A 57,232-nucleotide genomic window follows, 5' to 3' on the forward strand; every position below is an offset into this window, starting at 1 on the left:
GGCGACAAGTACGACGTCAGCGGCAACGACATGCTCCAGTGGTGGGAGTCGGACCCCGGCACCCGGCTCGCCGTGCTCCACCTGGAATCCTTCGGCAACCCGCGGGCCTTTTCCCGCACCGCCCGCCGCGTCGCCCGGACCATGCCCGTCCTCACCGTGGACGCGGGCCGCTCGGAAGCCGGACGGCGCGCCGCCGCCTCGCACACCGCCGCCGCGGCCACTCCCACCATGACCCGCCGCGCGCTGTTCGCCCAGGCGGGCATCATCGCCACCCAGAGCGTCGCCGAACTGGTGGACACCACAGCCCTGTTGCACGCTCAGCCACTGCCCGCCGACGGCCGTGTCGCGGTCGTGAGCAACGCCGGGGGAGCCGGTGTGCTCGCCGCCGACGCCTGCGTCGACGCGGGGCTGACCGTCCCCGCCCTGAATCCCGGCCTGGCCGGTGAACTGCGGGCGGTCCTGCCGCCCGGTGCCGCCACCACCAACCCCGTGGACACCACGGCCGCGGTCACCGCCGACCGGATGCGCTCCTGCCTGGACCGGCTGGCGGCGTGCGGGGCGGTGGACGCCGTGCTGGTGGTGCTCGTGCCGACCGCGCTCGCCACCGGGACCCGGGACGACCCGCTGCTCGCCCTCACCGGCATGCCGGGGCGGCGGCCCCGCCCGGTGGCCGCGGTGCTCCTCGACCAGGAAGCTCCCGTACGGCTCCTCCCGACAGCCGACGACAGCCCGGTGCCGGCCTACACCGAACCCCAGTCGGCGGCGCGCGCCCTCGCCCACGCCGTCCGCTACGCCCAATGGCGGGCCGAACCGCCGGGCAGTATCCCCCCGCTGTCGGGGATCGACCGTGCCGGCGCGGCGGCCCTCGTGGAGACGTTCCTCGCCGCCCACCCCGGTGGTGGCTGGCTCGACCCGCGTGACTGCGCGGCCCTGCTCGACCGCTACCGCATTCCCCAGTTGCCCTGGGCCTGGGCCGAGGACGAGGACACCGCCGTGGCTGCCGCACGGCACCTGGCCGAGGACGATCGCGACCGGGTGGCCGTCAAGGCATATTGGCCCGGTCTGGTGCACAAGAGCGACCAGGGAGCGCTGCGCCTCGACCTCGAAGGGCCGGACCAGGTGCGCCACGCCTATCGGGAGCTGCGGGCCCGCTTCGGGGACCGGATGACCGGCGTTCTCCTCCAGCCCATGGCGCGCCGGGGCATCGAGCTGTTCGCGGGCGTCGTCCAGGACGAGGTGTTCGGCCCCCTGGTGCTCTTCGGCCTCGGCGGCACCGCCACCGAACTCCTCGCCGACCACGCCGCCAAACTCACCCCGCTCACCGACCGCGATGTGCACAGCCTCCTCACCGCACCGCGATGTGCCCCACTGCTGTTCGGCTACCGCGGTGGCGGGGCCGTCGACCTGGAAGGGCTGGAGCAGCTCCTGCAGCGGCTGTCCCGGATGGCCTGTGACCTCCCTCAACTCGCCGAGGCCGACCTCAACCCGGTGGTGGCCCGGCCCGACGGCGTCGTGGCCCTGGACGTCCGGCTGCGCATCCTGCCCCGCCACGCGTACGACCCCTACCTGCGACAGCTGCGTGCCGCACGACGGTGGCGGGCCTGAGCGCACCCGTGCCGATCACGGCCGCTGCGGCACGACGGCCACCGGGCACGCCGCGCGGTGCAGCACGGCGTGGCTGACCCGGCCGAGCTGCAGCCCGGAGCGGTCGCGACGGTGCAGGGAGCCGACGACCAGCAGATCGGCCTGCTCCGACACATCCTGCAGGACCCGGTGTGCAGGACCCTCGATCACATCGCGGTGGCACACGGTCTTGTCGCCCTCTTCGCGCTCGACCTCGTCCAGCACCTCATTGAGGATGGTCGCCGCCTGCTCCTCGTAGACCAGGGTGCTCGCCTCGTGAATGAGCAGCGACTGGCTCCCGTGGGGGTGCGCCGGGCGCCGCCATGTGCGTACGGCGTGCAGTTCGGCGTCCCGCGCCCGCGCCTCCCGGAAGGCGAATCGGATGGCGGCCGAGCCCTCCGCGACGTCGCCGACCGCGAGGACCACGCGTCCGAAGGCCCCTTGACGGTTGCGCTCCGCGCCGCGGACCACGATGACGGGGGAGACGGAACGTGCCGCCACCGCCAGACTGACCGAGCCCAGAAGCGTGTCCGCCAGCTCACTTCTGCCGTGGGATCCCGTGACCACGGCGAATGCCTCGCGGCCCTCGTGCAGTAGCGCCGACACGGTGTCCTCGGCCAGGGCCTCGGCGGACACCTTCACCTCCGGGTTGCGCAAGGTCGCGCGTTGCAGGCAGGAGGCGGCGATGTTCTCGGCCACGATCTCCCCGGAGGAGCGGCTGGTGCTGAGCGAGGGGAGGCGCTCCTCGTACCGCTCCCATCGGGAGGCGTGGACCAGGCGCAAGGGCAGCTCGTGGCGGGCCGCCTCATCCACGGCCCAGTCCACCGCCTGGAGACTGGAATCCGATCCGTCAACACCCACGACCAGCGGGAGTGCCATCATCCCCACCGCCTTCCTACGGTCGACTCGTCCGCCCTTGGGTACCCACGTGGCCACGCCCGCACCGCCGCGGTTCCATCGGAGGCGAAGCACACCCTGATGGCGGGAACGGCCGGCCACGACAGCGGCCACCGGATGCGGCCCGGGGAGACGGGTCGCACGATGAAGCCATGCCGGCCCGCCACTCCGCAGAGCGCTTCGACGCCTTCCGTGCCCTGGCCGCCCGGAGAGGGCGGCCGGGCGACCGGTTGCTGGAATCCCTGGCGCGTACCCGCGTCCGGACGGCGGACGGCCCCGAGGACTGGGCGCCCGAGGAGGGCGCTCGGTTCGGCCTGCCGGCCGCAGCCGCGCTCGGCCCGGCCTCGTACTATGCGGACCTCGCCGCCCCGCACGGCCGTCGCCACGTGCGGGTGTGCGCCGCGACGGCGTGCTTCGCGGCATCGGCCGGGTGTCATGCCGGTGAGGTGGAGGCCGGGCTGGGCGTCACCACGGGGAGCGTCACACCGGACGGGGAGACATCGCTGCAGGCCGTTCGCTGCCTCGGCTACTGCTACGCGGGGCCCGCCGCCGTCGACGGTGACACGCCACGTGTCGGCCCCGATCTGGCTGACCAGCTCACCGGCCGGGTGCCACCACGAGCGGCGCCCGAGATCCCCGCTGCCGACGCGACCGGTGACCCTGTTCTGCTGGGTGGCGTGGTGGCGGAGGAGCGTCCGTGGCAGGTGTGGCCGCATGCGGTGGCCGCGCGTCGGCCCGAGGACGTCCATCGGGAGGTGGCGGAATCCGGGCTGCGAGGGCGTGGTGGCGCGGGATTTCGCGTGGCCGCCAAATGGGCCGCCGCGGGCGGTGCTCGGGACACCGTGGTGGTGGCCAACGGGGACGAGGGCGACCCCGGTTCCTACGCCGACCGGCTGTTGATGGAGGCCGACCCGGACCGGGTACTGGAGGGACTGGCTCTGGCATGTTTCGCCTGCGGGGCCGCCCGTGGCGTGGTGCTGGTGCGCTCGGAGTACCCGCGGGCGCTGGCCCGGATGAGGGAGGCGGTCACCAGCGCTTATGCCGCCGGTCATCTCGGTCCGCTGGTGCACGGGACCGGCACCACGGTGGACATCGAGGTGGTCCGGGGCGCGGGGTCGTATGTGGCCGGTGAGGAGACCGCCCTGATCGCCGGGCTGGAAGGTGACCGGGGCTGCGCCCGGCCCCGGCCGCCGTATCCCACGCAGCGCGGGTTGTGGGACGCGCCGACCGTGGTGAACAACGTCGAGACGCTGGCGGCCGTCCCCTGGATCGTCTCCCGGGGCGGCGCGGCGTACGCCCGGCGCGGGACACCCGAGGAGTCCGGCACCAAGCTGGTGTGCCTGTCCGAGCGGTTCGCCCGGCCGGGCGTCTACGAGGTCGAGCTGGGCACCCCGGTGCGGCGGATCGTCACCGAGCTGGGCGGTGGGCTGAAGGACGGTGCCGAGCTCGCCGCCCTCCAGGTGGGCGGCCCCCTGGGCGGCTTCCTCGCGCCCGACGCGCTGGACGTGCCCTTGAGCGAGGCGGGTCTGGCGGCCCGGGGCGCGGCCCTCGGCCACGCCGGTCTCGTCGCCTTCGACCGGCGTGTGGCGCCGCAGGATGTCTTGCGGCACGTCTGGGAGTTCGCCGCCGCCGAGAGCTGCGGGGCTTGCTCGCCGTGCCGGGTCGGCTCCCGCCGCGGCCTGGAGCTGGCGGCCGAGGGTTTACCACCCGGTGCGGAGTACGGCAGGCTGTCGCGCGTCCTGGCCGAGGCGAGCCTGTGCGCCTTCGGGCGGCGGATCCCGCCCGCCGTCCGCAGTCTCACGCGGGCGTACGGACAACCCCTGGCGGGGTGGGACCAATGACCGGGATCCGGCTCGACGGCACCGCCGTCGACGTATCCGAGGGCGTCTCGCTGCTCGCCGCCGTGCGCGGGGCCGGGGTCGAGCTGCCCGCGCTCTGCCACGACGACCGCTTCGCCCCGGCCGGTTCCTGCCGGACCTGCCTGGTACGGGCCGACGGGCGGATCGTGGCGTCCTGCGTCACTCCGGCGGCCCCCGGCGCCACGGTCGAAGTCACCGCCGACGATCTGCGGGCGCTGCGCCGTGAGGCGGTCGAAGTCATCGTCTCCGCCCTGCCGCCCCGGGCCCTGGCCCCCGGCAACCGCACCGAACTCGCCCGGGTGTGCCGCTCTCTGGGCATCGGACCCGAAACGGCCACCGGCCCCGGAGACCGCGGTGGCGACGACTCCCATCCGTACGTCCACCTCGACCGGGACCTGTGCATCGCGTGCGGCCGGTGCGTGCGCATGTGCGCGGACGTGCAGGGCACCTTCGCCCTGACCCTGGTCGGCCGGGGTGCCGACACCGTCGTCGCTCCCGGCACCGGCGGGCCGTGGGCCCAGTCCGACTGCGTCGCCTGCGGCGGCTGCGTCGACAGCTGCCCCACCGGCGCCATCTTCGAGCCGGGACCCGTGCCCGGACTGACCAGCGCAAGCCCGGACGACCCCGCGACCTCGACCAGGACCCGTACGACCTGTGGCTACTGCGGCGTGGGCTGCACCTTGGACGTGGTCACGGAAGACGGCGCGATCGCGGCCGTCCTGCCGGCCCGCGACGGACCGGTCAACCGGGGACACGCATGCGTCAAGGGCCGCTTCGCGCGCGGCTACCGCACCTCGCCCGAACGACTCACCCGGCCCCTGCTGCGCCGCGGCGGCCGTCTTGAGCCGGTCGGATGGGACGAAGCGCTGCACCACATCGCCCACGGGCTGCGCGCTGCCGTCCAGGAAGGCGGCCCCGACGCCGTGGCGGCCATCTCCTCCGCCCGCGCCACCAACGAGGAGAACTACCTCCTCCAGAAGTTCATGCGGGTCGTGATCGGCACCAACAGCGTCGACAACTGCTCACGGCTGTGCCACTCCCCGTCCGCCGCCGGGCTCATGGCCACTTTTGGGCTCCCGGGTGGCACGGACACCTTCGACGACGTCGAGCGCTCCGACTGTCTGCTGGTGGTGGGCGCCAACCCGGCCGAGGCGCATCCGGTGGTCGGCGCACGACTGTTGCAGCGCGTGCTCCAAGGGGCGCGTCTCGTCGTCGCCGACCCACGGGCCGTGGGGCTGGCGACGCATGCCGATGTGCATCTGCGGCCCCGGCCCGGCACCAACGTCGCGCTCTTCCACGGCCTCGCCCATGTGCTGCTCGCCGAGGATCTCGTCGACCACGCCTTCCTGCGGGACCGGGCCGCCGGTCTGCCGGAGCTGGCCGAGCTGCTGGCCGACTACCCGCCGGACCGGGTGGCCGCCCTCACCGGCGTGCCCGCCGCGGACCTGGTGGCGGCCGCCCGGCTCTACGGGCGGGCCGAGCGGCCCGCCATCGTCTACGGCCTCGGCGTCACCGAACACCTCCACGGCACCGACGGCGTACGGGCGCTGGCCAACCTCGCCGTCCTGCGCGGCGCCGTGGGCACCGGCCGCGGTTTCGGGGTCAACCCGCTGCGTGGCCAGAACAACGTGCAAGGTGCCTCCGACATGGGCGCCCTGCCCGATGTCCTGCCCGGCTACGGGAAGGTGACCGACCGGGCTGTCCGCGCGCGGGCCGAGGAGGTGTGGGGTGTCCCCGTGCCCGACCGGCCCGGACTGCGGATTCCCGAGATGTTCGCGGCGGCACGGGCCGGGCGGCTGCGGGCGCTGTGGGTCGTCGGGGAGGACGTCTGCGCCACCGACCCCGACGCCAACCGGGTGGCCCAGGCCCTGGCTGCCTGTCCGCTGGTCGTGTGCAACGAGCTGTTCCTGTCCGAGACCGCCCGCCACGCGGACGTCGTCCTGCCGGCCGCCTCCTGGCTGGAGAAGGACGGCACCTTCGTCAACTTCGACCGCAGGTTCCAGCGGGTCCGCCCGGCCGTGGCCCCACCGGGCGAGGCCCGTTCCGACTTCGAGATCGTCCACGCCGTAGCCTCCGCCATGGACGCCGACCTGGGGTGTCCGGACCCGGCGGCCGCCCTGGCCGAATGCGCCCGGCTCACCCCACTCTTCGCCGGGCTCTCCCATCAGCGGCTGGACCGGGAGGGCGCCGTGCCCTGGCCCTGCCCCGACCCCGTACGGCCGGGCGAGGCCACGCTCTACCAGGAGCGATTCGCCACCTCCGACGGGCGGGCGCACCTGGCGGCCACCCCGTATCTGCCGCCGGGGGAGCAGCCCGACGACCAGTACCCGCTGATCCTGGTCACCGGGCGGCGCTGGGCGCACTACAACTCCGGCTCCATGACCCGGCGCGGCGGTAACCTCGCCCTCGACCCCGCCGACCACCTCGACGTCCACCCCGACGACGCCGCCCGGTACGGCCTGTTCGACGGCGAGCCCGCCACGGTGACCAGCAGACACGGACACGCCCGCCTGCTCACCCGCATCGGCGTCGAAACCGCCCCCGGCCAGGTCTTCTGCGCCTTCCACTTCCCCGCCAGCGGCGTGAACCGCCTCACCTCCGACCACGCCGACACGGTCACCTCCTGCCCCGAGTACAAGGTCACGGCGGTACGGCTGACCGCGGGGGACGGCCCCGCGTGACGGCTGGGCTGTCGCGGCAGGAGGCGGAGCGGCGGCTGGAGGAGTACGGCGCCAACGCCGTCGCCCAGGAAAGACCCACGCCCGTATGGCGCCGCGTGGCGCAGCAACTGCGCGACCCGCTGATCGTGGTGCTTCTCGTGGCCGCCGCCCTGACCCTCGCCACCAACGACCTCCCGGATACCGCGGTCATCCTGCTTGTCATCACGGTGAACACCGTGGTCGGTGTCGCCCAGGAGGTACGGGCGGAGCGGGCCGTGGCCGCACTGACCGCCCTGAGCGCCCCCACTGCCCGGGTGGTACGCGACGGCGCGGAGAGTTCCGTGCCGGCCGCCGACGTGGTGCCGGGAGACCTGGTCCTGCTCGGCGAGGGGGACATCGTGCCTGCGGACGGTGAGGTCCTCGACGCGGCGCTGCTCCTGGTCGACGAGTCGGCGCTGACGGGCGAGTCCGTCCCGGTGGAGAAGGCCGTTGCCGCGGACCGGTCGTTCGGCATGGTGTCGGCCGGCACGGTGGTCGTCCGCGGGCGGGGACGGGTGCAGGTCACCGGAACCGGGCCGGACAGCGCGCTCGGCCGGATCGCCGCGCTGATGGGAACCGCGCCCGGCCTGACCCCGCTGCAGCGACGGCTGGCCCGGTTCGGCCGGGTGCTGGCGGCCGTCACCGTCGCGCTGTGCGCGGTGGTACTCGCCTTGGGGCTGGTCCGCGGACAGCCGGTCGAGCTGATGATCGTGGCCGCGATCAGCCTCGCCGTCGCGGCCGTGCCCGAGTCCCTGCCCGCCGTGGTCACCCTCGCCCTGGCCCTGGGGGCACGGCGGATGGCCGACCGGCACGCCATCGTCCGCCGGCTTCCCGCGGTGGAGACGTTGGGCTCGGTCACGGTGCTCGCCACCGACAAGACCGGCACCCTGACCGAGGGCCGGATGGCCGCCGAAAAGCTGTGGACGCCCTGGGGCGCGGCCACTGTCAGCGGTATCGGCTACGGCCCCGAGGGCCGTGTGGCGCGCGACGGCCACACCGTCACCGCGAGCGATGCCCCCGACCTGGCCGCGCTGCTGAGCGCCGCGATGCTGTGCAACGACGCCGCGCTGGAACCTCCGCCGGACGGTGAGACATGGTGGCGCCCGATGGGCGACCCCACCGAGGCCGCCCTGCTCACGGCCGGGGCCAGGCTGGGACTGGACCGGTCGGCCCTGGAACGTCAGTTGCCACGAATTGACGAGATTCCCTTCGACAGCGCACGCAAGCGCATGACGACCGTGCACCGCGGGGACGGCGGCGGGTTGCGGGTCGTCTGCAAGGGCGCGCCCGAGGCCATGCTCCGACCCCCGGTCCTCGTCGACCCACCGGACACGCTCTCCCGGGCCGCCGTCCAGGCTGAGGAACTGGCCCGCGGCGGCTACCGGGTCCTCGCCATCGCCTCGGCCGACCGCGACGGGGTCCCGCCCGCGAGCCACGACACCTGGGAGTCGGGCCTGTCGCTGCTCGGCCTCGTCGGCATCCTCGACCCGCCCCGCGACACCTCCCGAACCACCATCGCCGCCTGCGAAGACGCCGGCATCGCCCCCGTCCTCATCACCGGCGATCACCCCCTCACCGCACGGGCGGTGGCGACGCGTTCGGGCATCGTGGCCCGGGCGGACGAGGTCACCACCGGCGACCGGATCCGCACGGGCACCGCAGGCGAGCTGACCGCCTTGCACGTCTACGCCCGGACCACGCCGGACCAGAAGCTGGACATCGTCCAGGCGTGGCGTGCGGCGGGCCATGTGGTGGCCATGACCGGCGACGGAGTCAACGACGGCCCCGCCCTGCGCCGGGCGGACATCGGCGTGGCCATGGGACGGCGTGGCACCGAAGTGGCCCGCCAGGCGGCCGACCTCGTGCTCGCCGACGACAACCTGGCCACCGTCGTCGCCGCCGTCGAGGAAGGCCGCCGTGTCTACGCCAACGTGCGCCGCTTCCTGCTCTACGCCCTCGCCGGAGGCACTGCGGAGATCCTGGTCATGCTCCTCGGCCCGTTTCTGGGAATGCCCCTGCCCCTGCTCCCCGCCCAGATCCTGTGGATCAACCTGCTCACCCACGGCCTCCCCGGTGTGGCGCTCGGAGCCGAACCCGTGGAACCGGGGGTCATGCGCCACCCACCGCGCCCGCCCGAGGAGAGCGTCCTGGGCGCCGGGCTGTGGCCCCGCATCCTGGCCATGGGAGCCTTCGTCGCCTGCGTCACTCTGGTCGCCGGGGTGTGGGCGCGGGATACCGGCCGTCCCTGGCAGTCCATGATGTTCCTGGTCCTCGGCGCCACCCAGCTCGGCATCGCACTGGGTTCCCGTGCCCGCCCGGGCAGTCTCACCAACCCTTTCCTGCTGGTCGCCGTGGGTACGGCCCTGGCCCTCCAGGCGGCAGGCGTCTATCTGCCACCCCTGCGCGCCCTGTTGGGCACCGAACCGCTGCCACCCGTCGACCTCGCGATCGCCTTCGCGCTCTCCGGCCTCGGGCACGTCATCATGCGCGTACAGAGGCGGCTCTTCCCGGAGCGCCCGCCTCACGCCCGCTCGGCGTCTACCCCGGCCCATGGCTGACGGAGGCCCCGGGAAAACCAGGGGTGTGCCAGGTCTCGCCCGTCGTGGTGATGCCCAGTGCCTCGAACCCGTCCAGCGCCTCGGTCCAGGCGCGGGCCCCGGTGCCCATGGCGAAGGCAGCCGTGGCGTAGGCGTCGGTACAGGTGAGGCTGTGGCCGGTCAGACTGAGGGAGGCCAGGGCGGTGGCGGGCTCGCCGGTGTGCGGGTCCAGCACGTGGGTGCCGCGTTCGGCCGTTCCCGAGGTGGCGACGGCCAGATCGCGGCCGGTGACCACGGCGGCCAGCTCCCCGGGCCGGGTGGGGTGGGCGATGCCGATCCGCCAGGCCGTGCCGGGGGCGGCCTCGCCGCGCGCCTGGATGTCGCCGCCGCCGTTGACGCACGTGTTGTGCGCGCCCGCTTCGTACAGCATCCGCGAAGCCCGTTCGACCGCCCAGCCCTTGACCATTCCGGACGGGTCGAGTTGGCCGTCAGGGGTGTGGCTGAACCAGTTGTCGGTGGCGCCCGCCGCCTCCTCGCACAGCGCGAACACCTCGGCCACGTCGGGCCGGTACCGCTCCGGCACCAGCTCGCCGCGGCCGAGGCGGCTGATCGCGCTGTCGGGCCGGTAGGTCGAGAACACCTCGTCCACATGGTGCAGCCAGGCGACGGCCTCCTTCAGGGCCTGGTGGACGGATGGGGTGACCGGGTCGCGGAGGTCGAAGGAGAACACGGTGCCCGTGGCGTGCTCGACGTGGCGCAGTCCGCGCGCGGGGGCGGACGCCTCAGACACCGGCTTTGTCCAGTGCGCTCTGCAGGGACCCGGTGTACCCCTCGCTGGTGTAGGTGGCGCCGGATACCGCGTCGATGTGCTGGGACCGCGGCCGACAGCGTGACGGACACCTGGACCGGTCCGTACGAGGTGTTGATCACGCTGCCGGTGAAGCGGCCGGGGTGGGATTCTGGTGCGGTTTGAGGGACAGCAGAAGGACCACTCCGGCCGCGGTCGCGCGGTGGTCACGACGGCCTTGCGCATAGCCTGGCTTCTGGTCATCGCGTTGCTGGGCCGTGAGGCCGTCGTACGGCGCACCGGGGGAGGCACCGGTCAGGTGCTGCTCGAAGGGGCCTGGTGGACCGTCCGTGGCCGCGATGCCGCGGTCACCGAAGGACAGCACGTCCGCGTGGTGGACCACGACGGCCTGGAACTCATCGTCGAACCCGCCGGGCCCCCACAGGGCTCGGGTACCGGACAGGAGGACGGACCATGAGCGCAAGCCTGCTCGGCATCATCCTCGGCGCATTCGTGCTGCTCCTGCTGCTGATGGCCGCCGTGGAGATCGTGCCCGAATATGAGCGCGGGGTGATCTTCCGCCTCGGGCGGATCATCGGAGCCAAGGGGCCGGGGCTGTTCTTCATCATTCCCGTGGTGGACCGCATGTTCCGCGTCTCCCTGCGTACCGTCACGATGGACATTCCGCCTCAGGACGTCATCACCAAGGACAACGTCACCGTACGGGTCAACGCGGTCACCTACTTCAACGTCGTCGACCCCAACCGCTCCGTGGTCGCCATCGAGGACCACATCAAGGGAACCTCGCAGATCGCCCAGACGACGCTGCGCAGCATCCTCGTCCAGGTCGACCTGGACGAGTTGCTGATCAATCGGGACGAGATCAACCAGCGGCTCCAGCGGATCATCGACGACGTGACCAACCCGTGGGGCGTCAAGGTCACCCTCGTCGAGGTCAAGGACGTCGAGCTGCCCGAGGCCATGCGGCGCGCCATGGCCCGCCAGGCCGAGGCCGAGCGCGACCGGCGGGCCGAGGTCATTCACGCCAAGGGCGAGTTCGAGGCCGCCGAGACCCTGGCAGACGCCGCGGAACGGCTCGAAGGCCATCCCGCGGCCATGCACCTGCGGATCCTGTCGACCATGGCCGAGATCTCCAGTGTGCGGAACTCCACCCTCATCTGCACGCCTGGACCACGTGGAACGCACCCCTGCCCGCACCGCAGGATGCAGCGGAGCCGTACGCGAACCCGCCGGGAGCGCTTGCTGAGGAGGAGGAGCGGTTGTTGTCCGAGGCGCTCGCGGGCCGCCGGGAGCGGTACCCGGGCGTGGCAGTGGAGCACCAAGTGGTGCACGGCCGGACGCGTGAGGCGTTGATCACGGCGAGCCGTTCCGCGCAGCTATTGGTGGTCGGTGCCCGGGGGCGCGGCGGCTTCGCCGGGCTGCTGTTGGGGTCGGTCAGTCAGGCTGTCCTGCATCACGCGCACTGCCCGGTCGCTGTCGTGCGGGGGTCCGGTGGGCTTCGCTGACTCCGGTGCGATGCCCGATCGCCGGAGTGGTCTTGTGCGCCATGCGCATCCCGGACTGGCCAAACACGAGGTGGCGCGATGTGCCGACCCCCGGTTTCCGCCCGGCGGATCCACCAATGTGTCAGCGAAGAACCGCCGGCTGACGGTGCTCTCCGTCCTGCCCCTCGCCATGGCGGGTACGGTCGCAGTGGTCGACATCGCCGTCGGCCCTTCGGTGGGGCTCCTGCCGTTGGTGTCGGTGGGACCGGCCTTCGCCCCTCGTCGGCGGTTGGCGACGCACCGTGCGCGTCAGTGTGATCGCGCTGCCGCTCTGTGTCGGTCTGGGCCTGTACAACGACCTGTTCGAGGCCCGTCGCGGCTACACGAACCTGGCCTCGGTCGTTGGCGTCATGGCGGCGGGACTCGTGGCCGTGTTCATGCGCCAGGAGAGAGGAGCGGAGCTCGACAGTGTCCGGTCGATCGCCGAGGCGGCCCAGCGGGTGCTGCTCACCCCGGTGCCGCGCCTGGCCGGAGAACGCGCGCAGCAGTCTCCTGCGTGTCCGCCGTCGCCGAGAGGTTCGTCACCGCCATTCTCGCCGAGATGAAGGCGGGCAGGTTACGTTCCTCGACTACGGTCATCCCGCGCCGCTGCTGGCCCGCGCCGACGGTTTTGCAACCCTTGGCCCAAACCGCCCGCCTACGCGCTCCCTCTCGCCCCGGGCGTGCACGGCCCGTCGGAACCGGAGCCGTACCACACGGACTTCCGGCCAGGAGACCAACTGCTGCTCTCCACCGACGGGGTCACCGAGGCACGCGACGGGTCCTTGCAGGACGACGCCGTCATGCTGCTGCTCCGCTACCGCTGACACTGGCTGTCCTGTCGCGCGACGTGATTGGACCGGCCCGGCTTCGAGCAGCCACCACTCTGCCGTGAGTACGGACGGGGTTGCCTGGAGGTAGTTTGGTGTGCGGCGCCGTAAGGGCTCTCGTTGCCGTTGCCTGCTGAAATCACTGGAACCATGCATGGGTGGAGAGTTCCGGTCGCACCCCGCGCTGGGCGCGGGCCAGGACGACGGCGCTGGAGAGGAGCCCGACGTGACTGAGTGCCTGGGGGAAGTTGCCGAGGCAGGAGTGGTCGCTGGGGTCGATCTGTTCGGAGTACAGGCCGAGTGGGCTGGCGTAGGAGCATAGCTTCTCGAACAGTTGGGAGGCTTCGTCGACGCGGCCTTGGCCCGCGAGGTTGTCCACGAGCCAGAAACTGCACAGCAGGAATGCGCCTTCCGGCTGGTCGAGTCCGTCGGGTGAGTCCTGGGGCAGATAGCGGAACAGCAGGCCGTCACCCGCGCCGAGACGTTCGGTGATCGCCCGTGTGGTGGCGATCATGCGCGGGTGATCGGCGGGCAGGACGCGTCTGAGGGGCAGGGCGAGAAGTGAGCCATCCAGTCCTCCTTGTGCCGCTCGAAAAGTCATCGCCGCAGGTGAGCGGGATGCGGTCAGTCCGCTGGGATCATGCCCTCCGTGATCGTGTCCTTGTTGTGCAAGGTGACCCTGAAGCTGCTCACTGTTCCATCGGTGCTTCTGCGTCGCGGGACGGCGAAGGAGGCGGAACTGCTGGTGCTGCGGCACGAGAACGCGGTCCTGCGTCGCCAGTTGCCCGGATCGGTCCGCTATGAGCCTGCCGACCGGTTCTGGTTCGCCGCCCTGTCCGGGCTGATACCCCGGCGCCACTGGCTCAAGATCTTCCCAATCCCCCCGGCACCCTGCTTCCTTGGCACCGCAAGGTCATCGCCGTGAACCGAGATTACACCGCGTGCCGGAGTGGCTGCACATCACTGGGGTCACCGCCCACCCGATCCCGGGACTGGGCAGTACAGCAGGCGCGTAATGCACCGCCGACCTGAGCATACGCATCGAGACCCTGCGCTTCTTGCCGTCGCGAGCCACCGGCTCCCGTCGAACGTCTTCCCCTCGTCGCAGCGGCCCGAAGAGCACACCCCGTTCGCGGACACCACCGATGTCACCTCCGCTAAGCGTACGCAGAGCCCGCCCAGGCCACGCCCCACCAGGGGCTTTACGCAAGCGGGGGTCCACGACGGGGCGGGCCTTGCGGATAATTACGAAGTCGCAGGTCAGAGGCTTGTCTCAGTGAGACCCCGGAACGCCTTTCCTACGATTCAGAAACGGATGCGGAATCTTTGCAGGTCAGCCGGGTAGCACCGTGTGACTGACGGCGCAGCGTCTCCCGGCCTCCGCTGAGGCTTTTCTTCGTCGAGCGGGGCTGGTTCGCTGCTGAGGACTGTGCTGTCAGAAGCGCTGTCAGGATCCGGCCATCTGCACCTGATAGGAGAGCAGGCCGGTCGATGGCCAGCTTTGAGCCAGGACGGAAATCTCTATGCGTGAGGGCGGTGCGGCCACGTTCCACGCGGCCGCACCGCCCAGAGTCCGTTTACCCGCACGGCGTTCAGGCGACCGGGACCGCCTGTGGTTGCACGGACGTGGCGCCTTCGTTGCTGAGGGCAGCCAGGTAGCGCTCGGCGTCCAGGGCGGCTGCGCAGCCGGTGCCGGCTGCGGTGATGGCTTGGCGGTAGGTGTGGTCGACGACGTCGCCTGCGGCGAAGACGCCGGGGCGGTTGGTGCGGGTGGTGGGTGCGTCGACCTTGATGTAGCCCTCGTCGTCCAGGTCCAGTACGCCCTTGAACAGTTCGGTGCGTGGGTCGTGTCCGATGGCGACGAATAGTCCGGTCGCCGGGAGTTCGGAGGTGGCGCTGGTCTGGGTGTTGCGCAGGGTGAGGCCGGAGAGCTTGCCGTTGTCGCTGTGGATGGCGGCGGCTTCGCTGTCCCATAGGAGTGAGATCTTCGGGTCGGCGAAGACCCGCTCCTGCATGGCCTTGGAGGCGCGCAAGGTGTCGCGACGGTGCACGATGGTGACGGTCTTGGCGAAGCGGGAGAGGAAGGTGGCTTCTTCCATGGCGGTGTCTCCGCCGCCGATGACGGCGATGTCGTGGTCGCGGAAGAAGAAGCCGTCGCAGGTGGCGCAGTAGGACACGCCCCGCCCCGAGAGCTCGTCTTCGCCCGGCAGGCCGAGCTTGCGGTGCTGGGAGCCGGTCGCGACGATCACGGCTTTCGCTCGGTGTTCGGTTCCGGCGGAGTCGGTGACGGTCTTGATGTCGCCGGTGAAGTAGACGGCGGCTACGTCGTCGGCGACCAGCTCGGCACCGAAGCGCTCCGCCTGGGCCCGCATGCTGTCCATCAGGTCCGGGCCCATGACGCCGTCGCGGAAGCCGGGGAAGTTTTCCACCTCGGTCGTCTGCATCAGGGCGCCGCCTGCGGTGACCGAGCCTTCGAAGACCAGGGGCTTGAGGCTGGCGCGGGCGGTGTAGAGGGCGGCGGTGTATCCGGCGGGGCCGGAGCCTATGACGATGACCTCGCGTACAGGGGTGTCGGTCACGGCGGTTACTTCTCCTGCTGGGCGTCGATCTCGGCGACCAGCGCCTCGATACGGGCCTTGATCTCGTCGCGGATGGGGCGGACGGACTCCACGCCCTTGCCTGCCGGGTCTTCCAGGGCCCAGTCGAGGTACTTCTTGCCGGGGAAGATCGGGCAGGCGTCGCCGCAGCCCATGGTGATGACGTAGTCGGACGCCTGGACGGCCTCGGTGGTGAGCACCTTCGGCGTCTGCTCGGAGATGTCGATGCCGACTTCCGTCATCGCCTCGACCGCGGCCGGGTTGACCTGGTCGGCCGGGACCGAGCCGGCGGAGCGGACCTCGACGCGGTCGCCCGCGAGGTGGGAGAGGAATCCGGCGGCCATCTGCGAACGTCCGGCGTTGTGGACGCAGACGAACAACACGGACGCGGCAGGGGTGGAGGACATCAGTTCATCCTTCTTCGCGGATCGGTTCAACAGGTGATGCGGACAGGAAAGCTCAGTGGCCCGGGAGGGAGGCGAGCAGCTCGGTGATGTGAGCGTCGATCTCGTCCCGGATGGTCCGGACGACCGTGATCGGAGCACCCTCAGGGTCAGCGACAGGCCAGTCCAGGTAAAGGCGGCCGGGCACCACCGGGCAAGCGTCGCCGCACCCCATGGTGACCACGATGTCGGCGGCCTGAACCACCTCATCGGTCAGCGGCTTGGGATAGGCGTCCTGGAGCGCGACACCCGCCTCGATCAGCACCTGGGCGACTTCCGGCTCGACCACGGCAGCCGGATCAGTGCCCGCCGAGGACACGGCGACGCGCCCGCCCGCGCGGAGCCCCAGCAGGGCCGCGGCCATCTGGGAACGGCCCGCGTTGTGGCTGCACACGAACAGCACCCGGGGCACCCCCGTGCCTGGCGCGGCATGGGCGCGCGCGAGTGCGTCCAGCCGCTCGGCGGCCAGGCGCTCGGCGAGCACCACCAGATGGGTGCGGACGTGCGCGGTCTCGGCCAGGCGCAGGTAGGAGTCGGTGAGCAGGTGCTGCACGGTCTCCGGTGAGAAGTGCCCGGCGTGCCGGGCGGCCAGGCGGGCCGCGCTCGTCGCGAGGCGCTGGTCGGGCAGGGCGGGGGATGGGGATGTGCTCATGTGAACCCTCCACGGGCTTTCGGAGCTGCGGGTGGACGCCGACCGTCCCGGGTGGCGGCCAGGGGCCGGGCTGGCATCAGCTTCGAATGATGTGACATTATCAGCCCATGCTGACGTCAGTCGACACTGATCTGATCCGGGTGCTGGCCGACCCGATCAGGATGAAGATCGTGAATCTGCTCGCCCACGAGACCTTGTGCACCACGCACCTGGTCGAGGAGACCGGCGCGCGCCAGACCAACCTGTCCAACCATCTGCGGGTGCTGCGCGAGGCCGGGGTGGTGGAGACCGAGCCGTGCGGACGGTTCACCTACTACCGCCTGCGAGCCGACGTCATCGCCACCCTGGCCGGGCAGTTCACCGATCTCGCCGAGACCGCCCGGACCACCGCCGCCGCCGACATCAAGAGGGCTTGCCCGTGAGCACCACCGAAGAGACCACCAGCCGATCCGCGGAGGGCGCCGCCGCCGGTGTCGTCGGCAAACTCTCCACCCTCGACCGCTTCCTGGCCGTATGGATCCTGGTCGCCATGGGCCTCGGCCTGGGCCTTGGCCGGGCGATTCCCGGCCTGAACGACGCACTGTCCAAGGTCGAGATCGGTGGTATCTCCCTGCCGATCGCCGTCGGCCTGCTGATCATGATGTATCCGGTGCTGGCCAAGGTCCGCTACGACAAGCTCGACGCCGTCACCGGCGACAAGAGGCTGATGATCTCCTCGCTGGTCATCAACTGGATCCTCGGTCCGGCCGTGATGTTCGCCCTCGCGTGGATCTTCCTGCCGGACCTGCCCGAATACCGCACCGGGTTGATCATCGTGGGGCTCGCCCGCTGCATCGCCATGGTCATCATCTGGAACGACCTGGCCTGCGGCGACCGCGAAGCAGCCGCCGTGCTCGTGGCCCTGAACTCGGTCTTCCAGGTCCTCGCCTTCGGCCTGCTGGGCTGGTTCTACCTCGAGATCCTCCCCGGCTGGCTGAACCTGGGTGATGGCCAGCACCTGGACATCTCCGCCTGGAAGATCGCTCTCAACGTCGTCATCTTCCTCGGCATCCCGCTCCTCGCAGGGTTCCTCACCCGCCGCATCGGCGAGAACAAGCTCGGCCGCGAGCGGTACGAGAACGGCTTCCTGCCGAAGATCGGCCCGTGGGCCCTGTACGGGCTGCTGTTCACGATCGTCATCCTCTTCGCCCTGCAAGGGAAGACGATCACCTCCCAGCCCGGCGACGTCGCCCGGATCGCGCTGCCGCTGCTGGTGTACTTCGCGCTGATGTGGTTTGGCACCTTCGCCATGGGCAAGGCCATCGGCCTGGCCTACGACCGCACCGCCACCCTCGCCTTCACCGCCGCGGGCAACAACTTCGAGCTCGCCATCGCCGTCGCCATCGCCACCTTCGGCGTCACCTCCGGCCAGGCCCTGTCCGGCGTCGTCGGCCCGCTCATCGAGGTGCCGGTACTGGTGGCGCTGGTCTACGTCTCCCTGGCCTGGCGCAAGAAGTTCGCCACGCGATGACGCAGCATGCCGATGTGGTGGTAGTCGGCGGCGGCCAGGCAGGACTCGCCGCCGGCTACCACCTGCGCCGCCAGGGCGTGGGCTTCGTCATCCTCGATGCCCAGGCCACCCCGGGCGGCGCATGGCAGGAGACCTGGGACTCCCTGCGCCTGTTCTCCCCGGCCGCCTACTCCTCACTCCCCGGCCGCCTCATGTCGGCACAACCTGGGGAGACCTACCCGGACGCCCAGCATGCCGTGGACTACCTCACCGACTACGAAAAGCGCTACGAACTGCCCGTCCAGCGGCCCGTACGTGTTGAAGGCATCCACCGCGACGGGCGGCGCCTGCGAGTGGAGACCGACTCCGGCCGCTGGAGCGCCCAAGCGGTGATCAGCGCGACAGGCACCTGGTGGCGCCCCTTCCTGCCCTCGATCCCCGACCGGGGCGTCTTCGGCGGCCGTCAGCTGCACACCGTGCAGTACCGAAACCCTGGCGAGTTCGCGGGACAGAGGGTGGTCGTGGTGGGTGGCGGGAATTCCGGTGCCCAGATCGCTGCCGACCTGGCGCCCACCACGGATCTGACGTGGGTGACCCGGCGCCCGCCCCGCTTCTTGGCCGACGACATCGACGGCCGGGCCCTGTTCGACGCCGCCACCGCCCGCCGCCGCGCACTCGACACCGGAGACGCCGACACCGGCGGGGTCGCCTCACTGGGCGACATCGTCGCCGTCCCCCCGGTCCGTGAAGCCCGTGACGCCGGGCTCCTCACAGCCCAGCCGATGTTCACCCACCTCACCGAAGACGGTGTGGAGTGGCCCGACGGCACCCGGACGCGGGCCGATGCCATCATCTGGTGCACCGGCTTCCGCCCCGCCCTCTCCACGCTCGCACCGCTCGGCCTGCGGGGCCCACACGGCCACATCCCGACCGCCGGCACCCGTGCGGTGGGCGAGCCCCGTCTGCACCTGCTCGGCTACGGCGACTGGACCGGCCCCGCCTCGGCCACCCTGATCGGGGTGGGCCGCCCGGCACGGGAGGCGGCCCGTGAGATCGCGGGCGTGCTGCGGGCTTGACCTTCCAGTCGACTTGAAGGTTTACGTTCGAGGCATGGGCACTTTGCGGATATCCCAGCTGGCCGAACGCTGTGGCGTTCGGCCGTCCACGCTGCGGTTCTACGAGACGGCCGGGCTGCTGCCGGCCGGGCGCACCGCGTCCGGCTACCGGCTCTATGACGAGGAGGCGGTGGAGCGCCTGGCCTTCATCTCCTCCGCCAAGATGCTGGGGCTCGCCCTGGAGGACATCCGGGAACTGCTCGATGTGCGCGACGAGGGGGTGTGCGCTGCGGTGTGGGCCCGGATGCTGCCGATGGTCGCCGGCCGGATCGCGGACGCGGACCGGCGCGCGGCGGAGCTGGCGGCGTTCTCCGCCCACCTGGCCGGGGTGAACGAGCAGCTGGCCGGGTCCGGCCCCGGCGGGTTCCTGCGGTCCCCACTGCGGCTGCACCAGCCAGAGCCAGGCACCGGGCCCCGTCATGGTGGAGCTGTCGCCTGCCCGTCCGTCCGCCCCGGCTCCGGCACCTGCCCAGGGCGGGGAATCGTGGCGGGAGGCACCGGTCTGCACCCTGGGCGGCGATGAGCTGGGTGAGCGGACCGCGCAATGGCGGACCCTGGTCAGCCGGGCCGCCGGTCGCCAGGAGGTCCCGGACGGGGTCCGGTTGACCTTCCCCAATACACCTGAGCTGGCCGCCGAGCTCGCTTCGCTGGCGGCGGCCGAGCAGGACTGCTGTGCCTTCTTCGACTTCACCCTGCACCTGACCCCCGCCTCGTTGGCGCTGACCGTGCGTGCCCCCGAGGTCGCCGGGCCCCTGCTGGCCGACCTTTTCGGAGCCGCCTCGTGACCACGCGGTCCTCCTCCGCCAAGACCGTCCTCGGCGCCGGGCTGCTCCCGGTGGCCGCCTGCGCGGTGTGCTGCGCGGGACCGCTGCTCGCTGCACTGGGCAGCATCGGCGCCGCGTCCGTGATCGGTGCCATCTGGATACCCGCCCTGGCCCTCGTCGCGGTCGCTGCCGCCTCGGCAGCCGTGTGGGTGCACCGGCGCAGGCGGCGGGCGTGCGCCGGCCAGGCCGGTCCCGGCCGCGTCGAGGTGGGCATGCCCACCCGAATCCCGCCCGGCCCCGGCTCTGGCCGCTTGCCACAATGAACCCCGCCCACCAGGGCACGGCCACGCAGAACAGCACCATCAGCAATGAGGAGTCGAAGACGGTGTCGCAGGAACCGCACGGTCTGGTCGAGCGGATGGAAGACCACCAGGTCGCGATCTACCTCGGCGCCATGGCCGTGGGCGGCCTCCTCGGCTGGGCAGCACCCGCCGCAGGACCCGGCCTGGAGCAGGCCATCAACCCCGTCCTCGGCGCGCTGCTGTTCGCCACCTTCCTCCAGGTCCCGGCCGCAGATCTGCTCCGATCCCTGCGCGACGGCCGGTTCCTGTCTGCCGCGATGGTCGTGAACTTCATCGCGTCCCACTCGTCGTCGCGGCCCTGTTCGCCTTCCTGCCCACCGACCAGGCGGTTCGGATCGGCGTCCTGCTGGTGCTGCTGTGCCCCTGCGTGGACTACGTGATCGTCTTCAGCGGCCTGGCCGGCGGCGACAGCCTGCGCCTGCTGGCCGTTACCCCGCTCCTGCTCCTGGCACAGATGCTGTTCCTGCCCGGCTTCCTCTACCTGTTCATGGGCCCGGACCTCGGCGACATCGTCGAGGCGGGTCCGTTCCTGGAAGCCTTCCTCTTCCTGATCGTCATCCCGCTCGCCCTGGCCTGGGCCCTCCAGGTGTGGGCCGCACGCCGTCCGGCCGGCCAGAAGATCTCCGGCGCCGCGACCGCCACGATGGTGCCGCTGATGGCCGCCACGCTGCTCACGGTCGTTGCCTCCCAGGTCCCCAAGCTGGACGGCAGGCTCAGCGACGTGGTGGCCGTCATCCCCGTCTACGCCGTCTTCCTGATCGTGATGGCCTTCGCCGGCCGCCTGGTGGCACGCTGCTTCCGGCTCGCCGCCCCCGCGTCCCGGGCTGTCGTCTTCACCGGAGCGACCCGCAACTCCCTGGTCGTCCTCCCGCTCGCCCTCGCCCTGCCCGGCGAACTGGCCGTTGCCGCAGTGGTCGTGGTCACCCAGACCCTCGTCGAGGTCATCGGCATGGTCGTCTACGTACGCCTCATCCCCGGCATCCTCCCGGGCCCGGACCGGGCGCCGGTCACGGCCGACTGAGAATGGTGCAGATCTCACCCTCGGAACAGGTGCCGCGATCCGTCGCCGCCGCCCGCCGCGCCAGCCCTTCCGTCCCACACCCAGCCCGGCAGATCACCGGACTGCTGCGCTGGCCGCTGCTGCCGGTCAGGCTGTGCTGAGCGTCGCACCGGCCACCCAGCGGGCCAGGACACTGAAGGCGGCCAGCTGTTCCAGCGCCTCGTGCTCAGGAAGCTCAGGCAAGCCGTCCTCATGGCTGTTGGGATTGCGGATACCGGCGTAACAGCCCTCGGCGAAAGCCATGGCGCCGCGGTGCACGCTTTTGAAGGTGTCGCTGTTGTCCTCGGCCATGAGCCGTAGCCGAGGCTGGCCGGGCTTGGGCGGCTCCTTGGAGAACACGCTCTGGAAGAGAGCGGTCTCGCTCACCTCGCGCCGCCCGACTCTGTTCTGCGTCTCGGCGTTGACCTTCCTGGCCGCCGCGGTGACCGCCTCACGGAAGTGGCCGCTCTGCCACAACGACCGCGCCCCGTCCCACACCCACGGATGCATCGTGGCGGCACTGATGTGAGGTGCGTCATCGCCGAGGTGTTCCCTGATCTCCGCATCTCGCTGCAGGACGACATCGGCCCGCTGGACCGCCTCACGGTGCTGGCACCAGCGGTTGACGCGCTTGTTCCGGTCATCGGGGACTTCCGTTCGCCAGTGCGGCAGCACGCGGCCGAGGATCTGCTCCACGACCTGTGCGCTGGCGACGATCTCGTCCTGCGTCCCGCGATTCGCACGGCTGCTGCGCAAGGTGCTGGTCCCGGGAGGATCGGATGGCCGGTACAGCTCCGTCAGTTCCAGGAAGCGCGCGAACTGGTCGCGAGCCCAGTCGATGTCGATGCTCATTCGAGCATCATCCACGTCGTCACCGACACCACGCTGCCCCTTTACCGGCGCCGCCCCTCGCAGACAATGGTTGCCGGTCATGGTCAACAGCACCCCGGCGCGCTCACCCTGCCCGCATACGCCGTTCCCGTCGGCATGGGATGCGGCGATGGGGTCAGACGATAGCCGGGCTGCGCCGTTCGATGAGGAGCACGTCGCGCCAGGTGCCGTGGTGGCGGCCGATGCGCTCCCGGGTGCCGATGACCCGGAATCCGGTCCGACTGTGCACGGCAAGGCTGGCTGTGTTCTCCGGGAAGATCCCGGACTGGATGGTCCAGATCCCTGCCGCCTCGGTCGAGGCGATGAGCGCCTTGAGCAGCGCCGACGCAAGGCCCCGGCCGCGGGCTGCCGGGTGAACGTAGACGGAGTGCTCGACCACGCCGACGTATGCGCACCGGTCGGAGACCCGGCTCGCGGCGATCCAGCCGAGCACCGTCCCGTTTCCGTCCAGGGCGGCGAATCGGTGCTCGGGCATCTTCGCGGCGTCGAACGCCTCCCAGCTCGGGGCGGCGGTCTCGAAGGTGGCGTTGCCCTCGTCGATGCCCGCCTGGTAGATCGCCAGCACCTGCTCGGCGTGCTCCGCCGCCAGCGGCACGATCAGCGTGCTCGAGGCCCCGTTGGTCATCGCTTCCCCGCTGATTCCGTTTGCGTCAGGCAGCGGCAGGCAGTGCGATCAGCTTGCCCATGGCCGCGAGCACGGACGGCTCGACGCGGTAGTACACCCAGGTGCCGCGCCGCTGTGAGGTCAGCAGCCCTGCCTCTTTGAGCTTCTTCAGGTGGTGGGAGACCGTGGGCTGGGAGACGCCGACATCGGAGATGTCGCACACGCACGCCTCGCCGCCTTCGTGCGAGGCGACCGCGGAGAACAGCCGCAGCCGGATCGGGTCGCCGAGCGCCTTGAACATCGGCGCGGCCGTCTCGGCTTCCTCAGCGGTGAAGGGGCGCTCGGTCAGCGGCGGGCAGCACGGTGCCGCCGCCCGGCCGTCTTCCGTACCGAGCTGCGGCATCGCCTGCGCGTTCGACATGCGCCTATGTTGACATACATCGAAGCAAGGGCCCAGGGCCAATGGCCACGGGCTACGGCCGGGCCAGATGGGCGGCCAGGTGCCGGGCGATGCGCCCGGCGTCGCGGCCGACCCCTCGCAGGGAAGCGGAGGACAGGCTGCGCTGCCATTCCAGGCCGACGTAGGCGAGGCCCGGATGGGCGTGTGCGATCCCGTCGCGATGGCGCGGGCGCCCGGGCGCGTCCAGGGCCCCCAGGGGGCCGAGATATCCGAGGTCGGGCCGGTAGCCCGTGGCCAGCACGATCGCGTCGACCTCCTCGGCCGGGCCGTCCGGCCAGATGACCTTGGAGCCCTCGACGGCGGCGAACATCGGGCGCCGGTCCGGCGTACCGGCGGCCAGAGCCGCCCGGTAGCGGCCGTCGTCGATGACCGCCATGGTGGCCGGAGCGCGCTGGAAGCGTCCCAGCGGTGCAATGTCCAGGCCGGTGACCTGGAGCCAGAAGTGCAGATCCTTACTCCCCAGGGGGCGCTGCTTGAACCACCTGACCGGAGCACGGCTGGCGAGGCTGACCCGGGCGTGGCCGGCGAGTTCGGCCGCGACCTGCACGGCGGAGTTCCCGGCGCCCACCACCACAACCCGTTGACCGGCGAAGGGCTTCGGATCGCGGTACTGCGCGACGTGCAGGACCGTGCCCGTGAACGACTCCAGGCCTTCCAGGGCGGGCTGGTTCGGGCGGCCGAAGCCCCCGGTGGCCGCGACCACGGCGCGCGTGCCCAGCTGCGATCCGTCCGTCAGCGTCACCCGGAACCCGTCCCCGTCGCGGCGGACTTCGTGCACGCGGTGACCGGTGCGGATCTCCGCGTCCAGCCGGTCCGCGTAGCGAAGGAGGTAGTCGACCACCTCGTCCCGGTGCGGATACCGCCCCGGGTCGTCGCCGAAGGGCAGGCCGGGAAGCGAGCTGTACCGGGCTGGGGAGAACAGGGTGAGACTGTCGTAGTACCGCGGCCACGACCCGGCCGCCTGCTCGGATGCCTCCAGCACCACCGGCCTGATGCCGTGCTGCCGCAGAGCGCGCGCGGCGGCCAGCCCGGACTGCCCGCCGCCGATCACCGCGACGTCGACGTACTCCATCAACAAACCCCCTTGATTCGATAAACGTCTATGTTGACGTTCATCGAATCAAGAGTCATGCTGGTCGCGCAACCCATCGACAGACGTCGAAACACGCGAGGAGTCATCGTGAACGCGCCCGCCACCACCGAACCGCCCGTTGTCGTGATCGGAGCCGGTCCGACCGGGTTGGCCGCCGCCGCCCACCTGATCGACCGCGGCATCACCCCGCTGGTTTTGGAGGCCGGGCAGGCCGCAGGGGCTGCGGTGCGTGAATGGGCGCACGTGCGCCTGTTCTCGCCCTGGGGTGAGGTGACCGACCCGGCCGCCGAGAAGCTGCTCGCCCCCACCGGCTGGACAAGGCCCGAGGAGACCGCCTACCCCTCCGGTGGTGACTGGGCCGAGCAGTACCTGAAGCCGCTCGCCGACGTCCTCGGCGACACCGTCCGCTTCGGCGCCACTGTCACCGGCGTCTCGCGCGCCGGGCGTGGCCGCATCGTCGACGCCGACCGCGACGCCCAGCCCTTCTCCGTCCACTACACGCGTGCCGATGGCCGTGAGGAGCGCGTCTTCGCCGGTGCGGTGATCGACGCCTCCGGCACCTGGAGCGCCCCCAGCCCGGCGGGCGGCAACGGCCTGCCCGCGCTCGGCGAGAAGGCCGCGGCCGACCACATCACCTACCGCGTCCCCGACCTCAAGAACCGCGCCGTGCGGGCCCGGTACACGGGCAAGCGGACTGCGGTGATCGGCTCGGGTGCCTCCGCCTTCACCGCCCTGGCCTACCTGGCCGATCTGGCCACGTCCGACGGCGGGGCGGGGACGAAGGCGGTGTGGGTCCTGCGCCGGGGCATCTCCGGGGCCACCTTCGGGGGCGGGGCGGTCGACCAGCTGCCCGCCCGCGGGGCCCTGGGCCTGGCGGCGAAAACCGCCGTGGACGACGGGCACGCCGACGCGGTCACCGGCTTTCGCACCGAGGCGATCGAGCGCGACGGCGACGGGCGCCTGGTGCTGGTGGGCGAGGACGGGCGGCGGCTGGATGCGGTGGATGAGGTGATCGTGCTGACCGGCTTCCGCCCTCAGTTGTCCTTCCTGTCCGAGGTGCGCCTGAACCTCGATGAGCGCCTCCAGGCACCGGTCGAGCTGGCCCCGCTGATCGACCCCAACGTCCATTCCTGCGGCACCGTCTACCCGCATGGCCACCGCGAACTGGCCCACCCCGAAAGCGGCTTGTACCTGGTGGGCATGAAGTCCTACGGCCGCGCCCCCACCTTCCTGGCGATGACCGGCTACGAGCAGGTCCGCTCGGTTGCCGCGGCCCTCGCCGGTGACGTGGAAGCGGCCGACCGCGTCGAACTCACTCTGCCGGAGACCGGCGTGTGCGGCGGCGCCGGACTCTTCGATGCACCCGAAGCCGACCAGGCGTCCGACGGAGGCTGCTGCGCCACCCCCGAACCCCAGCCCGTCCAGCTCACCACAGTGGCACCGGCTGCGGCTGCCGCTGAGGACGCGCCGGGCGGGGGCTGCTGCGGATCGTGACCGGCCCGGGTACTCGCGTAGACGTCGCCGCGACCTGGGCTGGGGGCCGGTCGTGGCCCCGCGCCGCCGGGCCCGTCGGCGCCTGAGGCACGGGGCTAGTCCAGGGCAGTGTTGAGCGATTCTCCGTTGGAGTTCAGCTTGTTGTAGACGTCGCGGAAGTTCGCGCGCATCCGGCCGAGCTCGTCGACGACCTCCTTGGTCGTCTTGTCGTGGGCGGCCTGGCTGGCCGACTCCAGCTTTTCGACGCTCTTGTCGAGCGCGTCCCGGACGTTCTTCTCCGCGTGCACGACGGCGGTGTGGAGCTTGGTCAGGGTGTTGGTGAGGTCCGGGTTCGGTTGGCGTCGCCTTCCGCACGCGTAACGCCGAAGGCATCGCGGCCGCCCTGGACGGCGAGAGGCGGGTGGAGTTCTACCGCGAGCTCCTGGCGGCCGCGCCGGAGGACGCCGAGGGGGGCCTGCGGCGCTGGCGGTGCGAGGCGATGCTCAACACCGACCCGGCCGGCGACCGGTTCACCGAGTCCGCACTGAACGGCACCCTGCCCACGAAGAGCGTCACCGCCGCCATCGCGCGCCGCTGAGCAGCCGGGCTGCCCGTTGAGTGAGCTGGACGGTCAGGAGCCGGGAGGCTGACCGTGCGAGACGGCTATGGCGAGGTGGTCCGCTCGATCCGCGACCTGGGCGCCGGAGCGCCCGCTGGTCGGCCCCGGGCTGACCTCGTCCAATACTTCCTGAAGCCAGCGCCCATACTGGGTCAGACGATGCTGCCCGGGACGGTCGCCGGCGCTGAGTCCCGGCTGGCCGGGTACATCCACGACGTAGGTGGGCCAGTGTGCCGCCAGCGCGGTGGCCAGCGGAATGCTCGTGGCAGCGTTGAAGTTGGTGCCGGGCACCACGACCACACAGGGTGTGGCCTGCTGTGGGCCGTCGCCCTCTCCCGCAGCGACGATATGAGTTCGACCGATGCATGTGGCCAGTGCCATGGTCCGGTGGGCCACCGGCCACCGTGCGAGCCGATTGGTGCACCACCTCTCGACATCGCGGTGAGCAGCGGCACTCTTATAGATGGCGGTCATCCCAGCACTGTCGCAGACGAACATGACCATCGCGGCGGCATGATGATGCTGGAGATCGAGTTCGGGCAAGGCTGTCCACCGGTTGTCGGCGCCGGAGTCGGCTTCCCTGGCCTGGCCGAACTCCTCGGCGGTAGCTGATCTCGGTCGTCGAAGAGCGCGGAGGCGTCCGACCGGGCGGGCCGCAGGTCTGGCGGGGCCGCTCGGCATGGTGGCGGTGGTGGCCATGTGGGCCTGCGGAGTTGCCGTGGGATGGGCGCTGGTCTACTGGCCGCACATGCCGTACGGCTTCTCCTTCGCCACCGGCCTGGATCCGATGGAGCACTCGACACCGGTGGACGCTCTGTACATCTCACTGGTCACCTTGGCCACTCTCGGCCTGGGCGACATCGCCCCGACCGTCGGATGGCTGCGCATCGTCGCTCCGCTGGAAGCCCTCGTCGGCTTCGCTCTGCTGACCGCCACCGTCTCGTGGATCCTCGGCATCTACCCGGCACTCACACGTCGGCGGGCACTCGCGCTGCGCCTGTCACATCTGCGCCGCGCCCGCCTCACCGAGGAATCTGTGGACACCGCCATGGCTGTCGCCCTCATCGACGGGCTGGCCGCCGACATCGCACGCGTGCACGTGGACTTCCTCCAGTACGCCGAGTCGTACTACTTCCACGACGGGCTCGGCGACACCTCCCTGGCCCACACCATCGGCTACGCCGTTGAACTGGGCCAGTCCATCCGTGCCGCTGGGCACGCCGACGTCCAGACCTCCGCAGCCGTCCTGACCGTCGCACTCGAAGATCTGGCCGCCGTCCTCGACCAGCGCTTCCTGCATACGGGTGGCAGCATGCATGAGATCTTTCGAGCCTACGCCAGGAACCACAACAGCCCTGGCCCAGCGTGACTCCCGCCCGGCGGCTTGCCTCAGCTCAGCTCGGCGAATGCCTCCACGGCGGCGGTCTTTCCGGTGACGATGATGACGTCGCCCTTCTCGACGACCGTGTCGGCTGTCGCGTAGGTGAAGTCCTCTCCCATGGGCTTGATGCCCACGACCGTCACGCCGTAGGTGCTGCGCAGTCTGCTCTCACCGAGCGGCAGGCCCCGTACGACACTCGGGGCGATCGTCTTCACCAGGGCGTAGTCGTCGTCGAACTCGATGAAGTCCAGCATCCGTCCGGTCACCAGGTGTGCGACGCGCTCACCCATCTCGTGCTCCGGCAGCACGACGTGGTGTGCGCCGAGCCGTTCCAGAATCCGGCCGTGCTGGCGGCTGATGGCCTTCGCCCAGATGTTGGGCACGCCGGCCTCCAGCAGGTTGGAGGTGACGAGGATGCTCGCTTCGACATCCGTCCCGATGGCGACGACAGCGCTGCCGAACTCGTCGACGCCGAGCTGGGCTAGTGCCTCCGGGTCGGTGCAGTCCGCCACCACAGCGTGGGTGAGTGAGTCGCTGTACTTCTGAACGAGCCGAGCGTTCTCGTCGATGCCCAGGACGTCCCAGCCACGCCGCATCAGCTCGGTGGCGAGGGAGCTGCCGAACCGGCCGAGCCCGATGACCGCCACGCGCTGATCGCCGCGCGGTGTGGGCTGTTCTGCCGCCCGCTTGCGGCGGCGCAGGTTGCGCAGGGAGTTCAGGAAGTCAGCCAATGACAGGTCGCTCCTCGGGTAGCTGGTAGCGGCGGGTCCGCTCGCGCAGGGCCAGCGCCGAGACCAGGGTGACCGGGCCGAGTCGCCCGATGAACATCAGCAGGGTCAGTACCAGTTGGCCTGAGGCGGGCAGATCCGCGGTGATTCCGGTGGACAGGCCCACGGTGCCGAACGCCGAGACGACTTCGAAGAGGACCGCCTCGAAGGGTGCTTTCGTCACGGTCAGCAGGGCGAGCGTAGCGGCCATCACCAGGCCGATGCCCAGCAGTACGACGGTCAGTGCCTGGCGCAGTACGTGCGGAGCGAGCCTGCGTCCCATGACAGCCGACGTGGGCTCGCCCCGTACCTCTGCCAGGATCGCGGCGCCCAGTACGGCGAAGGTGGTGACCTTGATGCCGCCCGCCGTCCCCGCGCTGCCGCCGCCGATGAACATCAGCATGCACGCCAGGAGCAGTGTTGATGGGTGCAGGGCGCCGGTGTCGATGCTGTTGAATCCCGCGGTGCGGGTCATGGTGGAGGTGAAGAACCCGTTCAGCACCTTGCGTGGGGTGCTGAATGCCCCCAGTGTCCCCTGGTTCTCCCATTCGAACAGGCAGATGAGCACAGTGCCGATGACCAGCAGGACCGCAGTGGTGCCGAGCGTCAACTTCGTATGCAGCGACCATACGCGCCGCCCCGTGAGCCGCTGCCGTCTGCGGTGGCGCAGCACTTCCAGCAGTACGGGAAAGCCGAGCCCGCCCAGGATGACGGCAGTCGCTATGGGCAGAGTCACCCACGGGTCCTGGGCGTAGCGCGTCAGGCTGTCGGCGTGCAGCCCGAAACCGGCGTTGTTGAAGGCGGAGACGGCGTGGAAGAGGCCCATGTAGGCGGCGTCCCCATGGGACATGCCGTAGCCGAAGCGGAAGCGCAGGGCGAGGATCGCGCCGACCGACAGTTCGACGATCAACGTGGTTCCGGCCACACCGAGCAGGACCCGGCGCACATCCCCGATGCCCATGCTCTTGGTCTCCGCCTGAGCGGTGAGCTGCATACGCAGCCTCAGCTTGCCGGACACCAGAAGGGCCAGCAGCGAGGCCATCGTCATGATGCCGAAGCCGCCCACCTGGATCAGGCCCAGGATGACTCCCTCGCCGAAGCCGCTCCAGTACGTGCCGGTGTCCACCACCGCCAGGCCCGTCACACAGACCGCGGACGTCGAGGTGAACAGCGAGGTGACCGAGCCGGCCGAGCTTCGCCCCTCGGTGGCTGCCGGCAGCGACAACAGCGCCGTACCGCCCAGGATCACCAGGGCGAAGGCGAAGACCACGCTCCGTGCCGGATGGCCGAAAAGGGCGCGACGCACCGGCGTCAGATATCGATTCACCTGCGGCCCTCCCTCTCTGCAGACCGCGGAAAGCGTACGCGACCCAGGTCGCCCGGGGGATGAGGCCCGGGAGCCGGTGCCTGTACCCGCTCACCGAAACCCAGTCGGTCGTCGAACGGCTGCGCGCCCGCGTCGAGGTCAATCACTGCCGTTCGCACGGCGGGCGTGGTCTGATACAGCTTCCCCTGATGTTCTGTGACGTCCTGTGCGGCGTCGAAGGAGTTGGGATGGGTAGGGCAAAGCAGACTGCCCCTGTACAGGGCCCTGGTTACCTGCGCTGGCTGGCCGGCTCACAGTGCCTATTAGCCGCCGTGGCCGTGGCGGGGGCGTTCGCCGTCTGGTGGCAACATCTACCCGATGCAATGGGGGTGCACTTCGCCGGGAGCGGGCAGGTCGATCGGGTTGCGGCTCCGTGGGAGACACTGGCGATGGCTGAGCTGACACTGCTCTTCATGAGGGCCGGTTCCACTCGGGCTGCCGTTCGAGTGGCGATGTCATTGCGTTCGATCTACACCGGCTCGACAACGCTTGCCGTCTTTCTGGGATACCTGTTCACCGTACTGGCATTGGCGAATTCCGACTCCGAGACCGCCCAGGAGGTGCGGATGCCGATGTGGCACCTGGGAGTGGCGTCCGCGCTGGCGGTCATCGTTGGCGTACTGGTGTGGGTAGTGTCAATCAAGGGCCTTCGCGCCAGCCCGCGCCGTCGGTATCCATCGGATTGCGCCCCGAGGGAGGGGCGGTCTGGATTCGTGTCATCGGTCCGCGGTGGCTGGTCGTGGTGGCGTTGCTGGTCGTAGCAGCTGCACTCGCGTGGGGGGCCGTTGGGCTCGGCATCAGGATTTTGGTTGTCGCCATTGGTTTCGGTGGTGGCGCTGATGGCGAGGGCACGAGTGAGTGCAGATGTAGATGGATTTCACGCAGTTCGGTCACTATCTCGTATCGCCGATCACTGGATTACTCAGCTAAGCGCAACCCCGTTTTGATTCACCTCAAGGGCTGGCGGCACAACGTGAACGCCAGCCCTTGTGGATGCCGACAGGAGTATCTCATGCTCACTTCGCTTCCCCTTGTGTACCTGTTACTCATGGCCGCCGCGGCGACATCCCTGTTCTCCTTCGCCATGGCTAAGTGGATACCAGGCCGAAAGGGCAAAGCGGTATGGCCTCTCATGTCCGTAGCATGCTGCGTCGGCATGATCCTGGTCGGTCGACTCCAATATCAGCACTGGTCGGCGCAGCACATGCTGGTTCTGTACTCCTTCGCATGGACCGGAGCCACGATCGGCCTCTTCCCGGCCAGGAAAATCATGCACAAGTACGCCGCTGAGATCAACGAAGGGGTCAAGCGAGAGAAGTACGAGTTCCCCGCGCGCTATCAAGTTGCCGCGATTTCCTCCGTCATCATCTCGTGCTTCCTGGCCACCCTCTTGTCATAGCGGTCAGGCACCTGTCCGGAAACGCAGGGCGCCTCAACATGCTGGGGCTGATGAGGCCGGAGGCGAGGGCCCCGGTCCCTGCGTTGTGGGCCATGCCGGCCCAGAGGGTGGTGAAGCTGTACGTGTTCCAGGTGTGCGCCGCAACCGGACGGGAAGCAGGTCGGCTTGGCGTAGCGGCCGCTGGGGAGGCTGCGCCGACAGGCAGTCTCCGGGGAGAGCCTTGCTGTCCGGCATTGTGGAGCTGACCGTGGCGATGTCCCTGATCAGGCCGGACGTGTGCGTGCGCTTCGGGGGCAGGGTGCAGGTTTGGCTGATGTGGAGCTGGTACCCGTTGCAGAACATGCGCGTTTGGTGGACCAGCGGGCGTCGGTGTCATACCGGCGAGGACAGCCGTAGGTGGCCGGGCGGGCGGCTGTCGCCTCCTTCGTCGGTCTTCTCCCGCCGCTTGACCACCTCCCGGCCGCCTCGTGTGATGGTGCGGGTGTAGTTCTGCAGCAGCACACACCGCAGGACCTGCACCGCGGGCAGCTCGCGCAGCCGGACCGGAGAGCGGGAGTCGTAGACCGCGCTGAGCAGAGCGAAGCCTGTGCCGGGCGAAGTCCACGGCCAGCTTGTGCTGTGCGGGAGAGGCCAGCAGGTCGACGGCCTCAGTGATGTAGCGGCAGGCGGTGGTGGTGCTCACGTCGAATCCCGGCGGTGAGCTGGGCGTAGGGGTGACCGCACCGCAGGTACGCCAGAACCAGAAGCGCCTGCCGTCCGGCGGTGAGTCGGCGCCCTCGCGCGCCCTGCTCGCGGCGGTGTTCCGCCAGTTTGCTGGCGAGGAAGCATAGAGCCGTGGCGGACAGATCGGCGCCGACTGGCTGGACAAGCACGCGGAAGCTTCTGATGGGCAAGCGCCCCTGGGCCGCACCGGTCTATCAGAAGCCTCTTACCGCCCCGACGCCACCTGCACCCCAACTACCCGCCCACTCAACCACTTGGAACGGCTCAGTAGACGGTCCATCACTTCCGGTCGCTGACGGCCGCAGCGATCGTCACCGCAATGCCGGCAAGGAGCGGTAGAACCATCGCCGCGAAAAGCCACGTGGGCACGTTCGGGTCCGGCGTCGAACGCCAGAGTATTCCGCAGCCCGCGAGGAAGGAGATGCCGATGCAGGTGTTGAACAGCAGCAGGGCGCGTGCGATCCGACGTGCCGAGACCCGGCTGCCGGGCCTGTTGAGCAGACACGAGGTCACCTGCGCGGCAGCGGACGGTGCGGCGTTGGCGTTGGACAGCTCATCGCGCGGTGTCACTCGCAGTGTCAGTTCCGCGCAGCCAGCCATCAGCACCGTCACTCCCGCATACAGGAAGACCAGCACGAACGCGCTGCCGATCGACTTGTCCGTCCAGGCGTCCACTCCGTCGCCCCCAATGTGTTTCGGTATCCGCCCCGGTAAGTGCGGGTAGCGGACCGCGCCCCAAGTCGCCAGCACGACGGGCAGGACGGCATTGGGAAGCAACCACAGCCGGACAGGGGAGGAGAACACCATGGGACCAATCATCTGATGGGAGCTCGAGGCCGAAAAGGGCTCAGTAGCGAGCTGATCTTGGGTACGGCTGCCACGCTCGCTTTCAGCGACCCGGCGACACTCTTCCGGCCGGCGGCCTACATCAGTGACAACCCCTCGTGCGACGGCGTCGAGGCCGGTGGGCGTTCTGCCTCGTTCCGGTGACCGTCCGGACTGGATGCGCTGGACATGCGTCGCGGTATCGCTGACTGCGAGGCGCCGCCGGAAGCACCTGCCGCGGATCACGGACTCCCGCCGGACATGGTCCGACGGGAATCCGTGATCTCTCAGAAGTACCCACTTCTGCGAACACTGACCGTGAGGACCGTGACAGAGAGTTCTCATCGCTGCGGACTGGGCCGTCCAGGGCTGCGGCGGATAGGGTGTAAAGAACGCGCCAAGACGCGCGGGGTGTGCCGGGAAGTCTGGTCGGCGTAGAAGGGGCCCGTGGGCCCATGTGCCGATGCCCCGGAGGTTTTCCCGGATGTCTGCTGCCCCGCGTGAGCGTTCCGTCTTCCTCGCTCTGTTGCCCTGGCCGGAACGCGTTCAGGTGGCCCGGGCCCTGCGGACCGAGACGGTCGGCGGGCTGGTGCTGCTGGCGGCGGCCGTGGTGGCGCTGGTGTGGGCGAACACCCCGTGGAGCGGAGCGTACGAGCAGATACGTGACGTCCACTTCGGTATCCCCGCACTGGGCCTGGACCTGTCGGTGGAGCACTGGACCGCGGACGGGCTGCTGACGATCTTCTTCCTGGTCGCCGGGATCGAGTTGAAACGCGAGCTGGTGGTCGGCGAGCTACGCACTCCCGCCACCGCGGCCCTGCCGGTGGTCGCTGCCGTCTGTGGCATGGTCGTCCCCGCCGCCGTCTACCTGGCCACCACCGGGCTCGGCGGGGGAAGCGCGCAGGGCTGGGCGGTGCCCATGGCCACCGACATCGCCTTCGCGCTCGCCGTCCTCGCGGTGCTCTCCACCCACCTGCCCTCCGCACTGAGGGCCTTCCTGCTGACCCTGGCCGTCGTCGACGACCTCGGCGCGATCCTGGTCATCGCTGTCTTCTTCACCGCAGACCTCAACCCGGTCGCGCTCGCCGGGGCAGTGGCCGGGCTCGTCGTCTTCTACCTGCTCCAGCGCTACCGGGTGCGCGGCTTGTGGTGGTACGTGCCGCTGGGTGTGGCCATCTGGGCGCTGACGTACAACGGCGGCGTACACGCCACGGTGGCCGGCGTGGCGATGGGCCTGATCCTGCGCACCACCCGCGACGAGGGCGAGAAGGTGTCGCCCGGGGAACGGACCGAGCATCTGCTGCGGCCGGTCTCGGCCGGTGTGGCCGTTCCCCTGTTCGCCCTGTTCGCCGCGGGGGTGAGCATTTCGGGCGCGGCGCTGGGCGAGGTGTTCACCCGCCCGGAGCCGCTGGGGGTGGTGATCGGTCTGGTCGTCGGCAAGTCGGTGGGGATCTTCGCCGGCACCTACGTGGCAGCGAGGTTCACCGGGGCCCGCCTCAACCCGGACCTGGCCTGGGCGGACGTGTTCGCCCTGGCGGTACTGGCCGGGATCGGCTTCACCGTCGCCCTGCTGATCGGCGAGCTCGCCTTCCCCGACCCGGCCGATGCCGAGTACATCAAGGCCGCCGTCCTGCTCGGCTCGCTGATCGCCGCGGCCGTGGCCGCCCTGCTGGTCAAGCGCCGCAACGGGATCTACCGCCGCCTGTGGGAGGCCGAAACGCGGGACGAGGACGCCGACGGCATTCCCGACATCTACCAGCAGACCAACCGCGGCAGCGCCGCGGGCGATAGCTGAGGAGGACGTCATGCGCGCACGAGAGCTTGCCGAGCCCTTCCCCTTCGTGACCACGGACGACGATGCGATCAACGGAGCCCGGATGCTGGCCGAGCAGTCGCTGCCGGCCCTGCTGGTCCTCGACACCGACGGCCAGCCGCACGCCATCGCGCCCGGCTCCCAGCTCATCGGCCAGCTCATCCCCTCATACATCGCCGAAGACCCGGCGCTCGCCGGGGTCGTCGGCGAGCAGCACGATGGCGAGCTCGCCGAACGGCTCGCGGGGCTCACGGTGGCCGAGTGGGCGCCGCGCCGCCTGTACCCGCCGCCCGTCGTCGGGCCCGACGCACGCCCCATGGAGGTTGCGGCCCTGATGGCCCGCACCCACAGCCCCGTGATCGCCGTCATCGAACGCGATCAAGGAGACGTGACGCTACTCGGCACGGTCACCGCCGCCCGTCTCATGCAGCACTTCATCCAGGTGGCAGCATGAAAGCCGCCAGTCGGTCGTCCTCTGGTGACCTGCGGTCACTCTCGCGCTGTGGCTGCTGGGCGATGCTTTGGACCAGTCTGCGAGCCTCGCCCGGTCGAGCTGCCTCCGCTGCACTACTGGTCGCCGTGGGGGAAGCCGGCGATTGGCTGCGCCGTCGCCGGCGCGCACACCATGGTCGGTCCGGACCGGAGGCCACCCCTTGAGCAGGCGTTCGCCTCGTCCGCGGCGGGGGCCGTCTTTCCATGGCCCGGTCAGGTACGGAGAGGCTCAGCCAGCCGGATCTCCTCCAGCTCCGCCTTGGCCTTTCTTGATCTTCGTGGCGACCCGCTTGCAGAACTCGTCACCCGGTTGGCACGGACCCGCACCCGTGTGCTGCGCAAGCCCGCCGGAGACGATTCCGGGGTCGCTGTCAGCGACCGGCATCGTACTGTTCGCGCCAATTGTCGATCAGTGCCGCCATCTCGCGTTGCATGAACACGTAGAAGTCCTGCATCTCGTGGAGACGGCGCCCGGCGACGCTGTCCGCTCCGGCGCCCTTGAGGCCCTCGGCGGCGGCGTCGCCCATCACGGCAAGCATTGCGTTCTGGCTGCTCATCAAGGTGGCCCAGGCGTGCTCGCGGAAGCGGTAGTGATCGCGGCGGCTGCCTGGGGCCGGGACGCGCTCGATCATGCCGGTGGGAATGAGTTGCTTGACCGCGCCGGAGACGGCGCCGGAGCTGATCTGTAGCTCCTCGCAGAGGTCGGTGGCCGTCATGGTCTCCTGCTGGCTGAAGAGCAGGGCGGTCATCACGCGCGCGGTGGTCTTCTGCATGCCGCCCTGCGCCAGGGTGAGCGCCAGCCTCTCCGCGGTCTCGCGCAGCCGGGTGTCCGTGCCGTCGTCCATGCCTCTCAGCATACCGAGCTCTCTTATAGTTCAGATATCTCCGAACGTTTACAGATCTCTGAAAGCTCGCTAGCTTCTGCGCATGAAACATGCCATCGAGCTCCGGGAGCTCACCAAGACGTATGGATCCCGCCGCGGCCTGACCGGCCTGTCCCTGGACGTCCGGGCAGGAGAGGTCTTCGGTTTCCTCGGGCCCAACGGCGCCGGAAAGTCCACGACCATCCGCCTGCTGCTCGACCTCATCCGCCCTACTGGCGGCACCGCCACCGTCCTCAGGCTCGACCCGCGTGCCGACGGAGTCCGACTGCGCGCACGGGTCGGCTACCTGGCTGGTGAATTCGTCTGCGACGGACGGCAGAACGTTCGCGCCTACCTGCGCTTCCTCGCCGCCCTGCGCGGCGGCGTACCGCAAGGGAGGATCGACGATCTGGCCGACCGGCTGGGACTCGACCAGAGTGCGAAGATCAAGAAGCTGTCCAAGGGCAACCGGCAGAAGGTCGGCATCGTGCAGGCATTCATGCACACCCCGGAGCTGCTGATCCTCGATGAGCCCACCTCAGGGCTCGACCCACTGGTCCAGCAGACCTTCCTCGAGTTGGTCGCCGAGGCCGCCGCAAACGGTCAAACCGTCTTCATGTCCAGCCACATCATGAGCGAGGTCGAAGCGGTCGCCGACAGGGTCGGCATCATCCGCGACGGGCGCCTGGCCGCTGTGGACACCGTCACCAATCTGCGCACCGGAACCGTCCGCGACATCGAGGTCACCTTCGCCCGGCCAGTGGAGACCGCCGCCTTCGCGGCAGTCGAAGGCGCTGGACAACTGCACCTCGACGTGTCCGGCACCACCCTCACCGGCCAGGTCACGGGAAGCCCCGACGCACTCATCAAGGCACTCGCCAGGCACACCGTCACCGGACTGCGCGCCACCGAACCCGCCCTCGAAGAGCTCTTCCACACCTATTACGAGGGCGCCAACGCCGAGCCACGCACCCCCACCCAGCCCGCCTGACAGCCATGCAGCCTGCTCGGCTCCCCGCCTTGGCCAAGCCTCCAGCCCCGACCGAGAGAAGGACCCCCACCATGAGCACCGCCCTCTACACCATGTCCCTTTCCGACAGCCGTCGCGGACTCATCGGCTGGCCGCTCGGCACCGCAGCGGTCGGGATGATGTACGCCTCCACCTACCCCTCGCAGAAGGACAACACCGCAAACCTTCCTCAGGCCATGCGCGATGCCCTGCACATTGACGCCACCGCTGCCGGCTACCTCCAGGCCAGCGTCTTCGGTCTGATCCTGCCACTGCTCGCCATGATCTACGGCACTGCCACCGGGGCCCGTGCCACCGCGGGCGACGAGGAGTCCGGACAGCTCGACCTCCTGCTCGCCCACCCCGTCACCCGCACCCGTCTGGTGCTCCAGCGCTTCGGCGCCCTGATCACCGGGGCTGTGACCATCTCCGTACTCGTATGGCTCGGCCTGCTCGCCATTCGCGACAGTGCCGAGCTCGCCAGCGTGACCCCGGTCGAACTGCTCGCCCAGTGCGCGAACCTGGCCCTGCTCGCGCTCGTCTTCGGCGCTCTCGCCACCGGCCTCGGGGCCGCCTTCGGCCGACGCGTCGTCGTCCTCGCCGCGACCGCGGTGAGCGGCGTCCTCACGTACGCCGCCTACACCTTCGCCACTCAGATCGGCGCCGAGTGGCTCGCCTACCTGTCCCCCTTCCAGTACTACATCGGCGGCGAGCCCCTCAAAAACGGCTTCCAGTGGCTCGATACCGCAGTGCTCGGCATCGTCACGGCCGTCCTCATCACACTGGGAGCCGTCCTCTTCGGGCGTCGAGATCTGAACAACTGACCGCAGGAACGGGGCCGGCAGGCGCCGCAAGGCGACGCCCAAAACGCTGTGACCGCACAGTGCCAGCAGGCGGAGAGTACGGATCCCCGCAAGGGAAGAGAATCGGATCGCGGGGATCGGGGGGTGCCGGGCGGGCCACAACCGTCAATTCCCCGTAGGGATCGCGTCAGATTCCTGTAAGGTGCCTGGCGGAGTGCCGGGAAGTCTGGTCGGCGGACAGGGGATCACTCTCTTTGCCGATCGGGGGCGGAACAACCCATGGTGCTCATCGCTGTTTTCGGCGTCGCACTCCTCATCGCAGTACTGGTCTCGGGCCTGGCGGCCCGCTCCGTACTCTCCACCTCGCTCCTCTTTCTCGTCGCGGGCGCGCTCGTCGGCGACGGGGCCTTTGGCCTCATCCACATCACGGCGGACAGCCCGATCGTCGCGATCACGGCCGATCTGGCGCTGTTCGCGGTGCTGTTCACCGACGGCATGCACGTCTCGTTCCCCGCTCTGCGCGGTGCCTGGCGGAACCCCGCTCGTGCGCTGGGTTTTGGCATGCCGCTGGCGTTCGTGGGGATGGCGCTGATCACCCACTTCCTGGTGGGGCTGGACTGGACGACGTCGTTCCTGGTCGGTGCGGTGCTGGCGCCGACCGACCCGGTGTTCGCGTCGGCGATCGTGGGCCGTAAGGAGGTCCCGGCGCGATTGCGGCAGCTGCTGAACGTGGAGAGCGGGATCAACGACGGGCTGGCGCTGCCGGTCGTGCTGGTGCTGATCGCGACGGCCGGTCCGACCTCGGATGCGGCGGAGGCGTCCCTGTCCAAGATCGCTCTGGAGCTGGTCGGCGGTCTGGCGCTGGGCGTCGCGCTGCCGCTGCTCGTGAACGGTCTGGTGCGGCTCCCGGTGCTCGGTGCCGAGCCGAATCTCCAGCCGCTGCTGCCGCTGGCGGCCGGGGTGATCCTTTACGCGACGTGCCATCTCACCCACGCCAACCCCTACCTGGCGGCCTTCTCCGCGGGTGCGGTGCTCGCCTCCGTCTCGCCGGACTCCTGCCGTGCGTTCGAGCCGCTGGGCGAGGCGCTGGCAGAGCTGAGCAAGTTCGCGGCGTTGCTGGTGTTCGGTGCGCTGCTGACGCCTCGGCTGTTCGGTGACCTGCCGGTCGGCGGATATGTCGCCGTGGTTCTGGCGATCGTTCTGATCCGGCCCGCATCGCTGCTCATCTCGCTGATCGGCACGCGATTCGACCGGCGGGAGAAGCTGGCGGCGGCCTGGTTCGGGCCGAAGGGCTTCGCCTCCGTCGTCTACGGGCTGCTGGTGCTCCAGTCGGGCATCCCACAGGGCCGGGAGGCATACACCCTGATCGCGGTGTGCATCGCGTTCTCCATCGTCGCCCACAGCAGTACGGATGTGCCCGTTGCCCGTGTCTTCGATGTCGAGGACCTCGTCGGCATACCGGATGACGATGATGACGATGAGCACAGGGGGAAGCGGACTGCCGTGGCCGCGGAGCCCGCGGCCCGGATGGAGGAGGACGGCGATGCGCGCACGTGATCTGGCGGTGGAATATCCGTCGGTGCGGCTGGACAGCGATGCGCTGGACGCGGCCCGGCTGCTGGCCGAGCAACGGCTGCCCGGTGTGCTGGTGATGGACGACGGCGGTGAGCCGCACGCCCTGCTGCCCGCGTCCGCCCTGGTCAAGCTGCTCGTGCCCGGCTACGTGATCGAAGACCCCACGCTCGCGGCGGTGGTCGACGAGCCGCACGCGGACCGGCTGTGCCAGGCGCTGGCGGGACGGCGGGTGGCCGACTGCCTGCCCAGGGAAGGCCACAAGCCACCGGTCGCGGACCCGGATGACACCGCGCTGGAGGTCGCCGCGCTCATGGCACGCGAACACAGCCCGCTGATCGCGGTGGTGGAACGGGGTGAGCGAGGAGATCGCGGTGGCTCCCGGCTGCTTGGTGTGATCACCGCCGCGCATCTGCTGGAACGTCTTCTTGGGGTGACATGAGCGACTGGCACAGCTGGGCGGCGATCGCGGTCTTCGTGATCGCGTACGTGGCGATCATCAGCGAGCGCGTCCACCGCACGGCCGCGGCCCTGGCGGGGGCGGCGGCCATGCTCGTGATCAGTGCCACGGACGACAAGGCGGCCTTCTTCGACGAGCACTCCGGGATCGACTGGAACGTCGTCTTCCTGCTGCTCGGGATGATGGCGATCGTCGGGGTGCTGCGGCAGACGGGCGTGTTCGAGTATCTGGCGATCTGGGCGGTCAAACGCGCCCGCGGCAAGCCCTTCCGGGTGATGACCATGCTGATAGCCATCACCGCCTCCGCGTCCGCGCTGCTCGACAACGTCACCACGGTTCTGCTGGTCGCCCCGGTCACCCTGCTGGTGTGCGAACGCCTCGCGCTGCCGGCGGCGCCGTTTCTGATCGCCGAGGTGATGGCGTCCAACATCGGCGGCACCGCCACGCTCGTCGGTGACCCGCCGAACATCATCATCGCCAGCCGGGGCGGGCTGACCTTCAACGATTTCCTGGTCCACCTGGCACCCATCGCCGCGGTTCTCACCGCCGTGCTGGTGGTGATGTGCCGGGTGATGTTCCGCAAGGTGCTGGTGTACGACCAGGACCGCGCCGCCGACGTGATGGCGCTGGAAGAACACGAAGCCATCCGCGACCACCGGCTGCTGTACCAGGGCCTGGGCGTCCTCGCCCTGGTCGTCATCGGGTTCGTGGCCCACCCGGTGCTGCACTACGCGCCGAGCGTGGTCGCCCTGCTCGGCGCCGGGCTGCTCATCGCCATTTCGAAGGTGGAGACCGGTGAGGCGCTGAAGGAGGTCGAGTGGCCGACGCTCGCCTTCTTCGCCGGGCTGTTCATCATGGTCGGAGCGCTCATCGAGACCGGCGTCATCGGGGAGGTCTCCCGCGCCCTGGCGGATGCCACCGGTGGCAGCGAACTGGGCGCGACGATGCTGCTGGTGTTCGGCTCGGCCGTGCTGTCCGGGGTCGTCGACAACATTCCGTACGTCGCCACCATGGCCCCCATCACCGCCGACCTGGCACACGGATTCGGCGGCGACGGCGTCCACGTGCTGTGGTGGGCCCTGGCTCTGGGCGCCGACCTCGGCGGCAACGCCACCGCCATCGGCGCCTCCGCCAACGTCGTCGTCCTGGGCATCGCCGAACGCAACCAGCAGCCCATCTCCTTCTGGCAGTTCACCAAGTACGGCCTGGTCGTCACCGCGGTCACGGTCACCATCGCCGCGGGATACCTGTGGCTGCGGTACTTCGCCCTTGGATGACGGCTGACATCAACGACCGACGGGGGCCCTCACCATCATGTCTTCCTCACCACAAGGGACGCCCGCTGATCCCGGCGTCCCACACATGATCGTCTGCGGCGACGACGCGCTGGCCCACCGCCTGGCGGCCGAACTGCACGAGGTCTACCGCGCGCGGGTGACGGTCGTCGTGCCGGCCGCGGCCCAGGTACGGGAGACCACACGGATACGGACCACAGGACCCGCTCGCGCGTCCGCTCTCCTCGGCCGGGTGGCAGCGGCGGTCGGACGTGCGCCGCTGCCCCGACAGGGTGCGTCGGACGGGGCCCCGGATACTGAAGTTCGGGTCATGGAGGCGCCGGACCTCGCCGATGACGTGCTGACCGAGGCGGGTGCGGAACGGGCCACGGCACTGGCCCTGGTCCATGACGACGACGAGACCAACATCCACGCCGCACTACGTGCCCGCCGCCTCAACCCCCGGTTGAGGCTGGTCATCCGGCTCTACAACCGCAAACTGGGCCAGCACCTGGAAGAACTGCTCGACCAGGCCGCGGTGGTCGCCGACCCCGGTATGGACCCGGCGGAGCTGGACGCCGCCACGTCTGTGCTGTCCGACGCCGACACGGTGGCCCCCGCGCTCGCGGCCACCGCCGTCGCGGGCACCCGGAAAGTGGTGCAGGCCGACGGGCTGCTGTTGCGCGCAGCCGAGCGCACCCCGCCCGGCCGCGACGAGGTGGCCGACCCCGGGCTGTGCACCCTCGCGCTGCTCTCGTCCACCACCAGCGACCCCGGCGGCAGCGAGGGCTCGGACAGCAGCGGGGACGACGGTCCGCGCCTGCTGCCCGGCGACGAGGAGGTCGCCGCCGCCACCGGGCGCGGCACGGTGGTTCTGGAAGCCGTCTCCGCCACCGGTCCGCCCCTTCCACCGCGGCGGCTCGGCAGCCGCAGGGTGCCCCTCGCCTCGCTGTTCTCCCGCAGACTGCGCTGGTCCGTCGCCGGGATGGTGACCGCCGTGCTCGCGCTCGCCCTCGCCTCGTGGCTGTTCACCGGAGCGGACCCCCTGCACGCGGCCTATCTCACGGTGCTGGACGTGCTGGCCATCGACGACCCGGCGCTCGACGAGCCGCCCGGGCGCAAAGTGCTCCAGCTCCTCTCCGGGCTGACCGGCTTGCTCCTGCTGCCCGTATTGGTGGCGGCCGCCCTCGAAGCGCTGGGCACCTTCCGGACCGCGTCCGCGCTGCGCCGGCCACCGCGCGGACTCTCCGGCCATGTCGTCCTGCTCGGCCTCGGCAAGGTGGGCACACGTGTGCTGGCGAGACTGCATGAGCTGGACATCCCCGTGGTGTGTGTGGAGGAGGACCCCGAAGCGCGCGGCATCCCGCTCGCCCGGCGGCTCGGAGTGCCGACCGTCCTGGGTGACGTCACCCAGGAAGGCGTGCTGGAGGCAGCCAAGGTCCGGCGGGCCCATGCTCTGCTCGCGCTGACCAGTTCCGACATCACCAACCTGGAGGCGACGCTGTACGCCCGCTCGGTCACACCCGGCCTGCGGGCGGCACTGCGCCTGTACGACGACCATTTCGCCACCGCCGTCTACCGCACCCTGCGCGCCGCCCACCCCCAGGCCCTGACCCGCAGCCGCAGTGTCTCGACACTCGCGGCACCGGCCTTCGCCGGAGCCATGATGGGCCGCCAGGTCCTGGGCGCCATACCGGTCGAACGCAAAGTGCTGCTCTTCGCCGCACTGCACGTCGCGGGCCACCCGCAGTTGGAGGACCGCACGGTCGCCGAAGCGTTCAAGCCGGGCGCCTGGCGAGTGATCGCGCTCGACGCGGCAGAACCGGCGGACCGGCAGCGCGACCTCGCCGCGGCGCTCCCGTACGACGGCGCCGACCGGGAGCCCGGTCTGGTGTGGGACCCGCACCCCGGCTATGTACTGAAGCCGCACGACCGCGTGGTGCTGGCCACCACCCGCCAGGGCCTGGGCGAACTCCTCGGCGGAAACCCCGTGGCGCGAGGGGTCCCCGAGACCGGATGACCGACGCGGGAACAACCGAGGGAATGCTCGGCGGATGCCGGTCCTGGACCAGAAGGAGCAGACAGGTGAAACGAGGCGGCATACCCGGGCATTTCCTCGGGGACTACGCGGACATGCTCGCCGATGTCTCCAGTACCGGCCGGCTGTTGCGACGGCCCGAGCTGGACGCGCTGCGCGAGCTGGGGGAGCGGGCGGCGGAGGCGGGGTACGGGCTGCGGGAGCTGATCGGACTGTACCTGGGCGAGACCCGCAGACTCTGGGGTTCGCTGCCCGGCGTCGCACGGGCGCCGAGTGCGGCCGCGGTGGCCCGTACCGACGACGCGCTACTCGGCGCCGTGGACGCGGCGATCAGCGCGCTGGGGGAGGGGCACGAGCGGGCGCAGCACCTGGCGGTACGGCAGGAGGAGGCGGCGAGGCGCGAGTTCATCGACGATCTGCTGTACGGGCGTAGTGATCTGGGGCGGCTGGCCGAGCGTGCCGAGCGGTTCGGACTGCGGCTGGCGGGTTCCCACGCGGTCGCCGTCGCCGAGGGGGATGAGCCGTACGACGACGTCCACCCGGTGGTGCGCCGCGTCGAGCGGGAACTGATCGCCCGCTTCGGTGAGCACGACGTACTTCTGACCACCAAGGACGGGCGGCTGGTGTGCGTCGCCGCGAGCAGTGAGCGCGTCATCCTGGACGCCTTCGCGAAGCACGCGGAATGGCCCGGCACCGGCCACCCGGGGGCGCGCTGGGTGGCCATCGGCCGTGAGCACCCAGGAGCGGGCGGTGTGGTGCTCAGCTACGAGGAGGCGCTCGGCGCCCTGGAGCTCGCCGAGCGGCTGGAGCTGCCAGGACCCGTTCTGCACGCCGGGGACCTGCTGGTCTTCCCGGTGCTGCTGCGTGACCGGGCGGCCATGTCCGACCTGGTGCGGACGGTGCTCGGCCCGCTCACGACGTCGCGCGGCGGGGCCGGGCCGCTGCTGGAGACGCTCACCGCGTGCGCGGCGGCCGGTTATGTCAACGCCGAGGCGGCACGGCGCCTGAAGATCAGCGTACGCACCCTCTCCTACCGGTTGGAGCGGATCAAGACCCTGACCGGCTACGACCCCGGGGACGCGCTACAGCGCTTCACGCTGGAGACGGCGGCGATGGGGGCGCGGCTGCTGGGGTGGCCGTCGGAGCCGCTGTAGACGCTTCCCGGAGCCCGGTCGGTTCCCGCGTTAACAGGACGTCAGGAGCGCGTAAAGATTGCCGGGATCCGGCAATGTGCGGCCGTACCTCCCGGTGTCACGATGCCGTGGCACCGAGACGAGGGACGGGGGTGGTGCTGTGGCTGGGTTCCTGAGGGCCGCTCTGGGGTTTCCCACGTTCAGCTTCGCGCTCCTCGTCGTGGCCGGGTACTGGCTTGTGGTGCTGCTGGGAGGGATCGGCGTGGACGCCTTCGACGGGGGAGACGGCGTCCACGCCGGCACCGCCGGAATACCGGTCACCGCCATGGTCTCGACCGGAATCGTCATTGCCTGGTTCGTGGCCCTGGCCGGTGACGCGCTGATCGACCACCGCTGGCTTCGCGTCGCCGTGCTGCCCGCCGCACTGGGGGCGGCCTGGGTCGGCATCAGGGTGCAGCGGCGCCTGGCCCACCGCTTCCTGCCTCCCGAACGGGTGCCGTCGCGCGAGCATTTCGTGGGCCGCGTCTGCGTGATCCGCACCTCCCGCGTAAGTGCCGACTTCGGCCAGGCCGAGGTGACGTCCGACGACGGATCGACCGCGACCGTCCAGGTCCGTACCCACGAGGCCGGACTGGTCTCGGGCTCCCACGCGCTCATCTTCGACTACGACGCCGACGGCGAGTTCTTCCGGGTCGCGCCCTTCGACAGCGCGCTCGACCCCCACCGCCCGGCCGTCTGAACACCCCACATCTCTCTTCCCACATCCCGGACAACCAAGGGATCTCACCGATGGATGCCATCACCGTAGGGCTGGGCGTGGTCATCGCCGTCGTCCTGCTCGTCGTACTCGTCGTGTTCCTGGCCGTCACGCGGCTGTACCGCAAGGTGCCGCAGGGGCAGGCGCTGATCGTCTCCAAGTACCGCAAGGTCGATGTGACCTTCACGGGTGCCGTGGTGCTGCCCGTGCTGCACAAGGCGGAGGTGATGGACATCTCGGTGAAGACCATCGAGATCGGCCGCACCGGCCGTGAGGGGCTGATCTGCCAGGACAACATCCGCGCCGACATCCGCATCGCCTTCTTCGTGCGGGTCAACAAGACGAGGGAGGACGTGGTGAAGGTCGCCCAGGCGATCGGCACGGCGCGCGCCAGTGACCCGCGCACCTTGCAGGAGCTGTTCAACGCCAAGTTCTCCGAGGCGCTCAAGACGGTCGGCAAGCAGTTGGACTTCGCCGACCTTTACACCAAGCGCGACGAGTTCCGGGACCGGATCATCGCGGTCATCGGCACCGACCTCAACGGCTACAGCCTGGAGGACGCGGCCATCGACTATCTCGAACAGACGCCGATGGGCCAGCTGGACGCCGCCAACATCCTGGACGCCCAGGGCATCCGCAAGATCACCGAGCTGACCGCCATCGAGCATGTGCGCACCAATGAGTACCAGCGCACGGAGGAGAAGGAGATCACCCGGCAGAACGTCGAGGCCCGCGAGGCGGTCCTGGAGCTGGAGCGGCGGCAGGCCGACGCCGAGATCAAGCAGACGCGCGAGATCGAGACCGTACGGGCCAGGGAGGAGGCGGAGACGGCGCGGGTGCAGGCGGAGGAGCGGCTGCGGGCGCACAGCGCGCATCTGAAGACCGAAGAGGCGCTCGGCATCCAGAACGAGAACCGCGAACGGGAGATCGCCGTCGCGGTCAAGAACCGCGAGCGCGTCATCGCCATCGAGAGCGAGCGCATCGAGAAGGACCGGCTCCTGGAGGTCATCGCGCGGGAGCGGGAGACCCAGCTGAGGCGCATCGCCGCCGACAAGGAGGTCGAGGCGGAGAAGCGGGAGATCGCCGACGTGGTGCGGGAGCGGATCGCGGTGGAGAAGACCGTCGCGGCGCAGGAAGAGGAGATCAAGAAGCTCCGTACGGTGGAGGAGGCCGAGCGCGAGCGCCAGGCACTGATCATCCACGCCGAGGCGGAGGCCCAGGAGCGCTTGGTCAAGGACATCAAGGCGGCCCGGACGCGCAGTCCGCGATCCGGCTCGCCGAGGGCAAGCGCGCGGACGCGGCGGCCGCCGGACTCGCCCAGGCCGAGGTCCAGGAGGGCACGGCGGAGGCCATCGCCAAGGTCGGGCACGCGGAGGCTGAGGTCGCCAGGGAGAAGGCCCTTGCGGGGGCCGAGGGACTGCGGGAGAAGCTGAAGGCCGAGGCCGAGGGTCTTACGGAGAAGGCGGCGGCGATGGCGGCGCTGGACGCGGCCGGCCGCGGCCACGAGGAGTTCCGCCTCCGGCTGGAGGCGGAGAAGGACGTACGGCTCGCCGGGATCGACGTGCACCGGCAGGTCGCCGAGGCCCAGGCCACCGTGCTGGCCACCGGCCTGGAGAACGCGAAGATCGACATCGTCGGCGGGGAGAGCGTCTTCTTCGACCGGCTGGTGAACGCGATCTCGCTCGGCAAGGGCGTGGACGCCTTCGTCGACCGCTCGGAGTCCGTCCAGGCCATGGCGGCCCCGTGGCTCGACAAGGACGCCTCGACCTTCACCGAGGACATCGGCGCGATGCTCGCGGGCCTGGGCAGCGGCGGTCTCCGCGACCTGACCCTGGCCGGTGCGCTCACCCGGCTGATCACCGACGCCGGTCCGAAGGCAGGTGCATTGGAGGGGCTGCTGGAGTCCGTACGGGCGAGCGGCCTCGGCGACACAAGGCTGCTCGAACTCGCCGCGCCCGCTCAGGCCAACGGGACTGTCCGGTAGCCACCGGAGTTCGGGGCTCTGCCGCAGGGCCGCGTGCCGACGCCAGTGAGGAGAGGGAACGACGTGAACACCGATGGGCAGGCGACGGCCGCGCCGCGAGCGGCAGGGCGTACGAGCCAGGACGCGGCCTCACCGGCGGGCGGCCCGGGGGCCGGGCTTCAGGACGGGACGTACGAGGTGCTGCGGGACCGGCTGCTGGGCGCGGCCCGCGAACTGGGCAGCCGGGCGCGGGCGCTCGACGAGCGCCGGGTGGAGGTGTTCGGCGACGGCGCCCTCGACTTCACCGGCACCGGGGTTCTGCGCACCGCCCAGCCGACCGTCGTGTGCGATCTGGTACAGGTCGGCGGGCTGCTGCTGTGCGGCCACAACACGCCGTCGACGGAGGTCGCCGATGTCGGGGACGTCTTCACGCTCTTCCACCGCGCGGACGGCGGCTTCCGGTCGGCCGCTCCCGACGCCCTCGCGGGCCTGCTCGACGACGACGGTTTCCAGCGGGACTTCGCCGAGCTGTACCGCTACTACCGCTCCACCCGGCTGCTCAGGCTGCGCCGCACCGGTCCGTACCTGCTGGCCGTCTTCCGGACCGGTGAGCGGCCCACCGACATCCGGGTGCTGCGCTGGCGGATCGCGGCCGACGGCACGCCCGCGTACCTCGATGCCAAGGGCGAGCGCGACCACGTCCTCCCGCCGTCCCACGACGTCACCTGGATCGCCACGACCCGAAACGACCACGTCCTCGGCCGCCACCCCCACATCCGCGTCGCGGACGGTCTGTACGTCGCCACAGTTGGCGGCACCCTGACCGTCAAGACCGAGGACGACACCGAGACGGGGGAGGGCGTCTACGCTGAGCCCGTCGAGGAACCGTTGCAGTCCCTCGCCGACGCCGAGGTCGATTACGCCTGCGCCGGACCCCTTCTGCTGCTGCGTATCCGCCCGTACAACGAGCCCGCGTGGCGTCATCTCGTCTTCAACACCCGCACGCGGGAGGTATTGCGTCTCGACGGCGTCGGGCAGGCGTGCCGCCTCCTCCCCGACGGCCAGGGCATCGTTTTCCCTGGCGGCTACTACCTCGCCACCGGTGCCGTCAGGACCTTCGAGACCGACACCACCGGACTCGGCTACGAGCGGGCCGTCCGGTCTCCGGGTGGCGAGGACACGCTCTTCGTGTTCCACGCCGAGGCGGACGGCCGGGTCCTGCTGTTGCCCTACAACGTCATCCGGCAGGAGGTCGCCGCGCCGATCGTGGCGCATGGCTGGGCGCTCTTCGACGACGGCGCACTCGCCACCCTCACGACCGCCCCCGGTGAACCGGCCCGAGCGCATCAGGTCCAGCTGTGGACCACGCCGTACCTCTCCGAGACGTACGCCGTGCAACGGCCCCCGGGCACCGGCCCGCTCGCCCGCATCGGCAATCCCGAGCTGGTGCGCGGCATCTCCGGCTGTCTGTCGCTGGCGCGGATGGCGCATGACATGGCGCCCGGCCAGGCCGTGTTCGAGGCGATCGGGGCCACCGCGAAACGAGTCGCCGACTCCTGCCACTGGCTCGCCGACCCCGAGCTCGGCTCACTCGGCGAACCGGTGGAATCGATCCGGGCCACCGCCGCCCGGGTCACCGAGGAATTCCGGCGGATCGCGGAGCTGAGGCACAAGGCCGCCGAAACCCTCGGCGAAGCCACCGCACGCATCACGACGCTGGTGCGGCGCGTACGCGGCGAACAGCCCGGTACAGCCGACGGCTGGGTGCGGGCGCTCACGGAACTGCGGCAGGAGCAGGGCCGCCTGGAGACCCTGCGCGACATCCGGTACCTCGACCTTGAGCAGTTGGACGCGCTCGCGGCGGGGCTGAACGACGACCTCGCCGCCGCCGGGCGGCGCGCCGCCGCGTTCCTCAGCGGCGAAGACGCCTTCGCGGCCACGCACCAGGCGGTCGCCGCGCTCACCGGCGAAGCCGCGGTCGTCGCCACCGTCGCGGACGCCACGCCCGTCGCCGAGCGTATCGACGAGCACGCGGACGGACTGCGCGTAGTCACCGACGTCATCGCCACGCTGGACCTCGCCGACGCCACCGTACGCACCTCCGTCCTGTCCCGCGCCGGGGAAGTCCTCGGCGCGGTCAACCAGGCCCGCGCCACCCTCGACGCCCGGCGCCGCGAACTCCGAGCATCCGAGGGACGCGCCGAGTTCGCCGCGGAGCTCGCGCTCCTCGGCCAGGCCGTGGCGGGCGCGCTGGCCGCCGCCACGACCCCCGAGGAGTGCGACGAACAGCTGGGCCGACTGCTGTCCCGCATCGAGGACATCGAAGCCCGCTTCGGTGACGTCGACGCCCACGAAGAACGGATCGCCACCCAGCGGGAGGAGATCCACGAGGCGTTCTCGGCCCGTCGGCAGACACAGCTCGACGAGCGCGCGCGCCGTGCGCGGCGGCTGGCCGACTCCGCCCGGCGTCTGATCACCACCCTGACCCGCCGGGCCCGGTCGCTGGGCAACGCCGACGAGGTGGCCACGTTCTTCGCGTCCGACCCGCTCGTCTCCAAGGTCCGGGCAACAGCGGACGAGCTGCGGGCCACCGGAGATCCGGCACGCGCCGGGGAACTCGACGGCGGGCTCACCGCCGCACGCCAGGAGGCGACCCGCGCTCTGCGCGACCGAGCGGACCTGTACGACGGCACCGGCACCATCCGGCTCGGCCGCCACCGCTTCACCGTCCCGCCTCCGAACCAGCGGACCGACCTCACCCTCGTCCCGCACGACGGCGCCCTCGCCTTCGCCATCACCGGCACCGACTACCTCGCGGCCGTCACCGACCCGGCCCTGACCCGGCACCAGGAGTTCTGGGACCAGCCGCTGATCTCCGAGTCCCCCGAGGTCTACCGCTCCGAACACCTGGCAGCGACCCTGCTGGAGGCAGCCGAAGAGGGAGGCACCGGGGCGTGGGAAGCGCTGTCCCGCGCGGATGAGGCCACACTCCTAGCCGAGGTCAGCCGCGCCGCCGCGTCCCGCTACGACGAGGGCTACGACCGAGGCGTCCACGACCACGACGCCGCCCGCATCCTCACCGTCCTGCTCCGGCTGCGGGCCGAGGCCGGGCCGCTGCGCTTCGCTCCGGAGGTGCGGGCGGCGGCCCAGCTCTTCTGGGCGTACGGGACGGAGGAGCGCGCACGCGCCCTGTGGACCACCCGCGCCCAGTCCTTCGCGCGGGCCCGTGGCGTCTTCGGACACGCGCCGGGAGCGGCAGACCTCCGTACCGAACTGGGCGCGGCCGCGGCCGGCTTCCTGCCGCAGGCGATACCTGATCTCGCGGCGGCGTCCCGGGATCACGAGGCCATCGGCGCGTACCTCGTCGAGGAGCTGGCCGACGGGCCGCCGCGTTTCGCGACCAGCGCTGAAGCCCGCACCCTGATCGCCACCTTCCGCACGGCTCTCGGCGGCGACGGCTCACCCGGCGCCAAGGAGTTCACCGAAGACCTCCGCGCGCTCTCCGGCGACCTGGCCGCCCGCTACCAACTGGCGGCGTCCTGGCTCGGCGGCCATGCCGAAGCAAGCGGACTCGAACGCCGTGATCTGGCGGAGGCGGCCGCCATCGAGGTCTGCGGCACCGCGATCGAGCGCCACGACATCGCCGCACCACTGGCCGCGTCCGTCGACGACCTGCTCGGTACGCACTCGCGCGTCGCAGGCGGCACCATGCCCCTCAGGCTCGATGAATTCCTCACGCGTACCACGGAGTTCCGGCGCCTCCGCGTGCCCGCTTACCGCTCGTACACCCGCAAGCGCACGGAACTGCTCGCCGCCGAACGCGAGCGGCTGCGCCTGGATGCCTACCAGCCCAAGGTGCTGTCGTCCTTCGTCCGCAACCGGCTGGTCGACGAGGTCTATCTGCCTCTCGCCGGGGACAACCTCGCACGTCAGCTCGGCGCCGACGGAGACGGCCGCCGCACCGACAGCCAGGGACTGCTCCTGCTGCTGTCCCCACCCGGCTACGGCAAGACGACCCTCGTGGAGTACGTCGCCTCCCGCCTCGGTCTCCTCTTCGTCAAGGTCGACGGCCCCGCGCTCGGCCGCCGCACCGACTCCCTCGACCCGGCCGCGGCGCCCGACGCCGCCGCCCGCCGCGAGGTCGAAAAGATCAACTTCGCGCTGGAGATGGGCAACAACGTCCTTCTCCACCTCGACGACATCCAGCACACCTCTCCCGAACTGCTCCAGAAGTTCATCCCCCTCGGCGACGCCCAGCGCCGCGTGGAGGGAGTGCGGGACGGCCAAGCGCGCACCTACGACCTGCGCGGCAAGCGCTTCGCGGTGTGCATGGCCGGCAACCCCTACACCGAGTCCGGGCAGCGCTTCCGCATCCCCGACATGCTCGCCAACCGGGCCGACATATGGAACCTCGGCGATGTCCTGAGCGGGAAGGAGGAGCTCTTCGTGCTCAGCCACATCGAGAACGCTCTCACCTCACACCCCGTGCTGGCCCCCCTCGCCTCCCGGGACCGTGGGGACATCGACCTGCTCGTCCGCCTCGCGCGGGCGGACGACGGCGACGAAGGGGCACGGCCGGACCGCCTCACCCGCCCGTGCACCCCGGCCGAGCTGGACGAGATCCTGTCCGTCCTGCGCAAGCTGCTGCACATCCAGAAGACGGTGCTCGCGGTCAACCGTGCCTACATCGCATCCGCCGCACAAGCCGACGCCTCCCGCACCGAGCCCCCGTTCCGTCTGCAAGGCTCCTACCGCGATACCAACAAGCTCGCCGCGCGCATCGTCCCGGCCATGAACGACGCCGAACTGGAAGCGCTCATCGACGACCACTACCGGGCCGAGGCCCAGACCCTCACCGGAGATGCCGAGGCCAACCTCCTCAAACTGGCTAAGCTGCGCGGCAGGCTCACCGCCGGGCAGGCGGCACGCTGGAACGAGGTCAAGCAGGGGTACCTGAGGCGGCGCCCGGTGGCCACGACCATGGATACAAGCCCGATGATGTTGTCCGGGGCATCTGACGGCTCATAGTGCGAATTTTGCATAGGGTCATAGAGGCCGTCTGTCTGTGCAGCGGCCCCGCCAGGCCGGACAAGCTCAACGGCCCCCGGCCATCGAGGACGACCAGCATCCGGAACTGCGGCAGCGTCAGGGCATCCTCCACCGCGGCCAATGACCGGGCGGAGACGGCGACAAGCAGCCTGGACGCGGTCAGCAGGGTGGTGACCATCGCCTCGGCATCGGACTCGGAGGCTGGAGAAGGGTGCCCGCCGTTCATCGGGCGCCATTCATGCCGTCCCGTCCCGCCATGCAAGGTTCAGGGGCGGGCCGCCACCAGGAGATCAACCACGTAGGTCTCTTCCACCGCCTCGTCGGGGGAAGCCCGGCTCAGCCGCTCGCGCTCATCGGCGAAAAAGGCACCGCGATCGGCCTGATCAAGGACGAGGAACGCCGAACGGCTGCCGATGTTGGCGAGATGCATTTCCAGGGAGACCGTGCGGCTCCAGCGGACTTGGCGGCGCGCGACCCGCAGCCCCGTCAGGCCCGCCAGCCGAATGGCGTCGCTGTCGCTCGGACGCACCGCGGATCTCGGCTTCACCCCGCAGTGGTGGGCGATGCGCTCGTGCTGCTCACGGATCCACGGAACGTCGAAGGCCGTGGTGTTCCACCAGATCGCGAGCGCGCCGCCCGGACGCAGGACCCGCAATGCTTCCGGGACGGAGCGGGTGGTATCGGTCCACTGCCAGGACTGGGCGTAGGCGATGAGGTCGCGGGAAGCCTCGGCCAGCGGTAGAGCGTTGCCGTCCCCTCTCACGATCGGCACGTCCGGATGAGCCTGGCGGAACGCGGCGGCCATGGCCTCGCCGGGCTCGACAGCGATCACATCGGCGCCCCGCTCCCCGAAGAGCGCGGTGGCGATTCCGGTGCCCGCTCCGACATCAGCGACCCGGACACCGGCCAGGTGACAGCCGTGAACTCTTCGATGCAGTCGAAGAGCGCGGGTGGATAGGAGGGGCGACTCGCCGCGTACTGGGCAGCGGCCACATCGAACGACTGGGCACGTGATCTGGCGGTCATCCCCCCATCCTCGCCTCCGCGACTACGTAGTGGGTCCGTCCATGACGAGCAGCGGCGCAGGTGGTGGCCGATGGCGAGCCCTTGTTGGTCGCCGCCGACCGCCATCACATCGGCCTGCTGCGTCCTCCGGGCGAACTTCTTGTGTCAGGCCAGCGACACGTACACCAGCCTCACCGGCACTGGAACCTCGATGAGCGCATGGCCCGGACGAAGAGGTCTTCGCGTCAGGCGGCCCCGTCCACCGATCATGCCGGGACCTCCTGAGTCAAACGGGTGACTCTTCCTTCCTTGTCACCGCCCTGCCGCTTTGCGTTACTGGGTTTGATGAATCCGGATCGGCAGCCCGTCCCTTTCGGGGGAGTTCGCCGCCGACCGCGACGGTCGGCAGCGCTCTCGGATGGGTGCTCCGTGCCGCGTCATGTGCCGCCTCACCGAGAGCCGAGCTTCTCGACAAAGGGGCATGACGTGACCATCACCGCGGGCCAGTCGCAGCTGCACGATCGATCATCATGACGTGCTGACGGCAGCCGTGCGAGAGCGTCGACTCGAGCGACCGCGGCCAGATTTTGGGAAACCACCGGCCCCCACCAGGGCGGATGAGATTTCCGGAAAGCGCAGCCCTACATGGGCCTACAAAGCCTCCCTTGGGTCTTACGAAGTCATGACGCGCTCACCGAACCACCGTCGCCTTCCCGCCCGGCTCCCCAGGATGTTCCCAGGTACACCGTCCACACAGGAGGCATCCGAGTAATGAGCAGGCGCGGCAGGTCCAAGACGAAGAACCGCGTGATTGGCCTCTCGGCCGCCGTGACCACGGTGGCGGCAGCCGTGACGACGTTCAGCCTGGCCAACGCCAGTGAGGAGCAGGCCCCTGCCGCCGCGTCCCGTGCGAAGGCCGCTGCTACCGGTGCGGACCACGCGGTGTTCGTCCAGGGCAACGAGGTGTCCGGCAACACCATTCATGCGTTCAAGCGTTCCGACACCGGGGAGCTGACCGCCGCCGGCAGCTACCGGACCGGCGGAAAGGGCGCTGTTGCCACAGGGGCGCCCACCGACGCGCTCGCTTCGCAGGGTTCCCTGGTGTACGACCCGCGCCATCACATGCTGATCGGTGTGAACGCGGGCAGCGGGTCGGTCACCTCCTTCAGCGTGTCCGGACAGAAGCTCTCCAACCGCCAGTCGGTCTCATCGGGAGGTGACTTCCCGCTGTCGGTCGCGGTGTACGGCGACACCGCGTACGTACTGAACGGCGGCGGGGAGGCGTCGGTGCAGGGCTTCACCATCACCGCGCAGGGCCTGAAGGCCATACCCGACTCGAAGCGTCTCCTGGGCGTCAAGGGCCCCGCCGTTCCGGTCTTCACCGACAACCCCGCCCAGGTCTCGTTCACGCCCGACGGTGAGAACCTGGCCGTGACCCTCAAGTCGACCAACACCATCGAGATGTTCCCCGTGGCAGCCGACGGGACCCTTGCCAAGAAGGCCGTCTCCAACAAGTCGGCCGGAAACGTCCCCTTCGGCTTCACCTTTGACCAGGGCGGACGGATGATCGTCACCGAGGCCGAGAAGTCGACCGTCAGCACGTACAAGGTCGGCACCGACGGAAAGCTGACCACTGTGACGGCCGCGGTGCCGAACGGGCAGAACACGCTGTGCTGGATCCAGGCAGCGGGCGGCTTCTTCTACGGTGCCAGCACCGGCAATTCAGCGGTGACCGCGTACTCCGTGGACTCGGCAGGGAAGGTCAGCGTGGTGGCCAAGCAAGCGGTGCCGCTGTCGGCCGACTCCCGTGGCACGATCGACATGGCAGCCTCCGCCGACGGCGCTTTCCTCTACGTGCAGAACGCCACGACCGGCAACATCGACGGATTCCGGGTCGAGGCCAATGGCAAGCTGACCCTGGTCACCAAGGCCACCGAGGGGCTGCCGCGGTTCTCCGCCGACACAGGCGGCATGGAGGGCATCGTCGCCACGTGATCGTGATGGGAACAGGAGCACGTTCCGTCCCCGACGAGTCGTCCCGCCTGTGGGGCTCTCGAACATTCATCGCTGCTCTTCAGGCGGCATACGGGTACCCGTTGAGCATCCGGGCGGGGCGTCGGCGGCCCATTCCGCGATCGCCGTGAGGGACTTGGCCCCGGCAAGGACCGCGCAGGCAGCCAGAGCCAGGACGAAGACCAACGGGTGGCGCTAGCCCCGGGCCCGGCGTGGATCGGGCACGGAGGCCAGACGGGCCAGGAGCCCGGCATGGCCGACAGGCAAGGGCGGGGCAGCGTCGGCGAGTTGGCCCAGGCCGACAGGGATGGGCGATGATGAGCGCACAGGCACGGTCTTCCATCATGGTGATCAGGGACTCGACACCGCATGATCACCGGCAGCCGTGCCTTCCTTCCCCGGACTACCAACCGTCAGCATCACGAGCTATCCGATCGCCCATCGAACCGGATGCTCCACGAGAACGACGGAGCTACGCGGACACCGCGACCACGTGCTTGCCCACGACGCCGCCGCGCTCGAATGACTGATGCGCCGCGGCGATGTCTGCGAGCGGGTACACGCTGTCGACCACCGGGCGCAGCGCACCAGAAGTGACGTGATCCGCCAGATCACGCAGCACGGCGGTGGCGGGATTGGCGCTGAAGGTGCGGATGCGGCGGGCACCGTACACGCTCGACGCCGCGATCGCGGCCAGGGCGCTGGCCGACAGCCCGACGGTGACCATCCGGCCGCCCTTGGTCAACCGGCTTCGGTAGCAGTTCAGTTCCGAGCCGACCGTGTCGACGATGACGTCGAAGGGTCCGATCTGGTCCGAGGTGGTGGAGCCATAGTCGAGGACCTCGTCGGCACCGAGGTCGGTGAGCACCTGGGCGTGGCGATCGCGGGCCAGCGCGGTAACGTGGCAACCCAACGCGTGTGCCAGTTGCACGGCAGCTGTGCCGACTCCGCCCGCCGCGCCCCGGACCAGGACCCGCTCCCCGCTCACGACGTGCACGGTGTCCCGCAGCGCGATCAGCGCCGTCGCGCCCGCGACGACCAGGGAGGCCGCGTCTACCGGCGAGATGCCCGCCGGGGCGGGCGCGATGCGGTCCGCAGGGACCACCACGTACTCGGCCGCCCCACCGGTGGTGTGCCGCTGCCGGGGATGCACCATGCCCCACACCCGCTCCCCGACCCGGTAATCCTCGACATCGGCGCCGGTCGCGGCGACGACACCCGCGAAATCCAGCCCCACACCGATCGGGAAGCGGCGTCCCGACACGATCTTCAACTCCCCGGCGCGGACAAGCACGTCGTGGCCGTTCACGCTGGAAGCCTCGACCGACACCAGTACCTCGCCCGCACCGGGAGAGGGCCGGTCGACGTCGTTGACCCGCAGGACATCCACGGCGCCATAACCCGTGATCTGAGCGGTCTTCATGTCGCTGTCCTTCCGTGGTCGGCTGTTGTGGATCCGATCCTGGACCCTGCTCGCGACATCACGGTCGTTCGCCTCTTCCTGGGACTGCCAGACCCACCCTCACCGGCCGCGCCCGAGACATACTGTCGCCGTGACCGATGCCCCCCTCGACGTGACCGACGATCCCCGACGCGAACTCGCCGAATTCCTGCGGACCCGACGAACCCGGGTGCGACCACAGGACGTCGGCCTGGAACCCGGCCCGAGGCGACGCGTCGCCGGGCTGCGGCGTGAGGAACTGGCCCTGCTGGCCGGGGTGAGCGCGGACTACTACCAGCGCATGGAGCAGGGACGCGACGTGCGGCCCTCCGACCAGGTCCTGGACGCCCTCGCGCGCGCCCTCAACTTCTCTGCCGAGGAGTCCCGGCACCTGCGCAGCCTCGCCGCCGCCGCGCGCACGCCCGCCCGCCGCCCACGACGACACGCGCCGGAGGTGGTACCGCCCACCACGTTGCGGCTGCTGCGTACCATGCCCGCGCCCGCAGTGGTCATTGGCCGCTTCCTGGACGTGTTGGCCTGGAGCCCGCTGGCCGGTGCCCTGCTGGGCGAGTTCACCCAGCGGCCGCAGGTGGAGCGGAACCTGCTGTCGCTGCTGCTGCACCCGGAAGCCGACCAGGCATGCCCGGAGCGGGCAGCCACCGTCGCCGAGTTGACCGCGATGCTGCGTACGCAGGTCGCCGCCGATCCG

The 57,232-nt window shown here is 70.3% G+C and carries 49 protein-coding genes and 8 pseudogenes (2 of these 57 only partly in view); 34 read left to right on the forward strand and 23 right to left on the reverse strand.

Annotated features, from left to right (window positions below; all coding sequences use genetic code 11):
* Positions 1 to 1,605 carry the 3' portion of a bifunctional GNAT family N-acetyltransferase/acetate--CoA ligase family protein gene (locus HYQ63_RS35585; protein ID WP_179937842.1) on the forward strand. Its footprint begins 1,125 nt before the window's first position, so 1,605 of the gene's 2,730 nt are visible here — the last part of the coding sequence; its start codon lies beyond the left edge, outside the window; it ends in the stop codon at positions 1,603 to 1,605.
* A gap of 15 nt (positions 1,606 to 1,620) precedes the next feature.
* Here the strand turns inward: HYQ63_RS35585 and HYQ63_RS35590 are convergent, their stop codons facing one another.
* Positions 1,621 to 2,502: a universal stress protein gene (locus HYQ63_RS35590; RefSeq protein WP_179940851.1), complete on the reverse strand. Its 882-nt coding sequence runs from the start codon at positions 2,500 to 2,502 to the stop codon at positions 1,621 to 1,623.
* A 170-nt stretch (positions 2,503 to 2,672) separates the two neighbouring features.
* Between HYQ63_RS35590 and HYQ63_RS35595 the strand changes: the two genes are divergently transcribed.
* Genes HYQ63_RS35595 through HYQ63_RS35605 form a run of 3 tightly spaced genes read left to right on the forward strand, consistent with a single transcriptional unit; the run spans position 2,673 to position 9,636 of the window.
* Positions 2,673 to 4,361 carry an NAD(P)H-dependent oxidoreductase subunit E gene (locus HYQ63_RS35595; protein ID WP_179937843.1) on the forward strand — a complete coding sequence of 563 codons (1,689 nt, stop codon included), beginning with the start codon at positions 2,673 to 2,675 and terminating at the stop codon, positions 4,359 to 4,361.
* Positions 4,358 to 7,060, forward strand: coding sequence for a formate dehydrogenase subunit alpha (fdhF, locus tag HYQ63_RS35600; protein ID WP_179937844.1), 2,703 nt, complete (start codon positions 4,358 to 4,360; stop codon positions 7,058 to 7,060). The genes HYQ63_RS35595 and fdhF overlap by 4 nt, the downstream gene beginning before the upstream one ends.
* The gene (locus HYQ63_RS35605; protein ID WP_179937845.1) at positions 7,057 to 9,636 is read left to right on the forward strand and encodes a cation-translocating P-type ATPase; all 2,580 of its coding nucleotides are present in this window, start codon (positions 7,057 to 7,059) and stop codon (positions 9,634 to 9,636) included. Before fdhF ends, HYQ63_RS35605 begins: the two co-directional genes overlap by 4 nt.
* On the opposite strand, the gene HYQ63_RS35610 is transcribed toward HYQ63_RS35605, so the two are convergent.
* Complete coding sequence (locus tag HYQ63_RS35610) at positions 9,617 to 10,405, reverse strand: FAD:protein FMN transferase (protein WP_179937846.1); 789 nt, start codon at positions 10,403 to 10,405, stop codon at positions 9,617 to 9,619. The two genes, HYQ63_RS35605 and HYQ63_RS35610, sit on opposite strands and share 20 nt — an antisense overlap.
* Positions 10,398 to 10,481 (reverse strand): FMN-binding protein, encoded by an 84-nt coding sequence (locus tag HYQ63_RS46155; protein WP_373689228.1) that lies wholly within the window; start codon positions 10,479 to 10,481, stop codon positions 10,398 to 10,400. The genes HYQ63_RS35610 and HYQ63_RS46155 overlap by 8 nt, the downstream gene beginning before the upstream one ends.
* 96 nt (positions 10,482 to 10,577) lie before the next feature.
* Here HYQ63_RS46155 and HYQ63_RS35620 point away from each other — a divergent pair, with 96 nt between their 5' ends.
* The 4 genes and pseudogenes from HYQ63_RS35620 to HYQ63_RS45065 all read left to right on the forward strand — a co-directional run bounded on the left by HYQ63_RS35620 (position 10,578) and on the right by HYQ63_RS45065 (position 12,773).
* Positions 10,578 to 10,880, forward strand: a complete 303-nt coding sequence (locus HYQ63_RS35620) for an NfeD family protein (RefSeq protein ID WP_257232341.1) — start codon at positions 10,578 to 10,580, stop codon at positions 10,878 to 10,880.
* A 53-nt stretch (positions 10,881 to 10,933) separates the two neighbouring features.
* A pseudogene (locus tag HYQ63_RS35625) lies at positions 10,934 to 11,446 on the forward strand (SPFH domain-containing protein); the annotation flags it as partial.
* A 134-nt stretch (positions 11,447 to 11,580) separates the two neighbouring features.
* A pseudogene (locus HYQ63_RS35630) lies at positions 11,581 to 11,928 on the forward strand (universal stress protein); the annotation flags it as partial.
* Positions 11,929 to 12,097: 169 nt separating this feature from the next.
* A pseudogene (locus tag HYQ63_RS45065) lies at positions 12,098 to 12,773 on the forward strand (SpoIIE family protein phosphatase).
* 142 nt (positions 12,774 to 12,915) lie between these two features.
* Here HYQ63_RS45065 and HYQ63_RS35645 read toward each other — a convergent pair.
* Positions 12,916 to 13,533, reverse strand: a complete 618-nt coding sequence (locus HYQ63_RS35645) for a glycoside hydrolase family 15 protein (protein WP_257232342.1) — start codon at positions 13,531 to 13,533, stop codon at positions 12,916 to 12,918.
* Between HYQ63_RS35645 and HYQ63_RS35650 the strand changes: the two genes are divergently transcribed.
* Entirely contained in the window at positions 13,426 to 13,701 is a 276-nt protein-coding gene (locus HYQ63_RS35650; RefSeq protein ID WP_306664890.1) for an integrase, read from the forward strand. The genes HYQ63_RS35645 and HYQ63_RS35650 overlap by 108 nt on opposite strands.
* 667 nt (positions 13,702 to 14,368) lie before the next feature.
* Here the strand turns inward: HYQ63_RS35650 and trxB are convergent.
* The 3 genes from trxB to HYQ63_RS35665 are packed head-to-tail and all read right to left on the reverse strand — an operon-like array spanning position 14,369 to position 16,468.
* On the reverse strand, positions 14,369 to 15,355 hold the full coding sequence (trxB, locus tag HYQ63_RS35655) for a thioredoxin-disulfide reductase (protein ID WP_179937847.1): 987 nt from the start codon (positions 15,353 to 15,355) through the stop codon (positions 14,369 to 14,371).
* Between the two features lie 5 nt (positions 15,356 to 15,360).
* Entirely contained in the window at positions 15,361 to 15,780 is a 420-nt protein-coding gene (locus tag HYQ63_RS35660) for an arsenate reductase ArsC (RefSeq protein ID WP_179937848.1), read from the reverse strand.
* 52 nt (positions 15,781 to 15,832) lie between these two features.
* Complete coding sequence (locus tag HYQ63_RS35665) at positions 15,833 to 16,468, reverse strand: low molecular weight phosphatase family protein (RefSeq protein ID WP_179937849.1); 636 nt, start codon at positions 16,466 to 16,468, stop codon at positions 15,833 to 15,835.
* A gap of 107 nt (positions 16,469 to 16,575) precedes the next feature.
* Between HYQ63_RS35665 and HYQ63_RS35670 the strand changes: the two genes are divergently transcribed.
* The 7 genes and pseudogenes from HYQ63_RS35670 (at position 16,576) to HYQ63_RS35695 (ending at position 21,219) form a co-directional block, all read left to right on the forward strand.
* Positions 16,576 to 16,890 (forward strand): helix-turn-helix transcriptional regulator, encoded by a 315-nt coding sequence (locus HYQ63_RS35670; RefSeq protein WP_179937850.1) that lies wholly within the window; start codon positions 16,576 to 16,578, stop codon positions 16,888 to 16,890.
* Positions 16,887 to 17,978, forward strand: a complete 1,092-nt coding sequence (gene arsB, locus HYQ63_RS35675) for an ACR3 family arsenite efflux transporter (protein WP_179937851.1) — start codon at positions 16,887 to 16,889, stop codon at positions 17,976 to 17,978. The genes HYQ63_RS35670 and arsB overlap by 4 nt, the downstream gene beginning before the upstream one ends.
* Entirely contained in the window at positions 17,975 to 19,033 is a 1,059-nt protein-coding gene (locus tag HYQ63_RS35680; protein WP_179937852.1) for an ArsO family NAD(P)H-dependent flavin-containing monooxygenase, read from the forward strand. The genes arsB and HYQ63_RS35680 overlap by 4 nt, the downstream gene beginning before the upstream one ends.
* A gap of 34 nt (positions 19,034 to 19,067) precedes the next feature.
* Positions 19,068 to 19,595, forward strand: coding sequence for a MerR family transcriptional regulator (locus HYQ63_RS35685; protein ID WP_257232343.1), 528 nt, complete (start codon positions 19,068 to 19,070; stop codon positions 19,593 to 19,595).
* Between the two features lie 79 nt (positions 19,596 to 19,674).
* Entirely contained in the window at positions 19,675 to 19,857 is a 183-nt protein-coding gene (locus HYQ63_RS45070; protein WP_257232344.1) for a hypothetical protein, read from the forward strand.
* Entirely contained in the window at positions 19,854 to 20,159 is a 306-nt protein-coding gene (locus HYQ63_RS35690) for a hypothetical protein (RefSeq protein ID WP_257232345.1), read from the forward strand. The genes HYQ63_RS45070 and HYQ63_RS35690 overlap by 4 nt, the downstream gene beginning before the upstream one ends.
* Positions 20,160 to 20,254: 95 nt before the next feature.
* Positions 20,255 to 21,219: pseudogene (locus tag HYQ63_RS35695) on the forward strand (arsenic resistance protein).
* 126 nt (positions 21,220 to 21,345) lie between these two features.
* Here the strand turns inward: HYQ63_RS35695 and HYQ63_RS35700 are convergent.
* From HYQ63_RS35700 to HYQ63_RS35715, 4 genes are all read right to left on the reverse strand, one after another.
* On the reverse strand, positions 21,346 to 22,170 hold the full coding sequence (locus tag HYQ63_RS35700) for a TIGR02391 family protein (RefSeq protein WP_218929598.1): 825 nt from the start codon (positions 22,168 to 22,170) through the stop codon (positions 21,346 to 21,348).
* A gap of 73 nt (positions 22,171 to 22,243) precedes the next feature.
* The gene (locus HYQ63_RS35705) at positions 22,244 to 22,753 is read right to left on the reverse strand and encodes a GNAT family N-acetyltransferase (protein WP_179937853.1); all 510 of its coding nucleotides are present in this window, start codon (positions 22,751 to 22,753) and stop codon (positions 22,244 to 22,246) included.
* Positions 22,754 to 22,778: 25 nt separating this feature from the next.
* The gene (locus HYQ63_RS35710; RefSeq protein ID WP_179937854.1) at positions 22,779 to 23,153 is read right to left on the reverse strand and encodes a metalloregulator ArsR/SmtB family transcription factor; all 375 of its coding nucleotides are present in this window, start codon (positions 23,151 to 23,153) and stop codon (positions 22,779 to 22,781) included.
* Positions 23,154 to 23,205: 52 nt separating this feature from the next.
* Positions 23,206 to 24,264, reverse strand: a complete 1,059-nt coding sequence (locus HYQ63_RS35715; RefSeq protein WP_179937855.1) for an NAD(P)/FAD-dependent oxidoreductase — start codon at positions 24,262 to 24,264, stop codon at positions 23,206 to 23,208.
* Positions 24,265 to 24,372: 108 nt separating this feature from the next.
* Here HYQ63_RS35715 and HYQ63_RS35720 point away from each other — a divergent pair, with 108 nt between their 5' ends.
* A complete protein-coding gene (locus HYQ63_RS35720; protein ID WP_179937856.1) occupies positions 24,373 to 25,779 on the forward strand; it encodes an NAD(P)-binding domain-containing protein in 1,407 nt (468 codons plus the stop codon).
* Positions 25,780 to 25,874: 95 nt separating this feature from the next.
* On the opposite strand, the gene HYQ63_RS35725 is transcribed toward HYQ63_RS35720, so the two are convergent.
* A complete protein-coding gene (locus HYQ63_RS35725; protein ID WP_257232346.1) occupies positions 25,875 to 26,066 on the reverse strand; it encodes a hypothetical protein in 192 nt (63 codons plus the stop codon).
* 113 nt (positions 26,067 to 26,179) lie between these two features.
* On the opposite strand from HYQ63_RS35725, the gene HYQ63_RS35730 reads away from it, so the two are divergent.
* A complete protein-coding gene (locus tag HYQ63_RS35730; RefSeq protein ID WP_257232347.1) occupies positions 26,180 to 26,356 on the forward strand; it encodes a hypothetical protein in 177 nt (58 codons plus the stop codon).
* 33 nt (positions 26,357 to 26,389) lie between these two features.
* On the opposite strand, the gene HYQ63_RS35735 is transcribed toward HYQ63_RS35730, so the two are convergent.
* Positions 26,390 to 26,920: a hypothetical protein gene (locus HYQ63_RS35735; RefSeq protein ID WP_179937857.1), complete on the reverse strand. Its 531-nt coding sequence runs from the start codon at positions 26,918 to 26,920 to the stop codon at positions 26,390 to 26,392.
* A 175-nt stretch (positions 26,921 to 27,095) separates the two neighbouring features.
* On the opposite strand from HYQ63_RS35735, the gene HYQ63_RS35740 reads away from it, so the two are divergent.
* Complete coding sequence (locus HYQ63_RS35740; protein ID WP_257232348.1) at positions 27,096 to 27,746, forward strand: potassium channel family protein; 651 nt, start codon at positions 27,096 to 27,098, stop codon at positions 27,744 to 27,746.
* A 20-nt stretch (positions 27,747 to 27,766) separates the two neighbouring features.
* Here the strand turns inward: HYQ63_RS35740 and HYQ63_RS35745 are convergent, their stop codons facing one another.
* Together HYQ63_RS35745 and HYQ63_RS35750 are read right to left on the reverse strand one after the other, a co-directional pair.
* Positions 27,767 to 28,489, reverse strand: a complete 723-nt coding sequence (locus HYQ63_RS35745; RefSeq protein ID WP_218929599.1) for a TrkA family potassium uptake protein — start codon at positions 28,487 to 28,489, stop codon at positions 27,767 to 27,769.
* Positions 28,482 to 29,852: a TrkH family potassium uptake protein gene (locus tag HYQ63_RS35750; RefSeq protein ID WP_179937859.1), complete on the reverse strand. Its 1,371-nt coding sequence runs from the start codon at positions 29,850 to 29,852 to the stop codon at positions 28,482 to 28,484. Before HYQ63_RS35750 ends, HYQ63_RS35745 begins: the two co-directional genes overlap by 8 nt.
* A gap of 778 nt (positions 29,853 to 30,630) precedes the next feature.
* On the opposite strand from HYQ63_RS35750, the gene HYQ63_RS45075 reads away from it, so the two are divergent.
* Entirely contained in the window at positions 30,631 to 31,290 is a 660-nt protein-coding gene (locus HYQ63_RS45075; RefSeq protein WP_257232349.1) for a hypothetical protein, read from the forward strand.
* A 372-nt stretch (positions 31,291 to 31,662) separates the two neighbouring features.
* Here HYQ63_RS45075 and HYQ63_RS45080 read toward each other — a convergent pair whose 3' ends face one another.
* From HYQ63_RS45080 to HYQ63_RS35765, 3 genes and pseudogenes are all read right to left on the reverse strand, one after another.
* Positions 31,663 to 31,791 (reverse strand): hypothetical protein, encoded by a 129-nt coding sequence (locus HYQ63_RS45080; protein ID WP_257232350.1) that lies wholly within the window; start codon positions 31,789 to 31,791, stop codon positions 31,663 to 31,665.
* Positions 31,792 to 31,909: 118 nt separating this feature from the next.
* Positions 31,910 to 32,162 (reverse strand): annotated as a pseudogene (locus HYQ63_RS45085) (transposase family protein); the annotation flags it as partial.
* Between the two features lie 130 nt (positions 32,163 to 32,292).
* Entirely contained in the window at positions 32,293 to 32,820 is a 528-nt protein-coding gene (locus HYQ63_RS35765; RefSeq protein WP_179937861.1) for a DUF1648 domain-containing protein, read from the reverse strand.
* A gap of 502 nt (positions 32,821 to 33,322) precedes the next feature.
* Between HYQ63_RS35765 and nhaA the strand changes: the two genes are divergently transcribed.
* On the forward strand, positions 33,323 to 34,633 hold the full coding sequence (gene nhaA / locus HYQ63_RS35770; RefSeq protein WP_179937862.1) for a Na+/H+ antiporter NhaA: 1,311 nt from the start codon (positions 33,323 to 33,325) through the stop codon (positions 34,631 to 34,633).
* A gap of 10 nt (positions 34,634 to 34,643) precedes the next feature.
* Positions 34,644 to 35,105, forward strand: a complete 462-nt coding sequence (locus tag HYQ63_RS35775; protein ID WP_179937863.1) for a CBS domain-containing protein — start codon at positions 34,644 to 34,646, stop codon at positions 35,103 to 35,105.
* A 409-nt stretch (positions 35,106 to 35,514) separates the two neighbouring features.
* Here the strand turns inward: HYQ63_RS35775 and HYQ63_RS35780 are convergent, their stop codons facing one another.
* Complete coding sequence (locus tag HYQ63_RS35780; RefSeq protein WP_257232351.1) at positions 35,515 to 35,988, reverse strand: GbsR/MarR family transcriptional regulator; 474 nt, start codon at positions 35,986 to 35,988, stop codon at positions 35,515 to 35,517.
* A gap of 82 nt (positions 35,989 to 36,070) precedes the next feature.
* Here HYQ63_RS35780 and HYQ63_RS35785 point away from each other — a divergent pair, with 82 nt between their 5' ends.
* The 10 genes and pseudogenes from HYQ63_RS35785 (at position 36,071) to HYQ63_RS35830 (ending at position 52,043) form a co-directional block, all read left to right on the forward strand.
* Positions 36,071 to 36,997, forward strand: a complete 927-nt coding sequence (locus HYQ63_RS35785) for an ABC transporter ATP-binding protein (RefSeq protein WP_179937864.1) — start codon at positions 36,071 to 36,073, stop codon at positions 36,995 to 36,997.
* A gap of 71 nt (positions 36,998 to 37,068) precedes the next feature.
* Complete coding sequence (locus HYQ63_RS35790; RefSeq protein ID WP_179937865.1) at positions 37,069 to 37,839, forward strand: ABC transporter permease subunit; 771 nt, start codon at positions 37,069 to 37,071, stop codon at positions 37,837 to 37,839.
* A 258-nt stretch (positions 37,840 to 38,097) separates the two neighbouring features.
* Entirely contained in the window at positions 38,098 to 39,375 is a 1,278-nt protein-coding gene (locus tag HYQ63_RS35795) for a sodium:proton antiporter (RefSeq protein WP_179937866.1), read from the forward strand.
* Complete coding sequence (locus HYQ63_RS35800) at positions 39,362 to 39,832, forward strand: CBS domain-containing protein (protein WP_179937867.1); 471 nt, start codon at positions 39,362 to 39,364, stop codon at positions 39,830 to 39,832. The genes HYQ63_RS35795 and HYQ63_RS35800 overlap by 14 nt, the downstream gene beginning before the upstream one ends.
* Positions 39,829 to 41,127: an ArsB/NhaD family transporter gene (locus HYQ63_RS35805; protein ID WP_179937868.1), complete on the forward strand. Its 1,299-nt coding sequence runs from the start codon at positions 39,829 to 39,831 to the stop codon at positions 41,125 to 41,127. Before HYQ63_RS35800 ends, HYQ63_RS35805 begins: the two co-directional genes overlap by 4 nt.
* Before the next feature lie 85 nt (positions 41,128 to 41,212).
* Positions 41,213 to 43,144 carry a TrkA family potassium uptake protein gene (locus HYQ63_RS35810; protein WP_179937869.1) on the forward strand — a complete coding sequence of 644 codons (1,932 nt, stop codon included), beginning with the start codon at positions 41,213 to 41,215 and terminating at the stop codon, positions 43,142 to 43,144.
* A 113-nt stretch (positions 43,145 to 43,257) separates the two neighbouring features.
* Positions 43,258 to 44,316: a PucR family transcriptional regulator gene (locus tag HYQ63_RS35815; protein ID WP_373689229.1), complete on the forward strand. Its 1,059-nt coding sequence runs from the start codon at positions 43,258 to 43,260 to the stop codon at positions 44,314 to 44,316.
* A 139-nt stretch (positions 44,317 to 44,455) separates the two neighbouring features.
* Positions 44,456 to 45,034 carry a hypothetical protein gene (locus HYQ63_RS35820; protein WP_179937870.1) on the forward strand — a complete coding sequence of 193 codons (579 nt, stop codon included), beginning with the start codon at positions 44,456 to 44,458 and terminating at the stop codon, positions 45,032 to 45,034.
* A gap of 50 nt (positions 45,035 to 45,084) precedes the next feature.
* Positions 45,085 to 47,036, forward strand: a pseudogene (locus HYQ63_RS35825) (flotillin family protein).
* 63 nt (positions 47,037 to 47,099) lie between these two features.
* Positions 47,100 to 52,043 (forward strand): DNA repair ATPase, encoded by a 4,944-nt coding sequence (locus HYQ63_RS35830; protein WP_179937871.1) that lies wholly within the window; start codon positions 47,100 to 47,102, stop codon positions 52,041 to 52,043.
* 40 nt (positions 52,044 to 52,083) lie between these two features.
* On the opposite strand, the pseudogene HYQ63_RS45090 reads toward HYQ63_RS35830, so the two are convergent.
* Positions 52,084 to 52,290 (reverse strand): annotated as a pseudogene (locus HYQ63_RS45090) (MarR family transcriptional regulator); the annotation flags it as partial.
* Between the two features lie 39 nt (positions 52,291 to 52,329).
* Positions 52,330 to 53,090, reverse strand: a pseudogene (locus HYQ63_RS35835) (class I SAM-dependent methyltransferase).
* A gap of 786 nt (positions 53,091 to 53,876) precedes the next feature.
* On the opposite strand from HYQ63_RS35835, the gene HYQ63_RS35840 reads away from it, so the two are divergent.
* A complete protein-coding gene (locus HYQ63_RS35840) occupies positions 53,877 to 55,064 on the forward strand; it encodes a lactonase family protein (RefSeq protein ID WP_257232353.1) in 1,188 nt (395 codons plus the stop codon).
* A gap of 66 nt (positions 55,065 to 55,130) precedes the next feature.
* Here HYQ63_RS35840 and HYQ63_RS45095 read toward each other — a convergent pair whose 3' ends face one another.
* Entirely contained in the window at positions 55,131 to 55,268 is a 138-nt protein-coding gene (locus tag HYQ63_RS45095; RefSeq protein ID WP_257232354.1) for a hypothetical protein, read from the reverse strand.
* Between the two features lie 286 nt (positions 55,269 to 55,554).
* Entirely contained in the window at positions 55,555 to 56,505 is a 951-nt protein-coding gene (locus tag HYQ63_RS35850; RefSeq protein WP_179937873.1) for an NAD(P)-dependent alcohol dehydrogenase, read from the reverse strand.
* Positions 56,506 to 56,635: 130 nt separating this feature from the next.
* Here HYQ63_RS35850 and HYQ63_RS35855 point away from each other — a divergent pair, with 130 nt between their 5' ends.
* Positions 56,636 to 57,232, forward strand: partial view of a helix-turn-helix transcriptional regulator gene (locus HYQ63_RS35855; RefSeq protein ID WP_218929601.1) — the 5' portion only. It continues 324 nt past the right edge of the window; only the first 597 of its 921 coding nucleotides appear in the window; the start codon lies at positions 56,636 to 56,638; its stop codon lies off the right edge, out of view.

The sequence above is a fragment of the Streptomyces sp. Rer75 genome (assembly GCF_013414305.1).
Classification (GTDB): domain Bacteria; phylum Actinomycetota; class Actinomycetes; order Streptomycetales; family Streptomycetaceae; genus Streptomyces; species Streptomyces himastatinicus.

Bases quoted from the DNA above. Each gene is read 5' to 3' on its own strand.
- HYQ63_RS35590 (WP_179940851.1), bottom strand. From the start codon at position 2,502: ATGGCACTCCCGCTGGTCGTGGGTGTTGACGGATCGGATTCCAGTCTC.
- HYQ63_RS35595 (WP_179937843.1), top strand. From the start codon at position 2,673: ATGCCGGCCCGCCACTCCGCAGAGCGCTTCGACGCCTTCCGTGCCCTG.
- fdhF (WP_179937844.1), top strand. From the start codon at position 4,358: ATGACCGGGATCCGGCTCGACGGCACCGCCGTCGACGTATCCGAGGGC.
- HYQ63_RS35660 (WP_179937848.1), bottom strand. From the start codon at position 15,780: ATGTCCTCCACCCCTGCCGCGTCCGTGTTGTTCGTCTGCGTCCACAAC.
- HYQ63_RS35665 (WP_179937849.1), bottom strand. From the start codon at position 16,468: ATGAGCACATCCCCATCCCCCGCCCTGCCCGACCAGCGCCTCGCGACG.
- HYQ63_RS35670 (WP_179937850.1), top strand. From the start codon at position 16,576: ATGCTGACGTCAGTCGACACTGATCTGATCCGGGTGCTGGCCGACCCG.
- HYQ63_RS35680 (WP_179937852.1), top strand. From the start codon at position 17,975: ATGACGCAGCATGCCGATGTGGTGGTAGTCGGCGGCGGCCAGGCAGGA.
- HYQ63_RS35685 (WP_257232343.1), top strand. From the start codon at position 19,068: ATGGGCACTTTGCGGATATCCCAGCTGGCCGAACGCTGTGGCGTTCGG.
- HYQ63_RS35700 (WP_218929598.1), bottom strand. From the start codon at position 22,170: ATGACCGGCAACCATTGTCTGCGAGGGGCGGCGCCGGTAAAGGGGCAG.
- HYQ63_RS35705 (WP_179937853.1), bottom strand. From the start codon at position 22,753: ATGACCAACGGGGCCTCGAGCACGCTGATCGTGCCGCTGGCGGCGGAG.
- HYQ63_RS35710 (WP_179937854.1), bottom strand. From the start codon at position 23,153: ATGTCGAACGCGCAGGCGATGCCGCAGCTCGGTACGGAAGACGGCCGG.
- HYQ63_RS35715 (WP_179937855.1), bottom strand. From the start codon at position 24,264: ATGGAGTACGTCGACGTCGCGGTGATCGGCGGCGGGCAGTCCGGGCTG.
- HYQ63_RS35765 (WP_179937861.1), bottom strand. From the start codon at position 32,820: ATGGTGTTCTCCTCCCCTGTCCGGCTGTGGTTGCTTCCCAATGCCGTC.
- nhaA (WP_179937862.1), top strand. From the start codon at position 33,323: ATGTCTGCTGCCCCGCGTGAGCGTTCCGTCTTCCTCGCTCTGTTGCCC.
- HYQ63_RS35775 (WP_179937863.1), top strand. From the start codon at position 34,644: ATGCGCGCACGAGAGCTTGCCGAGCCCTTCCCCTTCGTGACCACGGAC.
- HYQ63_RS35780 (WP_257232351.1), bottom strand. From the start codon at position 35,988: ATGGACGACGGCACGGACACCCGGCTGCGCGAGACCGCGGAGAGGCTG.
- HYQ63_RS35785 (WP_179937864.1), top strand. From the start codon at position 36,071: ATGAAACATGCCATCGAGCTCCGGGAGCTCACCAAGACGTATGGATCC.
- HYQ63_RS35790 (WP_179937865.1), top strand. From the start codon at position 37,069: ATGAGCACCGCCCTCTACACCATGTCCCTTTCCGACAGCCGTCGCGGA.
- HYQ63_RS35795 (WP_179937866.1), top strand. From the start codon at position 38,098: ATGGTGCTCATCGCTGTTTTCGGCGTCGCACTCCTCATCGCAGTACTG.
- HYQ63_RS35800 (WP_179937867.1), top strand. From the start codon at position 39,362: ATGCGCGCACGTGATCTGGCGGTGGAATATCCGTCGGTGCGGCTGGAC.
- HYQ63_RS35805 (WP_179937868.1), top strand. From the start codon at position 39,829: ATGAGCGACTGGCACAGCTGGGCGGCGATCGCGGTCTTCGTGATCGCG.
- HYQ63_RS35810 (WP_179937869.1), top strand. From the start codon at position 41,213: ATGATCGTCTGCGGCGACGACGCGCTGGCCCACCGCCTGGCGGCCGAA.
- HYQ63_RS35815 (WP_373689229.1), top strand. From the start codon at position 43,258: ATGCTCGCCGATGTCTCCAGTACCGGCCGGCTGTTGCGACGGCCCGAG.
- HYQ63_RS35850 (WP_179937873.1), bottom strand. From the start codon at position 56,505: ATGAAGACCGCTCAGATCACGGGTTATGGCGCCGTGGATGTCCTGCGG.